Genomic DNA, 56,494 nt, shown 5'->3' with positions numbered 1-56,494 from the left:
GTCAGACCCGACCCACCCCACCGACGCGACGACCCGCCCCGCCGCGGACCATCGGACGGGACCGGCGCCGCCGGACGCCTCGGCCGTTCCACGGGTCAGCCTGCCCCGGTGGCCGCGTCGAGCGCGTAGATGGCGTCATTGTTGTCGCTGGCGACGTACAGCCTTTCATTCGTGATCAGCAGGAGCTGGCCGTTGACGGAGGAGGTCCACCTCGTCCTGCCGGTGGCCGCGTCCAGCGCATGCACGGTCTGGTCGTCGGAGGACCCGTTGACATACACCAGTTTGTCGGCCACCGCCAGTTCGAGACCGCCATCAAGTGGTCTGTTGATCGACCACTTGGTTCTCCCCGTGGCCGCGTTGAGCGCATAGGTGGTTCTGGTCCCGTGCACGTACACCGTCCCGTCAGCGACCTGCAGGCGCGCACTACTCAGGCTCGCCGGCTGCGCGGACCACCTCCGCTTCCCGGTGGCACCGTCCAGCGCGTGCACCGCCTCACCCGAGTACTCGTCACCCTTGAAGAAGCAGAAGAAATACGCGGCTCCGTCCGCCACCGCCCCTTCCGCCTTGGAGTCCACGTCGACCGGAGACGTCCATCGCGGCGCGCCGGTCGCCGGGTCCAGCGCCTGCACATCCTCCTCGCGGCTGACGTACAGCATCCCGCCCGCCGTCCAGAGCTGCGTGGCGTAGCTGCCGGTCAGGTCCCACTTCTTTCGCCCGGTCGCCAGGTCGAGGGCCCGCAGATTGCCCTGGTTGTCGATGTAGGCGTACACCACCTCGTCCACCATCGCGTGGGCATCGATGCCACCGACGGCCCGCGCCACCCACTTCTCGGCCCCGGTCGCCGCGTCGAGGGCATGGATGGCGTTCTCGTGGTGGACATACACGTACACCAGCCCGCCGGACACCGTCAGCAGCTCGACGCCGCCCACGGTGTACTCCCACCTCTTCGCACCGGTGGCGGCATCCAGGACGTACATGTGCCCGTCCAGACCCCAGACGTACACCGCTCCGCCGACCACCAGCGGATACGGGACGGTGACATTCTTACGGTCCGTGTCTCCGTAGCCCGCGCCGTCGATCCGATGGGACCACTTCTTCGCCCCGCTGAGCCGGTTCAGCGCGTACACGGTGGAGTGCTGGGCGTCTTTGCCACTGACATACGCCACTTCGCCGTCCACCACCAGACGCGAGAGCGGGCACCCTCCGGCCGTGAACCACGGACGCCCGGAACCCGCCGGGTCGTCACGCCCGCCGAGACCGTACAGGGCGTATCCACCCTTGATGCCCGCCCCGGCCGCGGCGGCGGCGACGCCGAGCCACAGTGCCCTCCGTCGGGTGAGCAAGCGCGTGCCCGACCGGGTTTCCGGGGTCGGTTCCGGCGGCTCGACGAGCGTGGCGGGCGTCTCCGGTCGGGTCATGTTCAGCGTCGCCGGAGGTGATTCGGGTCCGACGGTTTCGGCGTTCCCGGGGTCGACGAGGGTCGCCGGGGCGGTGGTGCGCGCCGCCGCGTCCGCAATGACCGGGCGGGACGTCGCCGCCGCGGCCGGGAGGCCACGGAGACGGTCGCGGACCTCGGCCGCGGAGGCCGGCCTGTCCTCCGGAGCCTTGGCGAGCAACTCCATGACCAGGTCGTCCAAGGCGGCCGGCACCTCGGGCCGGAGCCGACCCGGCGGTACGGGGGTCCTGGTCAGGTGCGCACTCATCATCGACGCCGGACTGGTGGCATCAAACGGTTTCCGCCCGGTGAGGAGTTCGTGCAGGACGCAGCCGAGCGCGTAGAGGTCGGACCGGGCGTTGCCGGGATGCCCGTCGAACCGCTCCGGCGGCATGTAGGGAAACGTTCCCATCACCTTGCTCGACGGCAGCGACTCCATGAACCGGGCGATGCCGAAGTCAAGAATCTTGACCTGGCCGTCCGGGGTGAGCATCAGGTTCGCCGGCTTCAGGTCCCGGTGCACCACGTCCACCTCGTGCGCCCGGGCCAACGCGGCCGCCGTCTGCGCCGCCCAGTCGACCGCGGTCGGCACCGGCGGCGGCCCGTCCTCGTCCAGCACCGTCCTCAGGTCCCGCCCCACGAGGAACTCCATGACCAGGAAGAGCGACCCGTCGTCACCGTCCTGACCGAAGTCGTGCACGGTCACCACACCCGGATGACTCAGCGCCCCAGCGGTGCGGGCCTCTCGCTGGAACAACTCGGCGCCAGCGACGTCGCGCCTGTCGTGCGGGAGCAGCTTGATCGCCACCCGTCGCCCGATCACCCTGTCCCGACCCTCCCACACCTCCCCCATGCCGCCCCGGCCGACAACCCGCACCAGCTCGTACCGCCCGGCCAGAACCCGCACAACCACCGCACCCCCGAACACGACCGCTGATCATCGGCATGAATTTTGCCCATACTCTTCCGCCTTTGGGAAGAACCGCACGGCGGGATTCGACGCCCTGGTCACGCGGAGCTCGCGTTTCGGGTAACTGTGTTGTCCCCTCACTCACTCATCGCGGCAGGAACGGGCTCGGGCGGCCGATGTACGAGAGGTAGAGCGAGTCCCTGGCGCGGGTGCAGGCGACGAACAGCAGGCACCGTTCGCGCAGCAGGTCGTGTTCGTGCGCGAGCGGGTCGACCTCCGCTTAATCCTAAAATTTCGATGTGTCGGTGTCTATCGCGCGCGTGCGACCGGGCCCTTGTCACGCCACGCGGTGGCGTACCGCTCGATCCACTCCTCATGATCCATGCGAACAGCAGGCAACCTGAAGGGCGCTTGATGTCAAATGAACCCGCCCGGCAGCGACAGCTGCCGGGCGGGTGACGCCGGGAGGCGGACAGGGGTGTCGGTCACCGTCCGAGAACGCCATAGCGGAGAAGTACGACACCGTTTCGGAAGCGACGCTCGTCGAGGAGTTCGAGGTCGGTGCGCATGCCGGTCGGCAACCCCGGCTTGCCCCCGCCGACGGTCACGGGCCAGACGAACAGCTGACACTCGTCGACCAGCCCGGCCGCGAAAGCCTGCGCCGCGAGGTCGGCACCTCCGACGGTGAGATCGCTGCCGGCGGTGGCCTTCAGTTCGCGTACCGCGGTGGGATCGAAACGGCGTTCGAGTCGGGTGTCGGCAGTTGACGTGGCGGTGAGGGTGCTGGAGTAGACGACCTTGTTCGCCGCCTGCCAGACGCTCGCGAAGTCGGCCATGAGTTCGGACTGGGCGGCCAGAGCGGGGTCGGTCTCCCAGACGGCCATCGACTCGTACAGACGCCGCCCGTAGAGGAACGTGCCCACGGACCGCAGGAGGTCGGTGTAGCACACGAACAACTCGTCGTCCATCGGCGACCAGGCGAACACGCCGCGTTCGTCCTCGATGTAGCCGTCGAGCGACATGTTGTTCACGTAGATCAGCTTGGCCATGCCACTACCTCTCGATGATCATCTGCGACAGCCTGGGCCTTCATCAGCGCGGCGTCCAGCGACGCCTTCGAGCAGCTCATCGTCGGCGACGTCGGTGAGATCGATGTGGATGCGCACGCGAAGGCCGGGTACGGCCGCGTTGACCTCGGTCCACCGTTGGAAGCCACCGGGGCGCACGTCGAACTCGATCTCATCGCGCGGCACTGAGTTGCCGATCGGGCCCCACCACGCCGCCAGGTGGTCGGGGTCGGTGAAGGCCCGGTAGACGAGTTCCCGCGGCGCATCGAACACGCGCGAGATGGCGAGCTGCGGAATGTCGCTGTTCAATCGGTCTCCTTGGGGTTGTCGGCCGCCCGATCCGTTGTCCGTTCGGCGGCCTGCACCGCGGCAAGGTGGGCATCGAGGCGGGTCAGGGACGAGTCCCAGAACCGCCGGTAGCGCTCGATCCAGTCGGACGCCTCGCGCAGCGGGGCGGCCTCCAGGTGGCTCGCCCGCCACTTGCCCGACCGGGACCGCGAGATGAGCGCGGCGCGTTCAAGCACCTTCAGGTGCCGTGACACCGCCGGCATCGAAATGGTGAGAGGAGCGGTGAGCTCGGTGACCGTCGCGTCGCGTTCGGCCAGCTCGACGAGGATCGCCCGGCGGGTCGGGTCGGCCAGCGCCGAGAACACCACGCTGAGCTGGTCGGTGCCAGCCATCCGAGGCCTCCTTCACTTAACCAACATGTTAAGCGTATGGATACACGAGTGATGTTGTCAACGAAAACGTCGCTGAACGCGAAGCTCAGAGCAGTCCGGCCGCCTTGCGCAGCAGCTTGTGGAGGGGTTTCCCGCTCGTCGGCACTGAGCTGCCCGAGGGACTCGGTCAGGTCTGGAAGGTCAGCGCGGCCAGCATGCCGGGCGGGCCAGAACCGACCGCCACCAGGAAGGCCGCACGCCCCTCGGCGTAGGCCCATCGCGACCGCCACGATGGGAGCCCGGCCTGGGATGGAGGCTGTTCCAGCGACCCGACACCCTGTTCTGACGACGGCATCATGTCGTGGTCAGATCGGCCCGGTGCCGCCAGCGGGCGATGGTCCGTTTGTATGGCTCCGGCATGCGCAGCTTGGGAATCTCCTCGTATCCGAAGACACCCAGCTCCTTGTGTTCGGCGGAGTACACGAGCTGCTCGTTACCGGTGTAGCGCGCGCCGTAGCTCACGATGAAGACGTGCCGGACCGGCGTTATCTCGTAGACCCAGGTGTCGATGATATCGACATCGGCAACGGTCAGGCCGATCTCCTCCGCCACCTCCCGGCACACGCCGTGCTCGGGTGTCTCGCCCGGTTCCAGCTTGCCGCCGGGCAGTTCCCACTCGTCGCGTTCGTTCCTGAGCAACGGAACACGCCCGTGGTAATCCACCACCAGCTTCACCGAGATCGGCAGTTGGTACTCCAGATAACCAGGGCCTCGTTCCACCAGGTAGGGCGGCCGCTCTGTCACGTGGTATGCCTTTCATCTGGGACGACTTCCGTCAGGCTGGAGTCAGCAGCAGCGCGGCGACATCGTCGGATCGCTTGAATCGACCGCTGTGGCCCTCCGCACCGGCCTCGACGCCACGGATCAGCTTCTCCAGATACGAGAGCCCGTGCGCTCGGCCATCGGAGACCACATCCGACCAGCTCTGATATATCCCGTAGTCGGTGACCAGCCGGGCGAAGCCGTCCGTACACAACAGGATGTCGTCGACGTCAGACCAGTCCCCCACCAGGCAATGCGGACGAAGCTTCCGTTTCTGGTGCCCGGAGAAGACCGACTCGACATCTCCTGACGTCATCGTGTGCAGCCGCCGCTCCTGCATCGCGGACCTGATCCGTCGCTGGTCGACCTCACCCGTGCCCACCGCCGCAGCCTCCCGACGGTCGAAGTAACCGGTGGCAAGAAGGCCAGGCACCCGGCCAACAATGACGGCGGTAGCGTCCCCGATCCGGGTGACGTCGTAGCGGGAGCCCCGATCGACAAGCAGCGCCACGGAGCAGGCCGGCGGAACCCTGTCCACGGGAAAGCCCAATGCCGACTGCTCCCGGGCCACGATTTCCGAGATCTCCGTCAGCAGTTCGGTTGCGGATCCCCGATAGCCCCTTGTCCCGGCGCTATCCAGGTGCCGCGCGAGGGTGTCGACGAGCCACAGCACGTCGCTGTCGGCGGGAAGTGCCGCCTCCTCGTACAAGTCGGTGGCACCGTCGATCACCCAGGCCAGCGGGCCTCGACAACCGACACGGTCCTCGTTGGCTCCCACGCCACCAGCCGTGGTCAGCATGTCCAAGACCTTCATGGCCGATCCGATCTCATCATGGCATCCAAGAGGTAGGCACGAACATTCCGGCTCCTATCAGGGCGCAGCCCAAGACGATCGTGGCAGCCACCCGACGAATCCTGCTGTTGTTGACAAGGGAGAATGTACCGAAGACGATGCCGATCGCGCCGGACGCCACCAACAGCAGCCGGATGCCGTCGGCTCCATTGCTCTGGCTCGCAATATTTCCGGCGGTGGCGATGAACGCCACGACGGCGGCCAGCAACCCGAGGAGCTGAAGTTGCTGCGCCTTGAACTCGGCAAGCTCGGTCCGGAAATGCTGGTGCGCGCGTTCCCAGCGGGTGCGCTCCTGCATCAGGTCGATGCGAACGCGAGTGGATTGATATTGCGTCAGGCGTCGTAGGTAGTCACGCGAGGTCCGCGGCTCCATCTCGATCGCGTGCGCGAGCGACGCGCGGGCAGGGTCAAACTCACCACGGAGGGCCAGAAGCCGGCCCTTGGTCTCGTGGTAGTGCGCTATTCGCCCCTGCGACAGCACGATTGCCTGGTCGGCGCAGCGCTCGGCATCGTCGAGCTCACGTTCCGGCAACTGTCCGTCCAGCCGCTCCAGGTACTCGACCTCGAACGCCGCGAGTTGGTGGACGACTCCCGCGACGTTCGGCATGGCGGCCACGGCGTGCCTCGAATGCTCCACGGAACTGCGCAGTGCGGCGAGGTCACCCCTGGCACGTGCCGTGATCGCATAGAACGTGTGATAGTACGGCTCCGCGCCGAACTCGTCTTCGTACTGCCGGACCGTCGCGGTGTACTCGGCATGGCGTTCCTCCCGGCGCAGCCGCAGCAGCAGCCCGTAGAGAGCGGCGAACCGTGTCCGGGAATCCGCTGCACGATTGCCGAGGACTGCGCGCAGTGCCGTTTCGGGATCGGGGTGGGCCTCGACGATCTGCCGGATCGCCTGGGGATACACCGGATCGGTTGAGGCTGGGAGCCGGGACAGCTCCCCGACCAGCGAGGCGGGTGGGGTGCCGCCAGCTTGTCTGCTCCTACTCCTCCGCATCCCGAAATCCTTGGTTGAGAAATGAATAGGGATGACCGGTTCTGATATTGCCGAGCAGCCGCGCGAAGCGACGGTCGCCGACGAATCCGGTCCGGCCGTGCAGAAATCGATGGTTGTGCGCCAGATACCCGTCGCCGGCTGCGAGGTCGACAGAACGACTGACGGCAGCGATCAGGCGTCGGAGATCAGAAACGAGGCCTTCCGCCTCGCCTGCCACGTTCGGACCGGCCACCTGATCATCCCGATACCGCACTTGGGTCAGTCCATGGCGCTCCGCGACCACCGGTGGCCCGGGCCGTCCGTCCGCCAGCCGCAGACGTAATCGGGTGACCGCGGCGATTCCATCGCTGCGCAGCATGTCGGACAAGACCCGAGCGCCGTCAGCCAGAATCGTCACCCCGCCTGCGCGGGCCGGACTGAGCATCAGACCCGCGACAAGGCTCGGTGGGCGTTCGTCAAGGCTGCGATCGGTGTGCGGCGCCAACGGCGATTGTGTGAATCCAACCTCGTTGGGTCGCCCGGCCCAGCTTGATCGGGGTGTGATGATGGTCAGCCCGGTGGTCACCTGATGCGGATGATCCGCAGGCGCCACCCACGGGTCGAGTAGTTCGGTCAGTTTGGTCAGGCTGCCCTGACGTATCAGGACAACGCCGTCACGGTCGAGCGTTTCGGCGATCAGCGTGGGTGGAACTTCCACGGTCGCATCAATCGCCAGCAGTCGCACTACCGGCTCCGGATATCTCTCAGCACCACGCACTCACGCTATTCATTGAGAGATATCGACATCAAGCCCTTGTCGCGTTCCTGTCCAGCGGTCGTGGAGTTCCTGGGCAGCCTCGGTGAGCGAGTCCGTGAACGTCAGCGCTCTTGGAGCCCGCATGCAACAAGGCAGTGCGGGCTCCAAGAAAGGCTGGGCCGATCAGCGCGATGAGATCGGGGCAGACTTGATCGTGCTCAGAAAGCTGGTCCAGGCGGTATCGGCGAAGGCAAGCGTCGGACCACCACAGTCCTTGGAATCCCGTACGCCCACCTCGCCGCCAGCGAGCCGCACCTCGACGCAGTTGGCGTTGCTGGAGCTGCGGGAAGACTTGAACCAGCCGCGATCGGTGGTGTGCAGGGTGGTCACGTCATCTCCTTGGCGATCCGGCGGATCAGGTCGAGCGAGTCCTCCGAGCTTAACGCCAGCTCCCGTGTCTCGGCGAAGGTCACCACGTAGTCCGTCACCCGGATCGATTGGTCGATGATGTCAATGGAGGTCAGGATCTCCTGCCAGACCAGATCTGGCAGCCGTGGTGACGGAAACGAGAGGATCTCGAACGGTCCGCCGAACGCGGGATGTGCCCCGACGCTGAACGGCAGCACTCGGATCTCGACCTGTTCCGGCTGATCGCTGGCCAGCCGAAGGAGGTGGCCGAGCTGGTCCCTCATCACCGCCGGTCCTCCGACCTGCTGGCGTAGGGCACCCTCGCCGAGCACAGTGCTGACCTTGATCGGATTGTCACCACCCAGCCGGGCCTGCCGTGCCAGTCGGACCGCAACCCGCCTGTCGACCTCGGTAAGCCGGATGGTGGTGGTGCCTCCCCGGATCACCGCTCGGGCGTACTCCTCGGTTTGCAAAAGACCGTGGATCGCCTCCGGGTGGAAACTGCGGATGTGATCGGCGCCGGCCTCGTACCCGAGGAAGCGGAGGAACTCGGCCGGGAAGAGCTGGGCGTACTCGTGCCACCAGCCGCGTCGGGTCGCGCCGAGGCGCAACTCCTCCAGCTCGGCCGCCTCGTCCGGCTCCAGTTCGTAGGTCTTGACGATCTGTTCCAGCCGGCGGGCAGGCAGCTTGACCCGGCCTGCCTCCACGCCGGAGACGTACGCCTGGATGATGCCGATGGCGCGACCGGCCGCAGCCGCGGTGTAGCCGATTTCCTCGCGGCGCTGGCGCAGTCTCATGCCCAGCTCCCACGCCTGCACGACAGGCGAGGACGCCAGTTGCGACAGCGTCTCCCGCGACGTGGACGGTCCTGATGGTGCGGTTGCCATGCCGCCTCCTTCGAGCACATTCACTATTGACAGCCAGTATGCGGAGCGCCACGCTTGATATCAAGCTCACAACACAAATTGTTCAATCCATCCACGACACGCCTCATTGGAGGGACAGACACATGGTGAACGAGGGGCACTTTCGCTATCAGGAGCCGGAGCCGGAGCGGCACGCGTTCTCGCTGTGCCGGGTGACCGACGCCGGCACCTTCGACCAGGGGTACGACCTGCTCGGCGTCGTCCAGGTGACCGTCGACCGGCGGGACCCGAAGCGACTCACTCCCGGGCTGCTCCCCTGGGCGCTGGCCACGCTCGCCTCCGGTGGCTACGGCTTCGGCCGTTACTACGCGGCGTACACCACGCTCGACGAGGACGACGAGCCGTACCACTCCCTCGCCGAGGAGTACGTCGACTGGTCCGGCAGCGAAGTCCTCGCCCCGGCCGGGCAACAGCCCGCAGCTCAGCGCTGACGCCCCGAGCACCGGGGCGGCCGAGGCGGGACACGCCGGTATCGAGGTCGCACAACCGGTCCCGAGAATCCGGCGACTCATTGCCTAAGCTACCCCGGTGCCAGTCTCCCGTAAGCGTAAGAAGAAGCGTTCCAGCAAGCCCGTCCAGCGCACCGGAGGACGGCGCCTGACCCCAGGCCAGGGCGGTGAACCGTTCGGCGACATGTTCGCCGAACGGCGCCGACTGGACGCATCGCGGCAGTCCGTCGCCACCAAGGCCGCGCAGGCGCTCCTCCCGGAACTCGTCGAGCTGGCCACGACCAGGACCGGCACCGACCTCGAAGACGCCCTGTGTGAACGGTTCGGGCCGCTGATGCTGGACCTGGACCGCGGGTCGCTGGGCGAGGACGCCAACCCGCTAGTGTTCCTCGACGCGGTCATCGGCGTGACCGCCGAGGCCGTCCTCGATGGGCTCGATGACGACGGCCCGCAGTCCGCTGGCTGGCAGGGACCGTGGCGCCTGCTGGTCGGCCTGGGCGGGCTCACGCCGTACCCGTTGATGGAACGGTTCGTGGACGCGGTGGCGCGGGTGCGCGCGGCGCCCGGTGGGCGGGTGCTGCCCGCGCTGCCGGACGGGCCGGCGGTGGCCGGGACGGTGTTGTGGGCGCGCGACGCCTACGGCAGCCGGTTCGCCGTGGTCGCGCCGATCGCGACCGCGGAGGGGTCGACCAGGTGGTACCTGTGGGACGTCGACGCCTGCGGGTTCACCGTGGTCACTGTGGACGCCGGCTACCAGGCGGGGCCGGACGAGGCGTTGGCGCGGTGGCGGACCAACGTGGGTGAGGTGGCCGGCGGCGCGGCGACCCTGACGCCGGTCGACGACGGCTGGCTGCTGTCCGAACTACTGCCCGTCGGCGACGAGGGAATGATGCGGTTCGGCGGCGACGGGCTGCCGCAGATGATGGAGTACCACCGCTGCCGGCGACTGGCCGACGAGGTCCGCGCGGTCGTGGGCAGGGCCGCTCCGGGCACGACCGGCTATCCGCTGAAGGACGCGGCGGCGGCCGCCGCCGCGTTCACCGACTGGCGGGCCGCCAACCGCCCGGAGGCGGCACAACACCCGGAGTACGAGGAACTGGTCCAGGAACTCGCCGAGTCCTGGTCGAACAACGGTCCGGTCGGGCTCTACCACACCTGCTCGCCGCACCGGGTCGCGTCGGTCGCCGCGCATCTTTACGGCTACTACCAGGCGGACTTCGCCGACGAGATCGTCCGCCTGCTGCCGGACTGGACGGCCTGGCTCGCCGAGCGCAACGGCACCCCGGCCGACCTGGCCGACCGCTGCCTCACTCCCCTTCGCGAGATCCGCGAGGAGCATGTCGAAGCGGACTACTTCGCCATCGTGACCGAGTAATGTCGGAGAGTGCTCGCGGACATGGAGACGACGACGGCAGAGCGGGCAGCCTTGGTCGCACTGCTGCGTCAACCGGGTTCCCGGTGGCCGGAGATCGCCTTGGAGGTCCAAGAGGCGGGCAGCGCGCTCGCGGTACTTGGCCGCACGGTCGGTGAGACGGGCACCCTGTTCCCCCAGTCGGATCGCGTCACCGCGCTGGTCAGTGAGGCAGCGGCGGAATTCGCCGGCTGGCAGGCTGCCGGCATCGAAGTACATGCCTTGTTTGACGAGGGCTACCCTCCCCAGTTGCTCGGCATCAGAGAAATGCCACCGCTGCTCTTCACCCGCGGCGAGCTTCGCCGCCACGAGCGGGCGGTCGCTGTGGTGGGCAGCAGGAACGCAACCGACGACGGGCTGCGCATCGCGCGCGCTGCCGCCTCCTCCCTGGCGAACCGGGGCGTGACCGTGGTCAGCGGGCTGGCCAAAGGCATCGACACGGCCGCGCATGTCGCCGCACTTGACGCCGGTGGCCGCACGGTCGCGGTCATCGGCACCGGCATTCAGCGGTACTACCCGGCGGCGAATCGGGGCCTTCAGGACCAGATCGCCGAGGTCGGCCTCGTGATCAGCCAGTTCTGGCCAGACGCTCAGCCCAGCAAGCAGAGCTTCCCGATGCGCAACGCGGTGATGAGTGGCTACGCCGCCGCGACCGTCGTCGTCGAAGCCGGCGAAACCAGCGGTGCCCGCATCCAGGCTCGGCTGGCTCTGCAACACGGCCGTCCGGTTGTCCTGACCAGCCAGGTCATGCGTCACCAATGGGCCCGCGCCTTCGCCGACAAGCCGGGCGTCTACGTCGTCCACGGCACGGCGGAACTGCTCGATGCCGTTGACGACATACTCAGCAACCAACCGATCGACACCGGGCTGGAGGGCTTCCCTGACCTCGCCGCCATCTGACAGCCGGCCGAGTATTGCGGCGGCCGACGGCGAAGCGTTCCCCGACGATGTCGCACAACCGGTCCCGGGGACCCCGCAGGTTGTCCCCTACACTTCCTCGGTGCCGGTTTTCCGGCCGCCTGCCTCGCCCTACTTCGGGAGATCCGCGAGGCGTCGATCGTAAGTGACTATTCGCAGCTGTCATCGAGTAGGGCAGGCAGGACGATCATGAGTGCGATCACCATCCCCCATCGGACGCGACGCACCGGGGTGGCCCTTCCACGGCGGCACCAAAGCGGACCGGCAAGATGCCAGAATGACCGCATGACCAGCGTGTTGGATCGGGAGATGTACAGCGAGGCGGAGGCAGCCCGCCTGCTCCGTGTCCGCCAGTCGACCCTGCACTACTGGCTGGAAGGCTCACAGGGCCACCGAAAAACGTACAAACCCATCCTTCGCGACACGCCCCGTGGGACCCGGACAGTGTCTTGGGCCGAGTTCGTCGAAGCCGGCTTTCTGCGTGAGTACCGGCGCACCCACAACGTGCCGATGGCGGAGCTGCGCAAATTCATCGAGCTGCTCCGGGAAACATTTGGCGTTCCCTACCCGTTGGCCGACCGGCGACCGTTCGTCTCGGGCAAGAGCCTAGTCTTCGATGCGCAGACTGCCGCCGGCCTGGGAGTGGATTTCTGGATGGTCACGGTCGCCGGTGACCAACTTTTGCTCACCACACCGGCCGACGCGTTCTGCCGACGTGTCGAATGGGACGACAACGTTGCCGTCCGCTACAGTCCGGACGCCAACCCGGAGTCACCGGTACGGGTACAGCCAGACGTACGCTTCGGCAAGCCATCGATCAAGGGTGTCAGTACCGAGGTCATCAGTGAGCAGCACGACGCCGGAGAGGACACGCGGACCATCGCCGAGATGTACGCCCTCGACGTGAGCGACGTGTCCTGGGCGCTGGCCTACGAATTCTCCGTCCGCGCCACCACCCGCGCGGCGTGACCCGGTCGAAACCCGCGGACGTCCGCTTCTACTTCGACGCCGACATCCGTGGCCTCGGCATGTTGCTGTCCCGGATCCGGCCGGACGTGACCTATCCCGGCGATCCCGGTGGCGAGGTGCACAAACGGATCAGACCGCCGTGCGTGGTGAAGGACGTGGCGACTCCGGATGATGCCTGGATCCCGCAGGTGACCGAGCAGGGATGGCTGATCATCACCCGCGACCGACACATCCGGGTCCGGCCGCGCGAGATCGCCGCCGTCCGGGATTACGGGGCCCGCCTGGTCGCGCTCACGGCGGCCGACGCCACCACCATCTTCAATCAGCTTGAGGTGGTGATGTGCCGGTGGCGCGACATCGTCAACTGCCTCGACCGCGCCGGTCCGTTCATCTACACGGCGACACGATCGACCTTCGAGCCGGTAAGCCTTACGCCCCAGTGAGCCAGTTGACCCTGGACTCAGGGCGTAGTACTTGCCCAAGGTACCCTCACGCGAACCACATACACGCAGTCATCAGGTTACGAGCAGCAGGACGAAAAGGGCAACGTACGCCATCGCAAAAAACATAGGAACCAATTGCTCAAGTTGTATGACGGGCCAGTACGCTCTCCGGTCTTTCCCTGAGCCGATGGTCCCCCACTCTGCCCGCAACCACGGGCTTGCGGGGAGCCGCTCTTCGATGGCGCCGATGACCCGAAACTTTACGGAGCTTAGCTGCCGATAAGAGCGCAAAGTCCAATACCATACACCGCACTGCAAAACTAGCACCACGACCGCAAGGACCAAGACGGCCAGGCTACGCGAAGTTGCACTTCGTTGAAGATTCGCGAGCAACGTGAAGATGCCAGTGTTCACCAAGAGGAAAAACGTATTCGTAGTAGCCCTTCGCGCACCAACCCGGTCGGCCATCTCTACATAAATCTTATACTGTTCCATGATCGCTGACTGATACTTCTCTCCACCGTTGTCGTAACTCGCGCGATCAGTACTGTCGTTCCATAAACGATTACGTACATCATCCAGTGCGACTCTCCGTCGCATGGTCTTGACGTTCCAACGATCCGTGAACCTCATACCGACGAGTGTGCCCCAGGTTTGGGACGAAGTCATCGCCACAACTCACGGAAGCGGACCCGGACGAGAGGGGCTTGCCGTCCGGCCGGCCCTGATCGTCCAACGTCAACCTATCTGGTGTGTCGGATATCCGGCACCACCAAACTTTGCCACCCCGGAACCCATCCCCCAAGCGGTCATGCCGCAGTGGTTCCAACGGGCATCGTCGGTGATGGGCGTTGACCGCGCCCAGCTCAGATCCACTAGAGTAGTGATGTTTCCCGCTGAGAGGTGAGACGTGCCCGAATTCGTACCAGTTACCGTGGTATTCGACGGTAAACACTACTCTGTTGAGGTTGATCAAAATGCAGAGTACGACGAACTGGTTACGGTCCTGGTAGACGCCCTCGCAGAGCACGCCGGCCTGGATAAGACCAGGAACTATGACGTAGCACTCCGCGGAGCGTTGCGCCTGAAAGCTGGCGCGGTCTTAGAAGTCGCGCCGTCCTCCGGGACGGGCAAAATTCGGAACTTCCGGCCGGCGTGAGGATTTGTGATGGCGGACGTCGCCGGGGAGATCCTCCGAAACTGGATGATTGAAGATCCACATGGGGCTCCTCGACAAACCACGGTAACGCCGCGCTTGGCCGAGTCCGGCCGGAACTCGGGCGGTGTGATTCGCAACTTTCGCCCCGAGAGTCCAACGGGAAGGATCCTTCACCGGAACGGTGAGGTGCTGATTGAGATCGCCCGAAGAGTTGCGGCGGCGCCCCACCTTTGGCACGGAAAAGACACGAATCGAATCAAGGAAATAGTTGGATCGGAACGCCCGAATCCAGACGAAATAGCTGTAACCGTCTCAACGATTCTGCCCGCGATGGCGCCGCACGCACTCATCGCAGAATGCAGGCGAGGGCGCTCAGCTCCGACCGCTTCTTCGGTTTACATCGGATTACCGCTGCTGGTCTGTGGAATTCTCCGCAGCAAGTCGCCACGGGCAAATAGTTCGGACATTTCAAACCTTGACTTTTGGCCATCTGACGATCGTTCGATGCTTTATCTCTCCGGGACAGCTTCACGTCATTCCATTGCCTTAACTCACATAAATAGAGCGCAAACGCGTGTCTTCGTCGAGAATTCTTTTGTTTTTAGCCTCGGCTTATTGGCGGGATACTCTCGCCGACCCGTGATCACTAATGGCGCATTGCTCCGCTAGCAGGGGCGAGGGAGGGGTACCCTGAATGTCAAACAGGTACGTTCCAGTTCGAATTGTTGCCCCAAACGGCACTCACCACTCGGCAGAACTAGACTTTTCCCACGGAAACCGTGCTGCGATTACGGCGATTGTTGCTGAACTTGGCCTACCAACCATTCGAACCGGCCAACCACTATCGTACGAAATAGTCATAGGCGACACCGGGGATGATGGCCAGCTCACTGTGGATTTACGGGAGGTTGCTCCGGCCTCGCCGCCACCTTCCAAAAACAGGGAGGCGCCGCAGATATTTATTGGTCACGGTGGCGTCAGCCATGAGTGGAGAGTTCTTAAAGATCAATTGAAGGACCACCACGATTACGACGTCTTCTCTTGGGAGTCCGATGTTCGTGCGGGCCGGCACGTCGCCGAGGTAATAGCCGAGATGCTCGATCGAGCCAATTTTGCACTTCTGGTGCATAGCGGGGAAGATGAAATGCAAGACGGAGCTCGACGCGCGCGTCAGAACGTGATCCATGAAACTGGACTCTTCCAGGGGAAATTGGGCCTCCGGCGCACTCTCCTCTTACGAGAAGAAGCATGTGAGCCGTTCTCTAATGTGGCCGGAATCATTGAGATTAAATATTCGAAGGGTTCCATTCAGGAAGCCTGCGGACCAGTATTAGCGGCAATCAGGAAGGAGTTCGGGGAGTTGCGTTGACGCTAAAGTTGCCCGGCCAGGAAAGCATCCAGAAAAAATCAGGTCTGTCCAGGCTGGCCTCGTCCGGCTCGGATCCTGCACGACCCTACCCGGCGCAGCCCGGGACAGTTGAATGTCGTAGTGACACGTTACGGTGGCCGGCATGGATTCCGAGGGTGTGCTCGTCGTACCAGATGAGCGGGTGATCCGCGACGAGCTGCAACGGTTGGTCCTGGCCGATCTGCTCGGGCCGCTCGGCGGGCCGGACGAGGAGATCGCCAACCGCGAGGACCCCCTTGACCGCTACATCCTCGGCCGGTTGGCGCCCAACGACGTGATGGTCGATCCGGCCACCCAGGACGAGCTGTCGGACGCCGCCGTGCCCGATCCCCTCGAAGGCGGCGCCGAGCCCAGCGCGCCGAACGTGCCGAGCCTGCACCCGTCCGCGCTCGGTTTCACCACCTCTGTGGACGGTGCGACGACGGCGCTTCGGGTGACCGGCACCTGGGGCCGCTACGAGCGCACCGCCTCCGAGCAGGAGGAACACGCCGGCAGGCGGGTCTGGCGGCGGCACCGGCAAGGCGACACGGTCGTGGTCCAGCTCCACGAGGGACAACTCACGCCGGAGCCGGTCGACCGGACCCAGCCGAGGATCGTGCTGCGCGGTCGGGCCCGCCGGCACGACGGCCAGTGGCTCGTGTCGCTCTTCCTGGAGAACCGTCAGCCCAACCCGAAGAAGCGGGACGCCGCTCAGTGGATCTTCCAGGTGGAGTTGTCCGCCACCGGCGTCGACGACCGGCCGGTGTTCGTACCCCGGGCCGAGCGGGTCACCGGCGGCGACGCCGCCGACCAGGCCGAGCGGCGCCGGCTCGCGATGGCTTACCGCTTTCACCCCGAGTTCGCCGTCGGGCACGGCACCGCCGTACGCGCCGAAACCGCGCCCGGCGAACCGATGCGCGCCCACACGATCCGCACCGCGACCGTCCCCGAGTACGAGATCCCGGCCACCGACGCGCCCGACGCCGAGCAGGACCCGGATCTGCCCGAGCTGTCCACGGTGGTGCTGGACATGAAGCGGCTGGCCGAGCTGGCGGACGGTCCGGTCGAGGCGCTCGCCGCTGCCCTGCGCCCGCTGGTCGACGGCTACCGGGCGTGGATCGACCGCAACGAAGCCGACGCCGGCACGGCCGAGCGTCGGCTCGACGGCTATCGGGCGCAGGTGCGCGAGACGCTGAAGAAGGCGCGGGCCGCCGCCGACCGGATCAGCGCCGGTATCGAGCTGCTCGCCACCGATCCGGTCGCCCGGCGGGCGTTCGGCTTCGCCAACCGGGCGATGTACCTGCAACGGGTGCACAGCGTGGTCGCCGAGGCCCGGCGGGAACGCCCAGACCTGACGCTAACGGAGGCCACGGCCGGGGCCGACCTGCCGGTCAACCACCGGTGGCGGCCGTTCCAGCTCGCGTTCATGCTGCTCAACCTGCCCGCCCTGGCCGACCCCCGGCACCCGGAGCGCAGCGACGACGCCAGGAAGGCGGTCGCCGACCTGCTCTGGTTCCCCACCGGTGGCGGCAAGACCGAGGCGTACCTGGGCCTGACCGCGTTCACCATCGCGGCCCGCCGGCTGCAACCCGCGTACGGTGGGCTGGCCGCCGACGCGGGCCTGGGCGTGCTGATGCGCTACACCCTGCGGTTGTTGACCATCCAGCAGTTCGAGCGGGCCACCACCCTGATCTGCGCGGCCGAAAGGATCCGCCGCGACGACGAGGCCACCTGGGGTGGCCAGCCGATCCGGATCGGCCTCTGGGTCGGCGGGCGGGTTACCCCCAACCGTACCGACGACGCGCAGAGCTGGGTGAACCAGCAACGCCGCGGCCGAGGCATGGCGACCCGGGGGCTGGGCTCGCCGCACCAGCTCACCAGTTGCCCGTGGTGCGGGAGCCGGATCGAGGCCGGCCGGGACATCACGGTGGACGCCGTCCACCGTCGGACGCTGGTGGTCTGCCCCGAGGTGGAGTGCCCGTTCAGCGAGGTCGGCGGATTCGGCCAGCCGGACGACCGGAAGGGTCTGCCGGTCCTGCTGGTGGACGAGGAGATCTACCGGCACCCTCCCGCGCTGCTGATCGCAACGGTGGACAAGTTCGCCCAACTGCCCTGGAAGGGCGAGACGGCGGCGCTGTTCGGCCGGGTCGCGCGCCGCTGCGAGCGGCACGGCTACGTCTCCGAGGACCTGGCCAACACCGACTGGGAGAGCCCGACCCACCCGCGCAGGGGCGCCGTGCCCGCCGCCCGCACCGTCGACTGCCCACCGGTACGCCCACCCGACCTGATCATCCAGGACGAGCTGCACCTGATCTCCGGCCCGCTCGGTTCGCTGGTCGGCCTGTTCGAGGCCGCGGTGGACAAGCTCGCCAGTTGGCAGCCGGAGCCGGGCCGTTGGTCCCGGCCCAAGGTGATCGCCTCAACCGCCACCGTGCGCCGCGCCCAGCAGCAGATCGGCGCGCTGTTCCACCGGGCCACCGAGGTCTTCCCGCCGCAGGGGCTGGACGCCGACGACAGCTTCTTCGCCCGCCAACGTCCCACCGACAGGCGTCCCGGTCGGCGCTACGTCGGCGTCTGCGCGCACGGCACCCGGATCAAGTCCACCCTGATCCGGGTCTACGTCTCGGTGCTCGGCGCCGCCCAGAAACTGCACGAGACGTACGGGCGCAACCCGGTCACCGACCCGTACATGACCCTGGTCGGTTACTTCAACAGCCTGCGCGACCTGGGCGGCATGCGTCGGCTGGTCGAGGACGACGTCTCGACCCGCCTGGTCCGCGCCGACGAGCGCGGGCTGGCCCGACGACTCGACCCGCACCTGGAGGAGCTCACCTCCCGGATGCCGTCCGACGCGATCCGCCCGCTGCTGGACCGGCTCGCCGTCCGGTTCGGCGGCAGTCGTGCCAAGGGTTCTCCACGGCCGATCGACGTGCTGCTGGCCACCAGCATGATCGCGGTCGGGGTGGACGTGTCCCGGCTCGGCGTGATGGTGGTGGCGAACCAGCCGAAGTCCGCCGCCGAGTACATCCAGGCCACCAGCCGGGTCGGTCGGGCCGCCCCAGGTCTGGTATTCACCGTCTACAACTGGGCCCGGCCCCGGGACCTGTCGCACTACGAGCGGTTCGGCCAGTTCCACGCCAACGTCTACCGGCACGTGGAGGCGCTGTCAGTGACCCCGTTCGCCGAACGTGCCGTCGACCGGGGCCTCACCGGTGTCCTGGTGGCGCTGGCCCGCAACCTCGAACGCGCCTACAACGGCAACCTGCGGGCCCAGGACTTCGACCGCTACGGCCAGCTCGCCGACCACGTCGTGGGGTACCTGAAACGGCGCAGCGAGGTCGCCGCCGACAACGCCACCCGCTACCGGGTCGAGACCGAGTTGGAGGCCCGCCTGGACCACTGGGCGCGGGAACGCGCGAGGCCCGCCCGCCGGCTGGCCTACGACAAGCCGAGCCGCAGTGACGACGTCGCCGGCCTGCTGCACCGGCCCGAGCAGGGCCGTTGGCAACAGAACACCTGCCCCACCTCCCTACGCGACGTCGAGCCCGGCATCCAGCTCCAACTCCAACAGGGCGGCCTCACCGACGAGGAGCCACCACCGTTCGCCCCGCGCCCCGCCTCGGCCCCGGCGGTGACGCCGTGACCGACCCACGAAGCCAGCTGCGGGTGGGCGCACTGCGCCCCAACCAGCTCCTGCACACGTACGGGGTGGGTGCGGTCGCGGACCTGCCCAGCCTCTCGGTGGTCACCCTCGGTTTGGAGCATTGGGACCTCACCCGCTCCGAGGTGATCAACGAGGACCGGCTGCTGTCGGTGGTCAAGGCCCGGCTCGGTCCTCAGGTGCAGGCGCTGCGTCTGCCGCCGCACCTGCCGGAGACGTCCGACCCGCACGACGAGTGGGCCCGGGTGGGCGTGCCGGTGTCGCTGTTCCCCACCTGGCTACGTTGCTCCGACACCCGGTGCAACCGGCTCGCCCCGGCCGACGCCGGGTTCTTCGATCTGATGTCGTCGATGACACCGGACCGCAACCGCTACGTACACGGCTGCCGCGGCAACGGCGGCCGCCGACCCACGGCGGTGCCGGCCCGCTTCGTCATGGCCTGCGACAACGGGCACCTCGACGACTTCCCCTGGTCGTACTTCGCCCATCGGGGTGCCGACCCGGGGGCGGGCCACTCGCTCAAGCTTTCCGAGCGCGGCAGCACCGGCGAAACAGTGAACATCATGGTGTCCTGCGACGAGTGCGGCAGCAGCCGGCCGATGTCGGACGCCATCGGGGTACAGGCCGAGCAGAACTTGCCCGCCTGCCGGGGCCGCCACCCGCACCCGGGCACCTACCAGCCGTGCGACGCGTCGACTCGGACCCTCGCTCTGGGCGCCACCAACAGCTGGTTTCCGATGCAGATACGGGTGTTCAGCCTGCCCCGCGCCGAGCACCCGGTCGACCACATCGTCGCCGACTTCTGGAAGACGCTGCACCTGCTCGCCGGGCTGGAGGAGGCGACCGCGAAGATGCTCATGCCGACCCAGACCTGCTGGGCGGAGCTGCAACCGTTCGGGGTCGACCGGGTCTGGGAGGCGATCCGGCGGCGGGCCGACGAGTCGTCGTCCGCGGACGACGAGCCGGACCAGGTCGATCTGCGCACCCCGGAGTGGAAGGCGTTCACCACCGGCACGGCGACCGAACTGCCCGACTTCACCACTCGACCGGAACGCGTGCCGAAACAGCACCGGGATTGGTTGAAACAGGTGGTTCTGGTGCCCCGGCTGCGTGAGGTCGCCGCCCTGTACGGGTTCACCCGGATCGACGCCCCCGAGTGGGACGTGCTGGACACCCCGGACCGGCGGCGGGCGGCGTTGTCCATCGGCGAACCGACCTGGGCGCCCTGCGCGGAGATGCGGGGAGAGGGCATCTTCCTGCGCTTCGAGGAGGACCGGATCGTTGAATGGGAACACCGGCCCGACGTGAAGCGCCGCGAACAACTCCTGCTCCAGGGGCACGGCCTCTGGCGGCGCCAGCGCCAACTGCTGCCCGGCCAGTGGCCCGGACTGCGTTACCTGCTGCTGCACACCTTCGCCCACGTCCTGATCAGGGAACTCGCCCTGGAGTGCGGCTACAGCGCCGCCGGCATCGGCGAGCGGATCTACGCGAACCCGGGTGAGCTGCCCACGGCCGGGGTGCTGCTCTACACCGCCGCCCCGGACAGCGAGGGCACCCTCGGGGGTCTGGTCTCGCTGGGGCGCTCCGACCGGCTCGGTCCGCTCGTCGAGCGCGCCCTTGAATCGGCCCGGTTGTGCAGCTCCGATCCGCTCTGCGCCGAGCATGATCCGACCGTGCACGGCCGGCTCTCCGCCGCCGCCTGCCACGCCTGTCTCTTCGCCGCCGAGACCTCCTGCGAGCGGGGCAACCACTATCTCGACCGGGCCCTGTTGGTCGACACGCTGACCGACAGCCGGTACGGATTCTTCTCGTCGTGAGCCACGACGGCTTCGCGACGATCCTCGCCGGTATCGCCGGAGCGTTACCTGCCGACCACGTCGCCGCCTGGGCCGACGTACTGTTGGCCGCGACCGGGCCGGGACATCCGGTCGAGGCGGACCTCATCGACGCACGCCCGGGGCACGCCATCTCCACTCAGGCCCGCCGGCTGATCACCGCTTGGCGGACCGAGGCGCCCGAACTGCCGGGCGTCGCGGTCGCGCTGGCCCTGCGCAGCGCCGCACGAGTGCATCAGCGGGCGGCCGCCGAGCGGACCGACCTGGTGATCAGCGGACCGACCAGTCCGTCCGTCTCGGTGCGGCTGACCAGTTCGGTGGTGGTCGAGGTGATCCGAGCGGCCCGACAGTCACTGCTTGTCGTCAGCTTCGCCGCGTACGGCGTGGCCGAGGTGGTCGGCGAACTCGTGGCCGCCGCCGAACGGGGCGTACGGATTGATCTTGTTTTGGAAAGTGCGGCCGCCGACGGCGGTGCCCTCCGCGGGCCGTCCGGTGCCGCTGCGGCCTTCGCGGCGCTTCGCGAACGGGCGACATTCTGGCACTGGCCGGGCGACCGGCGTACCGGCGTCGGCGACTCCCGGCCGGCTCTGCACGCGAAGCTCATCACGGCCGACACCCGGACCGCCCTGATCAGCAGCGCCAATCTCACTGACCGCGCGCTGACGCGGAACTTGGAGGTGGGTGCAGTGCTGCGCGATCCGGACGTGATCGGACGGCTCGTCGCTCACTTCAGTGCGCTGATGGACCCCCAACACGGCCCCTTGGAACGGCTCTGGTGACCCATTGCCCTTGGCGGCCGTCAGCGCAGGGTCGACAGGGACTTGGTCGTCGCCTCGGCGTCGAAATGGGCCGGATCGAAGTCGGCGGGGGTGTCCAGCCCCAGCCACTCCATCCGCTCCTCGTGCTCCGGGTGCTCCGGGTCGGCCAGCACCTCGATCAGTTCCTGGTAGCCCCAGATGCCGCCGCAGTCCTCCGGCGGGGCGCCGCGTCGGCCGCCGGTGCAGCGCGGATAACGCACCGACGGGTCCCGGTCGAGCACCTTCTCCACCAGGATGTCGTGCTCCCAGCCGTCCCCGAAGTCGTAGGTGTAACTGATGGTGCTCTTCGCCCCGGCGGCCACCTGCTCCAGCGTCACCCGGGACTCCGGCTGGTGGTCGAGGTCGCGGTTCGCCACACCGAAGCTGCCGTACGGGGTTTCGAAGACGTGCAGGTGGCAGTCCTCCCAGCCGAACGCGACCTGGATGACGCGGTGCAGCTTGGCGAGATTGATGTCCGCGGGGACCTCGACCCGCCGCCAGATCGGTGGCCGCGATCCCTTGAGGCCCACCTTGAGCTGGTAGATCGGCGCCGGTCCGTCGGCCTTCTTTCGCTTCGCCGGCAGGGTGGCCGGTGGCGCACCGGCCCGTCCGCGCGAGCGCGGAACTGGTCCCCGTCCGCCCCGCCGCCCGTCGGGCTGCCCGAAGACCGAGGTCAGCGAGTCGAGCGTGGATTCATGACCGTCCCCGTGTGCCGCCTTGGGCTTGTCCGACACCGGCAGGGCCCGCATCCGGGCGCGCAGCAGCGGCGCGAGCAGGTGGTACGGCGGCATGCCCTCGTCGTCGTCATCATCCAGGTCGTCCGGGTCGTCCAGGAACGGATCTTCGTCGTCGTGCACCTGTCGAGCGTCCATGGCCCGCTCGACCTGCCACCGGAACTCCGCCGGGTCCAGCTTCTCCTCGACCACCGTGAGGCCCTCGGCGGCGACCGCGGTGCGCATGGTGTCGAGCGCCTCGGGCAGCTGTTCCACCTCGAACAGAAGAATTCCGCTGGCGGCGCCGCAGTCGAGGTTATCGACGGTCAGCATGACGGCGTGCGACCGGCCGGCCCGGTGAAAGGCGCACGCCAGCACGTCGGCGGCGTCCTGCGAATCGCCGATCCGGACACAACCGTCGACCGTCACCGGCTCGGCCAGTTCGGCCGCCCAGTCCGGCCGGGTGACGCCCGCCTCGGCGAGCCGGTCGGCCGACGCGGACAGCGCCGCGGCGGTCCGTCCCTCGGTCAGTGCGGCGATCGCCGACAGCATCACCAGGGCATCCGCGCCGCCCATCGCCTCCATCTGCGGGGCCAGCCCATCGATCAGCGCTTCCTCGAAGCCGTCACCGGCCGTCTGGCCGGCGGAGAGCACCGTCGCGGCCGCGATTTCCGCGTCTAGCGGATCCTCGGCCGTCGACAGGCCCTCGAAGGCCGACAGCAGGTCCGCGGCCATCTGCCGCGGGTCGACCTCCTCCGCACCGGAACAGACCGGGCAGTCGCAGTCGTCCGGGACGACGACCAGTTCGGGCTCGGCCACCCGCCGGAGCGGCGACGGCTTCGACTTCTTGCGCTTGCGGCCTCGGCTCACGGGACTCATCCCCGCATGATGCCCCACCCGCCGGCCGACGTCGCGCCCACCCAATGGTCCGTCGCACAACCAGTCCGGCTGGCGCGGTACGTGTGCGGGCCCTCGTTACGGCGCGGGCCGGTCGGGGTACCTCCGGGCGACGACCGGTTCGGCCGGTGAACCCGGCCGGTGCCGAAACCGGTGCGACCAAGATGGGGTACGGACATGCGGAAATGGTTGCGGGCCGCCGTCGGACGGGTACGAGACGCTGCAACTGCGGGTACGCCGTCGCCGGCACATCGGCCAGGTGCGGGAGGTCGAGGCCACCGCCCGGCAACTCGACTACGCTGCCCGCAACATCCGGGTGCTGGCCCGCGCCGGGGTGCACCTGACCCGGCTGCACACCGAGACGCCACCGGAGTTGGCGCTGGCTATCAACGAACTCGCCGACGCGGTCGGGGCCGCCGGTGAGGCCATGGTCCACAGCCTGACCGACGACGACGCGGCCGAGTGCGCCGAGCGGGCCGACGCCGCGGCGCTGGAGGCGGTACGGATCGCCGCGCAGCTGTTCGAGTCCCAGCCGCCACTGCCCCTCGTCATGATCATCGGGCAGATCCGGGCCACCGCCATCGACCTGTTGCGCGCGGTCGGCAGCGATGACCCGGTCCTCGGCCGGATCGACGAGGCCCTCGGCCTGCCCCGGCCGCACCCCGACACCGACGCCGACGAGGCCGGCTGCCGGTGCCGGCCACGCACCGGCATCGACACCGGGAGGTCAGCGGCCCTGCTGGACCGGCCTTCGGTCGGGCGCCGCTGCCACCGGGCGGGCGGGCGCCGCCGACAACGTCCACGACAAGCGGGCGATCAGGCCGGCCAGTGCCAGCACGGCCAGACCGGTGATCCCGTGCAGGCCGAAGACGATCTCGCCGGCCGTGCTGCTGTCGGCCCCGTCGCCGAGTCCACGGGCCAGGGATCCCAACAGCACCTGGACGGAGGTCAGTCCCGCGGTCAGGACCGGCAGCCCGACGAGCCGTCGTGGCAACCGGGCCAGCGCCGCGACGGCGGCCATCACCAGCGGCAGGGTGAAGATCACGTACCCGAGCGCGTGGTGCGGCCGGTAGGCGCTCCGGTCGGGATCGGTGCTGAACCCGCCGGCCGCGGCGAAGTAGAACTGCGCCACGACGACCAGTACGAGCAGGATCGCCAGTCCGGCAAACGTCTTACGCATGGGATGCTCCTCGCCCCGAGTGGTGTCTTCGGTGATCCGACGAGCCAACCCCGCGGAACGTGAGGCGAGGCACCCACGAGCTGCCGGTTCGCGGGTACGGATCTAGGCTTTCGGACGTGGCGAAGTACTTCGACGTGCATCCGGACAACCCGCAGGCCCGCACCATCGGCCAGGCGGTCGCCCTGCTCCGCGACGGCGGCCTGATCGCCTACCCGACCGACTCCTGCTTCGCGCTCGGCTGCGTACTGGGCAACCGGGACGGGCTGGACCGGATCCGGGACATCCGGCACCTCGACGACCGGCACCACTTCACGCTGGTCTGCCGGGACTTCGCCCAGCTCGGGCAGCTCGTTCAGATCAACAACGCGTCGTTCCGGGCGATCCGGGGCGCGACTCCGGGTCCGTACACCTTCATCCTGCCGGCGACCAAGGAGGTCCCCCGGCGCCTGCAGCATCCGAAGAAGAAGACCGTCGGCGTCCGGATCCCGCAGCACCCGGTCGCCCAGGCGCTGCTGGCCGAGTTGGGCGAGCCGTTGGTGTCCAGCACCCTGTTGCTGCCCGGGGACGAGGAGCCGATGACCCTGGGCTGGGAGATCAAGGAGCGGCTCGACCACGCCATCGACGCGGTGATCGACTCCGGTGAGGCCGGCACCGAGCCCAGCACGGTCATCGACTTCTCGGAGGGCGAACCCGAGATCCTGCGCCGGGGTGCCGGCGACCCGTCCCGCTTCGAATAGGTCGGCGACCCGTTCCGCTTCGAGTAGGCCGTCCCCGTCCCGGCCCTCTCGCCGGGCCGTGACGCGAACTCAGCGCGGCTCCGGCCCGTCGGGGCCGGGAATCGGCAGCACGACCGGATCCGCCGGGCCGCCCGCCGCAGTGGAGTGTGCCGGCGCCGGCCGGTCCGCCGCCGGTCGCCGCGAGTACAGCCGGCCCTGCCCGGCGGGACCGTTGCGGCGGGTCACCTCGACCGTCACCATCCGGATCGGCGCGGGCGGCGCGGTGAAGCCCGGTACGCCCCAGCGCAGCCAGATCGGGATCCGTCCGGCCCCGGCCTCGGCCAGCAACTTGTCCACGGTGCGCCGGCGGTCGGTGTGGTCGACCTCGACCACGACGGGCCGGCGGCCCGGCCGGGCGCAGGCGACGTCGAGCACCGACTGCCGTCCGGACAGCGGCGGCGGTAACGGCAGCACGCTCGCCGCCCGGCGGTAGACCCGCCACCCCTCGGCGCCCGCCCAGTCGACCACGGCCGCGATGAGCCGGGCGGTCACCTCGTCGGCGACCAGGTCGGTGAACGTCAGCCGGTCGAGTCGGTGGGCGAGCGACGCGGCCACCCGCTCACCGTCCTGCCCCAGGTCCATGCCCGCAGATTAGCGGGCGTCAGCCCACCGCCCGCCGCGCCAGGTCACCGATCCGCCGCTCGACCTCGTCGGTCCACGCCGTCACCGCGAAGGAGGTCGGCCACAGGTCACCGTCGTCCAGGTGGGCCGGGTCGTTGAAGCCGAGGGTCCCGTACCTCGCCTTGAACTTCGCGGCGGGCTGGAAGAAGCAGACGATCTTGCCGTCCCGGGCGTACCCGGGCATCCCGTACCAGGTCTTCGCGGTGAGGGCGGGCGCGGTGGCCTTGACGAGGGCGTGCAGGCCCTCGGCGATGGCCCGGTCCGACCCCGACATCTCCGCGATCTTGGCGAGGACGTCGCTCTCGTCGTCCGCCGCCTCGGCCGTCTTCGTGCCGCGGCGCGCGGTCGCCCTGGTCTCCTTGGCGCGCTCCTTCATCGCGGCCCGTTCCTCGTCGGTGAACGCTGCGCTGCCGCTCTCGGCGGACTTCCGGGTGCTGGTCACGGCGGGTTTTCCCTGCTGGTTGTGCCTGTTCCGACCTCGACCCTAGGTGCCCGGCGTGGCGGCGGCTTTTCCGATCCTGCTCGTGATAACCCGCCCGGTACCGCCGGCCGGGAACACCCGACCCGGCGCCGAGCTTGAGGCTCCTGGCCCGGGACACCCGACCGGGCGCCGGGGCGACAGACGCCCCGACCGGATCCCCGGACCGGGGCCGCCCGGCCGGGCTTTCCGGCCGAGGACGCCGGATCGGAGCAGTTTGTCGTCGGCCGTCGGGCCGTGCGAGGTGACCAGCACCGCAGTGCCGAGGGCGTCGGCCACGGCGCCGGCCCGGTCCGTCGGCGGCGACTCGTCGTAGTGCGGGACGGTGCTCGCCAACCGACGGGTGAGGGCGGCCTGCCGGTCCAGGTCGCCGGGCGGGCCGACCGGCAGCCGGGCGGTCCAGTCGTAGCGCCGGCAGATCCACAGGTCGGGAGCTGCCGCGTCGAGGTGGGTGAGCGCGATGCCGTCGACGCCGCCGGCCACCTCCAGTGCGTAGCGGTGGGCGACCGCGTCGAAGTGGCCGAACCGGAACGGCCCCTGCCACCGGTTGGTCGGGTTGTGCGGGTCGGTCAGCGGCAGGGTCGGGTCCTCGGTCACCAGCGGGCCAGCGCCGTGCCGGGTGGTGCAGACCCGCAGCACCCCGAGCCGCACGGTCGGCCCGGCGCAGTCCGCCTCGGCCAGCAGCGTCTCCGCGTTGGCGAAGGTGGTGGTGCTCCACGTCGTGTACGGGTGGAAGCCGTGCCACTCGTCGAGCAGCACGCCCTGCGCCCCCTCGAAGACCGCCGGCCCGGTACGCAGCAGCCGGGCCAGGTGCTCCCCGTCGACGATCGTCACCCGAGCCGCGAACGCGGCGAACGCCGCGACGCAGTCGCCCACCGGTGGCACGCCCACCGCGCCGGGTGGGCCGAGCTCGGCCGCGAGCCGGTCGCGCAGCAGTGCCAGCTTCTCCCCCAGCCGTGCCGGGGCGAGGCAGTCGGCCACCCGGGGCGCGTCGTCCGGGTGGGCCAACGCGTACGCCATCGTCTCGCCGACGCCGTGCCCGCAGGAACCGTGCCGGTCGGCACCACGGGCGACCTCCCGGGCCCGGTTGGCGGCCCGGTGCCAGGGGGTGGCCAGCAACGCCGCGCCGTCGACGGTGAGCCGGTCGAACGCGTCGGTGACGCCCAGCGCGGCCAGGTGGTCGGCCTCGGCCGCCAGGGACAGCGGGTCGACCACCATGAACCGGGACAGGTGGGTGCGTACCCCGGGTCGGAGAGTGCCGGCGCCGAACTGGGCGAAGGTGTGGGTGCGCCCGTCGGGCAGGACGACGGTGTGCGCCGCCTGCCCGCCCCCGTTGAACCGCACCACCGCCGTCACCGGTCGACCGTCGACCCCCCGGGCGCAGAGCCAGTCGACGATCGTGCCCTTGCCGGCGTCGCCGAAGCCCAGGTCGGCGACCAGTACGTGGGTCACAGCCGCTGGATCCGGTCGGTGCCGCGGGGTGCGGGCAGTCGTCCACCGGTGACCGCCCGGCCCGCCGTGCCCACCGTGGCCAGCGCCCGGGACACCGTGCCGGCCGCGGCGGAACCGAACTCGGCCAGGTCGTGCAGCCCGGTGTCCAGGTCGACGGTGCCCTCGCCGAGGCCCACGGTCAGGGCGATCGTCTCGCACACCGCGTCCAGGTCGTCGACCTCGACGGCGTTCTGGCCGAGCAGGTCGCGCCAGAAGTCCAGCACCGTGGCGTCGCCCGCGTAGCTGGTGCCGGCCGGCAGCAGGTAGTAGACGTCGTACAGCCGCTGGGCCTCGGCGACGATCCGGCGCAACGGCACGTCCTCGGTCAGGTCGTCGCCGATGACCCGGCGCACCTCGCGGGCCTTGACCCGCCCGTACGCCATCTCGTCGCCGATGATGAACAGGTAACCCCGACGGCCCCGCTCCGAGTGGCAGTCGAGGGACGTGTGCCGGGCCATGAAGTACAGCGCCAACTCGTACGACTCGGTCCACTGGCCGCCGCCACCACCCTCCAGCACGATCCGGCCGAGGTCGTCGTCCATCCGGTTGTCCGACTCGAACTGGCCGATCTGCAGCGGCACCCGGTCGCAGGTGGCGTCCCCGATCGCCCCGAACAGGATCTGCGGATCCCGCGCGTAGCCCTTGCGTTGCAGCAGGCCGAGCAGTTGCGGCAGCTTGCGCTGCAGCACCTTCGGTACGGCACGCATCGAGCCGGTGACGTCGAACAGCACGGCGATGGCCACCGACTCGGGGTGCTCGGCGCCGTCGCGGCTCTCCCGGTGGGCGCCGCGCGGGTCGAGCGCCCGGTGCACGGTGCCCGCCCCGCTGTCGCTGTAGGCGAACGCGCTGGTGCCGGTCGACCGCCGGTAGCGGTCGGCGGCGTCGTAGACGTCGGTGGACCAGACTCCACTTCCCATGGTGGTGCCTCCTTCGGGTGGCGGGCCTGCCCGGGTGGTGGGCCTGCCCGGGTGGCGGGTCTAGAGGTGGAAAGGTCGGAACGTGCGCGGCCCGTAGAGCCGTTCCAGCAGGTCGTCGAGTTCGCCGAGCAGCCGCCAGGCGTCGTCGGGGCGGGCCGCGAGCCGGGCCGCCGAGCAACCTGTGGCGAACGCCCACAGGGCGCGGGGTGCGCGGTCAGCCATCAGGGCGGTCATGCACCGGGCCGCCATCGCGAGGTCCGTGCCGGGGCCGACCGGGCGCCGCTGCGGCACCTCGGGCGGGTACCAGTGCGCGTACGCGGGGACCAGCGCCGGCACGGTGCCGTCGGGGTGCACGGCGGCGTAGCACCAGTCGACCAGGACGAGACCGTGGTCGTCCGGCTCGATCAGGACGTGGTCGGGCAGCACCGCGCCGTGCACCACGCCGGCGCGGTGGGCCAGGCCGAGCGCGACCAGCAACCGGCGCCACATCCAGGCCGCGTCGCGCGGGTCCAGGCCGTCCGGGTGCCGGCGCATCACCTCGGCGAGGCTGTGCAGCCCCGGTGCGGTGGCGAGCACGTTCACCTGACGTTCGGCGCCGGCGCGGTCACCGCCGCCGGCCGCCGGGCCACCCGGGACGGGGCCACCCGCCGCCGGGCCGTCCGCACCACCGTCCGCCCGGTGCCGGAACGAGTCGACCAGCCGGGGCAGGTACGGCAGGTATCGCGGGTCGCCGTCGCGCTCGATCCGGCGCAGGGCGTCGCGTTCCCGTCGCATCAGGTCGTTGTTGGCCGGGTCACGGGGCAGTTTGAGCAGCCGGTCGGCGCCCACGTCGTACAGGTCGGCGAGGTCACCGACGTGGGCGGGGACGCGCAGGGCGTACCCGCCGACGGTGCCGGCGCCGCGCGAGCGCCAGCGGTCGGTCAGGGTGATGAACGCGGCGGTGGCGGCGTCGCGCCGCGCGGCGTCGGCCCCGGTGGTGCGGTCGGGGTGCAGCAGCCCGGCGAGTTGCCGGTAGCGGCGGCGCGGGTCGACCCGGCCGAACAGTTCGTCGTCGGTGCCGGCGCGGCCGACCAGCCCGATCGCGTCGTCGAGTCTCACCGGGCCGTCTCCTCCCGGGCCGGGCGCAACAGCGCGGGGTGCAGCAGGCGGGCGTCGCCGGCCCGGTAGAGCCGGGCGCGCGGGCCGCCCTTGGCGCCGCCGCGTTCGGTGGTCTGCCCGGTGCTCTCCACCAGGCCGGGCACGGACAGCACCTTGCGGTGGAAGTTGCCGGCGTGCAGCGGGTGGCCCCAGACGGTCTCGTACACGCCGCGCAGCTCGGCGATGGTGAACTCGTCGCCGACGAAGCGGGTGGCCAGCGGGGTGTACTCCAGCTTGGACCGGGCGCGTTCCAGTCCGTCGGCCACGATCCGCTCGTGGTCGAAGGCGAGTTGCCGGCCGGGCAGCGCGGAGACGGCGAGCCACCGCGCGTCGCCGGCGTCGCTGCCGGCGGCGGGTTCGGGCAGGTCCGGCGCGAAGGCCAGGTGGGCGACCGAGACGACCCGCAGCCGCGGGTCCCGGTCCGGCGTGCCGTAGCTGGCGAGCTGTTCCAGGTGCACCCGCCGCAGCCGCTCGCCACCGAGACCGGTCTCCTCGGCGAACTCCCGGCGAGCGGCCGCGGCAAGGTCCTCGTCGGGGCGGACGAAGCCGCCCGGCAGCGCCCAGAACCCCTGGTACGGCGGTTCGGCGCGCTGGATGAGCAGCAGGTGCAGCTCCCCGTCGCGGATGGTCAGCGCCACGACGTCGACGGTCACGGCGACCCGCGGGTAGGCGCCCGGGTCGTACTCCCGCAGAAACCGTTCCTCCGGCGACATCCCCAGTCCTCCTCAATTTGAGTATGACTCAGTATGAGAATGACCTACCGACGTTGTCAACCGTCGAGGAGGGAGACCACCGGTCAGGCCGGCGCGGGGTCCGGCGCGGGCGGAGCCAGGGTGAGCACCGCACCGTGGGTGCGGCGCCGGTCGGCCGCCCAGGCGTCCAGCGCGCCGCGGGCCGCCTCGTCGAGGTGACGCAGGCCGGACAGGTCCATCCGCAGCCGGGCACCCGGCGGCACCCGGTCCAGCTTCGCCAACACCTGCGGCAGCCGCAGGAAGGTGGCGTTGCCGGTGATCCGGACGAGGATGTCGTCGTCGTCCGTCCGGGTCCAGTGCACCTCCACGTGGGACAGCCACCAGGCGGTCCGGACCACCGCCAGCGCGAAGCCGGCGAGCACCCCGGTGAGCAGGTCCAGCGCGCCGATCAGCACGGCGGTGACCAGCGCGATCGCCCCCTCGGCCCGGTCCGCCCGCAGCGCCCGGACCAGCCCGGCCGGGTCGAGCAGCTTCCACCCGGCGTGCACCAGCAGCGCCGCGAGGGCCGGGATCGGGATGACGCCGAGCAGGTCGGGCAGCGACGCCGCGAACACCAGCAGCCAGACGCCGTGCAGCACCGGCGAGAGCCGGGTACGCCCGCCCGCCCGTACGTTGGCCGAACTGCGCACGATGACCGCCGTCATCGGCGGCGCGCCCAGCGCACCGGCGGACAGGTTGCCGGCGCCCTGCGCGACCAGTTCGGCGTTGTAACGGGTGCCCGGACCGTCGTGCATCCGGTCCACCGCGGCGGCACTGAACAGGCTCTCGGCGGTGGCGATGACGGCGATGGTGAGCGTCGTGCCGAGCAGTGCCACGTCCGCCAACCGGACCAGGGCCGCCCGGTCGGGGATGATCAGGGCGTCGAACAGCGCGCCCACCTCGACCGTGGCGACCGGCAGCCGGAACGTCCAGGCCGCCACCGCGGCGAGCGCCACCGCGACCAGCGGACCGGGCACCGTACGCAGCCGCGGCAGGGTCCACTCCCAGCAGACCAGCAGGGCGAGGGTGGCCACGCCCACCGCGGCCGACGTCGCGGCGCTCGGCGTCGAGGCGACCGCCGCGAGGGCGCCGGGCAGCCCGCCGACCTTGCCCGGCGTACTGGCCGGCGCCGTCGCACCGAGCAGCGGGTAGAGCTGACCGAGAACGAGCACCAGGCCGATGCCGGCGAGCATGCCGCGGACCACGGACGGCGAGATGGCCCGGAACCACCGGCCGAGGCGCAGCAGGCCCAGCACGATCTGCACCACCCCGACGCCGAGGGTGATCACCCCGAGCGCGGCGAGGCCGTACGCGTGCACCGCCTCGGCCACCAGCACGGTGAGGCCGGCGGCCGGCCCGCTGACCTGCATGCTGCTGCCGGGCATGGCACCGGCCACGATGCCGCCCACGATCCCGGTGACGATGCCCAGCTCGGCCGGGACCCCGGAGGCCACCGCGATACCCACGCACAGCGGCAACGCCACCAGGAACACCACCAGCGACGCCCGCAGGTCGTCGAGAATCACCCACCGGTACGACCGGCGCTCGTCGTCGGCTCGCACGCGATCCCTCCACGATGGACTACCCACGGTCATCGGCCGCCTCGCTCGCCTGCCGGATGACGTGAGCCGCCCTGTGAGCTGAATTCGCTGTTCAGCGCGGTTGTGTGCGTGATGGCAGCGCTGCCAGCCCCGCCTCGGTCAGTCACCGATGGTAGTTAGCGCATGACGGAGAGGCAAGGTGGGGCCGGTGGTCACCCTTCGGCGCGGCGGGCCCGGGCGCGGCGTTTGCCCTCGTGCATGGCCTGCACCCGGGCGACCGGGATGGTGTGCCCCTCGGCGATCAGGTCGGCCGGCACGGTCTGCGGGGCCGGTGCCGACTCGGCCCAGGGGTCCCGGTCGGCGACCAGGTCCGGCACCGTACGCAGGGTGAAGTCGGCCGGCGTCACCCGGTCCAGGTCGTCCCACCCGACCGGAAAGGACACCGGGACGCCGGGTCGCAGTCGCGGGCTGTAGGCGGCGACCACGGTCGCCCCGCCGGCCCGGGTCGAGTCGACGAACACCCGGTCACCCCGGTCGGAACGGATGAAGGCGGTGGTGGCGATCGACGGGTCGAGGCGTTCGGCCCGCGCGGCGAGCGCCCGGGTGGCCGCGGCCAGGTCCTCGACGGACGCCGACTCGTCCACCGGTACGAAGACGTGCACTCCCTTGGCACCGGAGGTCTTCACCGCGCCGGCCAGCCCGGCGTCGTCGAGTGCCCGCCGGACCAGGGCGGCCACCCGGACCACCGCGTCGAACGCGGCGCCCTCCGGCGGGTCGAGGTCGAGCACCAGGTGGGTCGGGTGGTGCGGCCGGTCGGCCACACTCAACGTCGGGTGGTACTCCACCGCCCGTTGGTTGGCGAACCAGAGCAGCGTCCGGCGGTCGTCGCAGAGGGCGTAGGAGATCTCCCGGTGTGACGCCTCGGCCCAGACCCGGGTGCGCCGGACCCAGTCCGGCGTGTACCCGGGCAGGTTCTTCTGCATGAACGGCGGCTGGCCGCGCAGCACCCGGATCACCGACAGCGGCCGGTCGCGCAGTTGCGGCAGCAACCGGTCGCGGACCGCGTCGAGGTAGTCGACCAGGTCCCGCTTGGTGGCCCCGGCGCCCTCGAACAGCGGCTGGTCGAGGTTGGTCAGCGACACCCCGTCCCGGGTCTGGTCGGCGCTCATCGGTTGACCTCCTTCCCACGGCTGGAGCCGGGGGATTCCCGTGGCTGGGGCGTGTTCACGCCGCCAGCCGTTTGGGTGGTTGGCGCTTCGCAGACCGCCCATTGGCGAGGTCTCCACGCCCGGTGACCGCCAGTCCGGCGGCCAGAATGTTCTTCGCGGCGTTCACGTCGGCGTTGTCCTGATGCCCGCATGCTGTGCACCGGAAGACCGCTTGGCTCTCGCGGGACTCCCGGGCGACATGCTTGCAGGCGTTGCAGGTCTGCGACGTGAACGCGGGGTTGACCTTGACCACGGTCGCGCCGTGATACCGCGCCGCATGTTCCAACTTGAGCAGGAACCCGCCCCACCCCTTGGCCAGGATTGCCCGGTTGAGGCCGGCCTTCTGCCGCACGTTCCGGCCGGGCCGCTCGACGGTGCCCCTCGCGCTGGCCGTCATGTTCCGCACCCGCAGGTTCTCCACGGCGACCAGACCGTGTCCGCGCACCAGCCGTACGGCGCTCTGCGCGGCGAAGTCGGCCCGCCGCGCCCGGACGCGGGCGTTGAGCCGGCCGAGCTGAGCACGGGTCGCGTCCCGACGTCCGGACCGCCGGTTACGGCCATGGGTCCGCAACGACCGAGCCAGGCGCTGCTGCAACCGCTTGACCCGCTTCGCCTCGCCCGGGGTGACGAAATCCCGGTCCATCATGTCGCCGTCGGAGGTGGCGACCGCGACCGCGACGCCCCGGTCCACGCCGACCGGCGGTTTCCCGTTCGGGACAGCCTCGGTCACGCCGTCCTCGACGCAGAACGAGATGTACCAACGTCCGCCGTCACGCAAGACGGTGGCATTGCGAATCGTCCCGCCCAGTGGACGGGTCCAGCGAAACCGCACCGGCCCGAACTTCGGCAACCGCACCTCACCCCACCGGCGATTGAGCCGCCGTACCGCGATGTGGTTGCGGTCCGGGAACCGAAACGACGAAGCGGTCCGCGCCCGAGACCGCCACCGCACCCGCCACGTGCCGTGCTCCCGGCACGCCCGATCCAGATCCCGCAGAGTCTGCTGCAAGGTGTGCGACGGCGCCTCCGCCAGCCACCCGCAGTCGGGATCCTTCTTCGCCTCGGCCACCTGCCGAGCCTGCTCGACATAGGAAATGAACCCGCCCCGGCGCCGATACTCACGACGCTGCTCCAAAGCGGTGTTCCACACCGACCGACACGCCGCGCCAACCCGACCGGCATAGGCAGCCTGATCAGGAGTGAAGGCAAGCAGGTAACGGCGACCGGTCAGCATCTACCGCTGCTTCTGCTGCTCGACGTACCTCTCCACAGCAGCCACCGGAGAACCACCCGTCGTAGCAACGAAGTACGAATTGGTCCACAGCGTAGGCAGACGGGACTTGAGCGTCGGGAACTCCTCACGCAGAATCCGAGACGTGCGGCCCTTGACGGCCTTGACCAACCGGTGCACACCGTACTGGGGATCAACCTCCACCAGCAGGTGAACGTGGTCGGGCATGACCTCCAGAGCCACCAGCCACGCTCCTTTCTCCTCGACCACTTCGCGGACGAGCTGCTTGAGCCGGTCCTCGACACCGCCATCGAGAACCCTGCGCCGATACTTCGGACACCACACCACGTGGTACGCGCACTGGAACACCACATTGCTGTTCGACCGCAGGGCAACCGGCACGCTGACACTATAAAGCATCAAGCTATCTACTGCTCGGATGCGCTATCCCACGGCTGAAGCCGAGGGCCTGCACGCTACGCATCTTGATCACCCTGGCCGCAGATCGTCGCCGGGTCAACCGCGCCGCACCGGACACCGGCGCGGCTCCCCGTCGACCCGGCGTGCCGGGGCTCGTACGGCACGACGCCCCGGCGGCTCAACACTCCGGTGGCGGCGGCGGCTCGTCGAACCGGACCAGCCGGAAGTCGGTCCGGCGGCGCAGCTTGAAGCCGAGCGCCTCGTACAGCCGGAGGGCGTTGGTGTTGTCGGCGGCGGCATGCAGGCACGGGCGCTCGCCGCGGGCCCGGATGCCGGCCGCGACGGCCCGGACCAGCCGACCGGCCAGGCCCTGCCCGCGCGCCTCGGGGGCGGTGCAGACGGCACTGATCTCCGCCCAGCCGGGCGGGCGGAGCCGTTCGCCGGCCATCGCGACCAGCGCACCACCGCGGCGGATGCCGAGGTAGCCGCCGAGTTCGACGGTACGGGGCCGGAACGGCCCGGGCTTGGTGCGCTCGACCAGGTCGAGCATCTCCGGCACGTCGGCGGCGGTCAACGGCACCGCCTCGGGATCGGCGCCGGCGTCCATCGCGACGTCGACCATCTGCACCCCGTCGATGCGGCCCACGGTCGTCCAGCCGGGCGGGGGCGGTGGGGTGCCGATCAGGACGGCCGTGCCGCCCGGGCCGAGCAGCGCGGCGAGGTCGGCCCAGGCGGGCCGGTCCGGGTCGGCCACGGCGGCGAACGGCGCGACGTCCGGCTGGTAGCGCGACGCCCGGCCGGCGGTCTCGGCGAAGTGGTGGTGCGGGCCGCTCAACGCCGTCCGGGCCGGGTTGTCCAGGACCTCGTCGGCGGGCGGTTCGGCGGAGAATCCATGCACGGCACCAGCCTGGCACTGCCCGACCGGCCCGCCGCGACCGACCCCGGGCCCGGCGCGTTGAACTCCTCGGGTCGGTGACCCGTATACGGTGACGAATCCGGCCGGGCGGTCCGAGGCCACCGGACGACAGACGAGGCGATCGGGAGGTCCTGGTGCCGTCAGCCGAGGACGACGAGCAGGTCACCGCGTGGGCGCTGGCCGCCGGCCGGGGCGACGCGACGGCCACCACCGCCTTCGTCCGGGCCACCCAGCAGGACACCTGGCGGTTCCTGCGCCACCTGCTCGGCGGGCCGGACATCGACGATCTGGTCCAGGAGACGTACCTGCGCGCGTTGCGCGGTCTGCCCCGGTTCGCCGGGCGTTCGTCGGCCCGGACCTGGCTGCTCGGCATCGCCCGTCGGGTCGCCGCCGACCAGTTGCGCGCCGCCCGGTCCCGGCCCCGGACCGGTCCGCTGGAGGACGACCAGCACCCCGCCGCGCCGGGCGGGCGGTTCGACGAGCAGGTGGTGTTGGACCAACTGCTGCGGCAGTTGGCGCCCGACCGGCGGGAGGCCTTCGTCGCCACCCAGGTGCTGGGCCTGTCGTACGAGGAGGCGGCCCGGGTGTGCGGCTGCCCGGTCGGCACGATCCGGTCCCGGGTGGCCCGGGCGCGGCAGGATCTCGTGGTGGCGGTCGGCGGAGCGGGCCGGCACCGGTCGGACCGTGCCGGGTGAGCCGCCGGCGGGGCGATCAGGACCACATCCGGTGACCTCGGGAACCAGGTCGGTGCGATGAGCGACTACCAGTACATGCGGTGTGAGCAGTGGCGGGAGATCCTGTCCGCCCAGTTGGACGGTGAGGAGAGCCCGGCCGAACGGGACGCGGCCCAGGCACATCTGGACACCTGCGGCGGCTGCCGGACCTGGCTGGACGCCGCCGCGGCGGTCACCCGGCGGGTGCGTACCCAGGTGGTCGGAGCGTTGCCGGACCTGACCGACGCGATCCTGGCCGCGGCGCCACCGCCGGCTCGGCGCCCGTGGTGGCGGTGGCGGCCGATCGGGGTCGCGCGGCGGCGCCTGGTGACCGCCCTGCGCGCGGCGCTGGGCCTGCTCGGCGCGGTGCAACTGGTTCTCGGCCTGACCCAGATCGGCCAGGACACCGGGCTCCACGCGCACGCGACCGGTCAGCACCTCTGGCACGAGTCCGCGGCGTGGAACGTGGCCGTGGGTGCCGGGTTCCTCTTCGTCGCGCTGCGTCGCACCCCGCCGACCGGGCTGCTGCCGATGCTCAGCGCGTTCGTGGCGATGCTGGTGCTGCTGTCGGTGAACGACCTGATCGCCGCGCAGGTCCCGGTGTCCCGGCTGGTCAGCCACGGCTTCCTGGTCGGCGGCTACCTGATCACCGTGCTGCTGTCCCGGCCGGGCCTGCGCCCGGACGGGCCACCGGCGCGGCGGCCCCGGTCCGACCGGTCGCGGTGGCGGGTCCGGTTCGACGAGCCCGAGCAGCCCGTCCGGCCGCGCCTGGTGCCCCCGCAGCCGTACGCGCGGGTGGACGACCGCCGCGCGGCCTGAGTCACCGGAACTTCCGGCGACGACCGAGCGACCAACCACGCAGACGTTATTTTTCTGGTCCACACCAGCGTTCCACCCGGCTGCCCGCCCGGCGGCTGGGTGGGGCAACAATTGCTCGGATAACCTCGTACCGATCGGAACCGTCACCTCATGCCTGCGTCCTTTCGTTCCTTCCGTCCATCCCTCGTCCGGCTGGCCGGTGCGGCGCTGGCCGCGCTGCTGGTCGTGCCGCTGGTCGCCGGGCCGGCCGAGGCGCACAACGCGCTCCGCTCGGCCGACCCGGCCCGGGACGCCACGCTGACCGCCCCGCCGGCCACCGTCACGCTGGAGTTCATGGAGTCGCTCGACCCGGCCTTCACCACCGTCCGGATCACCGACGGTGACCGTCGGCCGGTCCCGACCGGCGCCCCGGTGGTGACCGGCGGGAAGGCCACGATCGGGCTGAACCGGGCGCTGACCAACGGCACGTACACGGTGGCGTACCGGGTGGTGTCGAAGGACGGGCATCCGGTGCAGGGGTCGTACCCGTTCACCGTTGCCGCGCCGGGTGCGGCCGCCGCGCCGAGGACGACCGGCGCCGCGCCGACCACCGCCGCCGAGGCCGGGTCGCCGAGCGTCACCACCGGGGCCGGGCCGGCGAGCTCCACCCCGGCCGCCGCGGCGGATTCGGACGACGGGCCCGAAGTCTGGCTGCTCGTCGCGGCCGGGATGCCGGTGCTGATCGCGGCCGGGGCGGTGGGTCTGCTGTTCCGCCGCCGGAAGCCGCCCGCCTGAGCCGGCGCCGTACGGCGCGGACCCGACGTCCGCACGACCGGGCGGCCGGACCGGCCGTGCGGACGCCGGTACGGGCCGGGGTCGTCGGTGCGGCCGGGGCCACGTTCGCGGGGCCCCGGCGGGACGCGCCCGGGCGGACCGTGCAGACTCGGTCGGGAGAGGCCACCGGGACAGACGCGCAGAAAGCAAGGTAGTCAGGTGCTCGAGACGGAATCCGGCCGACGACCGGGGCGGGACGGGTCGCCCGCCGGGCGTATCCCGGTCACCGGCTCGGGGTCGACGGGCCGGACCGGGCCGGGCGGCGCGCGTGGGCCCGGGTTCGGCTGGTTGGTCCCGGTGCTGGCCGTCGTCGCGGCCGCGGCGAGCCTGCTGGTCGCCCTGCGGGTCGGCGGCGCCGTCGCCGCCGCGATCCCCGGCCTGCCCTCCCCCGGTCCGCTCACCACCTGGGCGCTGCCGGTCGTCCGGCTGTTGTCCGACGGGTTGGCCACGGCGACCGTCGGCCTGGCGGTGACGGCGGCGTTCCTGCTGCCCGGCGACGGCCCGAGCGTCTCCCCGTACGGCTACCTGCTGCTGCGCCGGACCACCGGGCTGGCCGCGGGCTGGGCGGTGGCGGCGCTGGCGCTGCTCGTGCTGACCGTGTCCGACGTGCTCGGGGCGTCGGTGTCCGGGCTGTCGCCGGCGGCCGTCGCGAGCTTCGCCCTGTCGATCGCGCAGGGCCAGGCGCTGCTGCTGCAGGCGGCGCTCGCGGTGGTGGTGGCGGTGCTGTCCCGGGTCGGAGTGTCCCGGGGGCTCGCCGCGACGGTGGCGGCGCTGGCCCTGGCGGCGGTGCTGCCGCCGGCGTTCACCGGGCACGCGGCCGGGGCGGGCAACCACCAGATCGCGGTGACCAGTCTGGCCCTGCACGTCCTCGGCGTCGCCGTCTGGGTCGGCGCGCTGATCGGCCTGCTGCTGGTCCGCCGCGGGCCGCTCGCCGACGCCGCCGCCCGGTACAGCCGTCTCGCGCTCGGCTGCTTCGTCGCCGTCGCGGTCAGCGGCCTGGCCAACGCCGCCGTGCGGCTCGGCACCGCCGACGAACTGTGGCGCTCCCGGTACGGCGTACTGATCTTCGGCAAGTTCGTCGCCCTGCTGGTCCTCGGGGTGCTGGGGGCGGCCCACCGGTCCCGCACGCTGCCGGCCCTGCGCGCCGGCGCGCGGCGGGCGTTCACCCGGCTGGCCGCCGGCGAGCTGATCGTCTTCGCGGCCACCGCGGGACTGGCCGTGGCGCTGTCCCGCAGTCCCACGCCGGTGCCGGCCGACCCGGTCGACGTGGACCCGCTCACCGAACTGCTCGGCTTCCCGATGCCCGCCGCGCCCAGCGCCGCGCACCTGCTCGGCCAGCCGCTGCCGGACATGTACTTCCTGACCCTCACCGTGGTCGGCGTCGCCGGCTACCTGGCCGGCGTACGTCGACTGCGCCGGGCCGGGCACCAATGGCCGGTGGCCCGGACGGTGAGCTGGCTGGCCGGCCTGCTGGTGCTGGCCGCCACCACCGACCTGGGCGTCGCCCGCTACGCCTACGTGCTGTTCAGCGCGCACATGGCGCAGCACATGGTGCTGTCCATGCTGGTGCCGATCCTGCTGGTCGGCGGGGCGCCGATCACCCTCGCCCTGCGCGCCCTGCGCCGCCCGGCCGACCCGGACGTGCGGGGCGCCCGGGAGTGGCTGCTGATCCTTTTGCACAGCCGGCTCACGAAACTTCTGACCCACCCGCTGGTCGCCCTCGGAATCTACGTCGGCAGCCTGTTCGGGTTGTACTTCAGCGATTTGCTCGGCACGCTGATGCGCTCGCACCTCGGTCACCTGGCGATGCTGACCCACTTCGTCGTCGCCGGTTACCTGCTGTTCTGGGTGCTCATCGGGGTGGACCCCGGGCGACCCCGGCTCGACCCGGCGTTGCTGGTGATCATCCACTTCGCGGCGATGATGGCGCACGGCTTCTTCGGGCTGATCCTGATGCAGACCACCGCGGTGATCGCCCCCGACTGGTACACCGCCGTGCACCCGACCTGGGCGTCGACGCTGCTGGCCGACCAGAAGCTCGGCGCCGGCATCGCCTGGGCCTTCGGTGAACTGCCCGCGGCCGTCGTCATGATCGTCCTGGTCCGGCAGTGGATCCGCGCCGATCAACGCGAGCAGGCCCGCCTCGACCGGGCCGCCGACCGGGCCGACGCCAGCGGCGAGGAGGACGAGTTGGCCCGCTACAACGCGTTCCTGCGGGCCGCCGCCGAGTCCGACCGGCAGGGGGCCTGAGCAGGGCGTTCGGCCCGGACGGTCCGGCGGCGCGCGATTCGGTCGCGCCGGTCGGGGGTACCAGGACCGGATGTCCACCACCGGGAACCACGACAGCACCGCCGCCGGCCGACCTGCCGCGCCGCCACCGGCACCGCGCCGACGGCGACGCAACCGGGTGCTCGGCGCCCTGGCCGTGCTCACCCTGCTGCTCGGCATCGGCCTGATGGCGGGGACCTACTACGTCGACAGCGTGCCGACGCCCACCGACCTGACCCTGCCGGAGTCGACCACGGTCTACTACGCCGACGGGAAGACCCCGATGGCGAAGCTGGGCGCGGAGAACCGGACCATCGTGCCGTACGACCAGATGAACGACTCGGCGAAGCAGGCCATCGTGGCCGCCGAGGACCGGACGTTCTGGACCAACAAGGGCATCGACTTCGGCGGGGTGCTGCGGGCCGCCTGGTCGAACGTGACCGGTGGGCAGCGGCAGGGCGCCTCCACGATCACGCAGCAGTACGCCCGGGTGGCGGCCGAGCTCAAGGGCGTGACGTACTCCCGGAAGCTGCGCGAGGCGGTGATCGCGTGGAAGCTGGACGACAAGTACAGCAAGGAGAACATCCTCGGCTTCTATTTGAACACCGTGCCGTTCGGCCGGGGCGCGTACGGCATCGAGGCGGCCGCGCAGGCGTACTTCGGCAAGACCGTCCGGCGTGACGCGCCGGCGGACAAGCAGTTGACCAAGGCGGAGGCGATGGTGCTCTGCGCCATGGTCAAGCAGCCGGAGGCCGACCCGGACGATCCGGAGGGCTCGCCCGGCTACGACCCGCGCCGCAACGCCAAGGCCCGGCAGAACTCGATCGAACGGTGGGCCTACATCCGCGACGGCATGGTGAAGCTGAACTACCTGTCACCGCAGGAGGCGGCGAACCTGGCGTACCCGGACACGGTGCGGCCGAACGACCCGGCCGCCCGGGTGTCGGGCCTGGACCGGCCGACCGGGCAGGTGGTCAACCACGTCCTCAGCGAGCTGCGGCAGACCGACCCGTTCAAGGGCAAACCGGCGGAGTACCTCCGCGACGGCGGGTTCAGCATCGTCACGACCGTCGACAAGCGGGTCCAGGACGCGGCCGAGGCGGCCGCCGACATCCGCCGCGACAGTGCCCCCGAGGCGGTCCGCGGGCAGCCGAGGAACTGGCAGGCCGCGCTGGTCGCGGTGGAGCCCGGCACCGGCCGGGTGCTCGGCTACTACGGCGGCAACGCGGCGACCGGCGCCGACTACGCCGGCTGGTACTACGACGACGAGGGCGACGCGCGCGGCTACGGCCAGCACCCGCCGGGGTCCTCGTTCAAGGTGTACGACCTGGCCGCGGCGGTGCAGCAGAAGATCTCCGTGAAGCAGCGCTTCGACTCGCCGGACACCAAGGAGTTCCCCGCCTCCGGCCGGACCAAGGCCAGCCCGAACGGGCCGATCCGCAACGCCGAACACGCCGCCTGCCAGCCGAACTGTGCACTGTGGGAGGCCACCGTCGCCTCGTTGAACGTCACCTACTTCGAGCTGACCGAGAAACTCGGTCTGAACAAGGTGCTCGACCTCGCCACCCGGGCCGGGATCGACTCGATGTGGGCGAACGAGCCCGGCAACCCGCAACCGAGGCGGATCGAACTGCGCGGCCACCCCGGTGCCGAGACCGCGCCGCACTTCTCCACCGAGGCCGGCATCGGCCAGTACGGCATCACCGTGGCCGACCACGCCAACGGGATGGCCACCCTCGCGGCCGGCGGCAAGCGCGCCGAGCAGCACTTCGTCCGGTCGGTGACCAAGGGCGAGGACACCGTGTACTCCGAGCGGCTGGTGCAGACCGACCTCGGGCTGGACGCCGAGGCACTCAACCAGGTCAACTGGACGCTGCGCCGGGTCAAGGCGGCCGAGCTGGACAACGGCTGGGACTCGGCCGGCAAGACCGGCACCTGGCAGGCCGGGCAGAGCACCACCCAGAACGTGCACACCTGGATGGTCGGCTACACCGGCGCGCTGGCCGCGGCGGTCTGGCTCGGCAGCACCGACGGCAAGCCGCTGAGGAACAAGAACGGCAGCTACGAGGTGTACGGGTCGAACGCGCCGGGACCGATCTGGCGGCAGTTCATGGAACGGGCCACCGCGGCGCTCAAGCTGGACCCGGACAAGTACCGCTTCGACGCGCCGAAGTTCCCGGACGACAAGCCGTCGCCCACCGCACCGGCGCCGTCAGCGCCCCCGACGACGACCCGGCCCAGCTCGGCGGCGCCCCCGCCGAGCTGCGAACCGGCGCCGTGCGCCAGCGCGAGCCCGACCGGGCGGCCCTCGCCGACCCGGTCGCCGCGTCCCAGCCCGACCCGCAGCTCCGGCCCACCGCGCACTCCGCCCCCGCCGGGCTGACCCGGTCGGGCCGCCGGCCCGGGTGGGTGGCGGCGTGTCCGCTGGGAGCGTGAACGCGTCCGGCTGGCAGAGGCGGGCCGGGCGGGTGCCGCCGGAGGATCGGACCATCCGATTCCGCGGCCGTCGGCCGCCTCACCCGGGAGGTCCCCATGTTCATCGCGATCCTCGACGTCACGACCGCCGCCGCCGACCGGCCCGCCGCCCTCGCCCGGTTCGACGAGGAGAGCGACCGGGTACGCGCCATGCCGGGCAACGTCGCGTTCCGGGTCTACGCCGAGCGGGCGGACGACACCGCGATCACCGTGGTCCACGAGTGGGACGACGAGGCCTCGTTCGCCGGCTACCTGCGGTCGGACTCCTTCGCCCGACTCGGCGAGCGGATCCGGCCGATGATGACCGGTGCCCCGGTGAGCCGGCGTTTCCACGCCGACCTGGTGGAGACGGCGGCCTGACCGGCCGGGGACGGGCGGCCTGACCGGCGGCGCGACGGACTTCTAGGATCGTGGCTGTGCGAGACCGTCGATGACCAGCGGGGCGTACAGCTTCGTCCGCACGTTCGCGCCGCAGGCCGCCCGCGACCTGTGCGTCGACCGGCACTACCTGCTCTGCGCCTCCGCCGGGACGCTCCGGCTGGAGGCGCACGGTCAGGCGTGGTTGCTGCCGCCGGCGCGGGCCGCGCTGATCGAGGCGGGCCGGCCGATCCGGGTGAGCATCCCGCGGCCGGTCACGACCGCGTCGGTCCTGTTCGACACCGGATTCACGCCGGCCCCGCCGGCACCGCTCACCGTGTTCGACCTCAACCCGCTGGCCCGCGCGCTGCTGACCGAGTGCGGCACGTGGGGCGAGCGCGACGAACCCCTGACGGCGTACGCGCAGACGCTGTTCGCCGCGCTCGCCGCGGTGACCTGGCGGCTCGCCCGGCAGCCGAGCCCGGTCGTCGTGCCGGCGGGGCGGTCACCGGAACTGCGTCGGGCCGTCGAGCTGACCGGGCAACGGCTCGGCGGTGAGGTCCGCTTCGAGGACGTGGCCGCCGAGGTGGGCCTCGCGCCGCGGTCGCTGGCCCGGCGGTTCGCGGAGGAGACCGGCATGACCTGGCGGGCGGTGCTGCGCCGGATGCGGGTGTTGGCCGCGATCGAGGAACTCGCCGCGGGCGACACCCCGGTGACCACGATCGCGTTCATGGTCGGCTACACCTCACTGTCGGCGTTCAACGCCGCGTTCCTGGAGCTGACCGGCCGCACGCCGACGGAGTACCGGGCCAGCTTCCGGCCCTGAGGCGGCCAGGCCGGACACGTCAGGCCGTGGGTGCCGGCTCGGTGGGCCGCGGCGTGAAGAAGCGGACGATGTCCTCGGCCGCCGTCGGGGACAGCATCATCGCCTGCACCCGGGCGGACATCTCGGCGATCGGCTGGATCCGGGTGAACATCGCCTGCTCGTACGCCCGGATCGCCGCGTCCGCGTCGCCACGGTTGCCGGCGAGTTCGGCGGCGAGTTCGGCGGCGTCGAGCATGGCCTGGTTGGCGCCCTCGCCGACCGGCGGCATGAGGTGCGCGGCGTCACCGACGAGGGTGATGCCTGGCTGATGGGTCCAGCGGGTGCCGGTGGGCATCGCCTCGATCCTGCGTACGGTCGGTGGGCCGCCGGCTTCGATGAGCGCGGTGAGGCTGGGATGCCAGCCGGCGAACAGGTCGAGCAGGGCACGCCTGTCGCGGTAGGTGTCCAGGGGGCGGTCGTCCGCGGGGAGCGAGATCCCGACCCGGACGGCGCCGTCGCCGAGGCGTTGCGCCGCCAGGATCCGGTTCTCGCCGACGCACCAGAGGTTCCCGGGGCCGACCAGCTCGGCGAGCTCGGGGTGGCGCCGGGCGGCGTCGTCGATGCCCAACTCCACCAGGGTGGCCACGGCGGACAGCGGCGCGTCGATCAGCAGCGACCGGACGACCGAACGTGCCCCGTCGGCGCCGACCAGGACGTCGCACTCGGCCCGGTGGCCGCCGTCGAACGTGAGCCCGAAGCCTCCGCCGGGTCGGGGCGTCGCCGCGACGAGCCGGTGCCGCCAGGCCACCCCGTCGCCGGGGAGCGATTCGAGCAGCAGGTCACGCAGCGCGCCGCGGTCGATCTCGGGGCGTCCGGAGAACGAACCGGGCTCCGGCCGGTGGTGCACGAGGACGCGTCCGGCCGGGTCGAGGATGCGATGTTCCTCGCCCTCCGGTCGGGCCGCGGACCGGAATCGGCCGGCCAGGCCCGCCTCTGCCAGCGCCCGTTGCCCGGACTCCGGGTGCAGGTCGAGCGATCCGCCCTGGGCTCGCGCGGACCGGCCCGCCTCGCGTTCGTACACCACCGCGCCGATGCCGTGCCGGTGCAGGATCCGGGCCAGCGTCAGGCCGCCGAGGCCACCGCCGGCGATCGCGATGCGCATTGTCACCCTCCTTACCGTACGCTGTACGTCATGGATACACCGTACGGTAGCGTACCGTTGCCCGTCTGGGAACGGCCCGAGCCGGCGCCACGGGCGGCACCGGTGTCACTGAGTCGCGCGAAGATCGCCGCCGCGGCGATCCGACTCGCCGACGCCCACGGCCTCGACGGACTGTCGGTACGCAAGATCGCCCAAGAGCTCGGCGTCGGTCCGATGCGGCTCTACGACTACGTGCTCAACCGATCCGAACTGCTCGACCTGATGGTCGACGCCGTCTACGCCCAGATCGCCGACACCGCCCAGCCCGGTCACACCACGCAGCCCGGTGACGCCGGCCAGGCCGGTGACACCGGGTGGCGGGCGGCGGTGCTGGCCATCGTGCACCGGACCCGCGACGCCGCCCTCGACCACGAGTGGTTCGCCGACCTGCTCGGCGCGCGACCGCACCTGGGACCGCACGCGCTCGCCGTGGGCGAATCGACCGCTGCGGCGTTGCGTCAGGCCCCCGGCGTGAACGGTGTCGACGCTCTCCAACGGGCCCTGGGCGCCCTCAACGCGTTCATCGTCGGAGCACTCCGCAGGGAGATCACCGAGCGCCGTACCGCCCGTTCGACGGGAACGGAACTGTCCGCCTGGCAAGCGACCCTCGGGCCCTACCTGACCCGCATGCTCGAAACGGGTCGCTACCCCACCATCGCCCAGCTCGTCACCGACGGCGCCCACCTCGACGCCGAGGAGACGTTCCACCACAACCTGATCACCATCCTGGACGGCATCACCAGCCGTCCCCGCCCGTGAACGGTGACGTCAAGATCGCGTACGAGACCTTCGGCGCGCCGGCGAGCCGCTGCTTCTGGTGCTGGGGCTGGACTACCAGATGGTCTGGTGGCCCGACGCGTTCTGCGAGCGCCTGGTCGAGGCGGGCTACCGGGTGGCCCGTTACGACAACCGGTACACCGGCTCCTACGGACGTTCCGAGGGTGGCCGGCAGCGCTGACCTCCCGCTCGCCGGCACCCGTCGGTTCAGTTCGTCGGGCGGGTCGCCTGCACGAAGGTGACCCGGCCGAACCTGTGGTCGGTGTGCGCGACCTCCCGGGCATCGCCGAACCCGGCCCCGGCCAGGAGCGCGACGATGGCATCGCCGTGGTTGCGGGCCACGACCGGGCTGCTCGCCACCCGGGAACGCATCGGGCGGACCAGGCGCCGGATGGCGTGGACGGGGTTGTGGCCAGGTGCGTGTGTCTGGTGCCCGGCCTGCTCGACGTCGGGTGCCGGGCCGCCGAAGTCGACGACCGTGACCCGTCCGCCCGGCCGAAGGGCCCGCAGCGCGTCGCGCGCGAACGCGGTCCGACCGTCGTCGTCGACGTGGTGCAGGGCCAACGACGAGACCACGTGGTCGAGCGCGGCGTCCGCGGCGGGGATCCGGTCGGCATAGCCCCGCACGAGGGTCAGGGCGACGCCGCGGCGGCGCGCCTTGCGGGCCGCCCGGCGCAGGGCGTCCGCGTCGGGGTCGAGGCCGGTCACCCGTGCCCTGGGCTGGGCCGCGAGCACGGCGAAGGACAGGTTGCCCGTGCCACAACCGACGTCGACCACGCTGTGGCCCGGCTCGATGCCGGCGAGTTCGACCGCGCGTACGTGCAGTGCGCGGACCCCGGCCACCCGGCTGAAGGTGTCGTAGAGCGGCAGGAGCCAGGTCTTCCCCGCACCCGGCAGGAACGGGCGGTCCCGATCCTCCGGGGTCCGCCGGTCGATGATGCGTACGTCGGTCGAAGCTGCCATCGGTGCCTCCTGTGCACGTGGTGCGATTCTCGCGCCGGCGGTCCGGGACGGACCGGCGACCCACCGCCAAGTCTTGGACGTTCTGCGGTCGACGCACAGGATTTACCGTGGGAGCCATGGGACATTTTTCGGTCGGTGACTCGCCGGAGGTCTTGTCGAGGCTGCGCACGGTACGACCCGACGGGACGCCGGTCTACCGCTACCACCAGCGCCCCGGCCGGCCCGCCGTCTCGGTGACCCGCTTCGACGCCGAAGCCGCCCACCCCACCCTGCCGCCGGATCATCGGCACGCCCACGACTTCCTCGTCCTGATCTATGTCGAGGAGGGCATGGGCTCGTTCGCCGTCGACGGTGCCGAACGGTCGCTGCGCGCCGGCGAGGTGCACGCCGTGTCGCCCGGGCAGGTCGTCGGCGTATCGGCGGTGGCCGAACTCGTCCGCGGCCGCGCCTGGACTGTCGCGTTCACCCCGGACGCCGTCCCCGCCCTGTCCTCGGTCTCCGCGCTGGCCTGGGCGCGGCATCCGCTGCTCGCCCTGTTCGCCTCCGGCGCGGGGCACGGCCGGGTGGCCGAATCCGATCGGGCGAACTGGTCGGCGTGGCTGGCGGACCTGGCCGGGGAACTCGCCGACCCGGGCCGGCTCGGCGCCCGCGAGGCCGTCGCCGCGTTGCTCACCCGGCTTCTGGTCGCGTCCGCGCGACTGGCACCGGACGCCCCGGCCACGCCGGACCCCCTCGTCGAGCGGGTCTTCGCCGAGATCGAGTCGACGTTCCGCGAACCGGTCTCCGCCGCCGACGTCGCCCGCGCGCTCGGCTACACCCCGGGGCACCTGACGACCGTGCTGCGTCGGCGCACCGGCCGGCCGCTGCTCGACTGGATCACCGAACGGCGCATGATCGAGGTCCGACGGATGCTGCGGGAGACCGACCTGCCGCTCGACGCCGTGGCCGCCCGGGCCGGCCTGCGCGACGCCACCTATCTCGTCCGCCGCTTCCGCGCCCGCTACGGCATCACTCCGCAGCGCTGGCGCCGCACCCAGCGTGCCTGGTCGTGACGGCCGCTGGCGGGGTCGGCGCCCGAACGGTTCCGTCGCCCGGGACGCCGTACAGTCGTAGCTTCGCCGAGCCGAGGAGCGCCGATGCCGGACCGTACCGTCGGGGACGCGACCGTCGTCCTGACCGCCGCGGGCGTGACCGTGGTGATCGACGCGAGCGCCGGTCGGCTGCCGGCCGTCGCGCACTGGGGGCCCGAACTGCCGGGCCTGGACGCCGCGCGGACGGCGGACCTGGTCGCGGCGGGCGTTCCGGTCGCCGCGCCGAACAACGTCGACCGGCCGCCCCGGGTGGCCGTGCTGCCGGAGCACCACACCGGGTGGAGCGGGCGGCCCGGGCTGCGCGGTTCGGCCGCCGGCCGCGGCTGGTCGCCGGCGTTCGTCACCCAGGAGGTACGGCTCGACGGGCGGGCCGTGTCCGGGCACCGGTCCTCGGGTGCCGGCGTGGTCGAGACCGTCGCCGTCGACGACACCGGCCGGCTGCGCCTGGGGCTCACCGTCGAACTGCTGCCCAGCGGGCTGCTGCGGGCCCGGGCCGCGCTGACGAACCTGGGCGACGAGGCGTACGCGGTGGAGGAGTTGGCGCTGGCGTTCCCCGTACCGGCGGAGGCGACCGAACTGCTGGACTTCACCGGACGGTGGGCCCTGGAACGGGTACCGCAACGCGGGCCGTTCCCGTTCGGCGCCCACGTCCGGGAGAACCGCAAGGGACGGACCGGCGCCGACAGCGCGTACCTGCTGCACGCCGGCACGGCCGGGTTCGGGTTCGGCGGCGGCGACGTCTGGGCGGTACACACCGCCTGGAGCGGCAACCACCTGCACTACGCCGAGCGGGTGCACACCGGGGAGCGGCTGCTCGGCGGCGGTGAACTGCTGCTGCCCGGTGAGCTGCGACTGGCGCCGGAGCAGACCTACCGGGGTCCGTGGCTCTACGGGTCGTACGGCGTGGGGCTGGACGCCGTGGCCCGGCGGTTCCACCGGCACCTGCGGGACCGCCGGCCGGCGGTGTCGACCGACCGGCCGGTGACGCTCAACGTGTGGGAGGCGGTCTACTTCGACCACGACCTGACCCGGCTGCTCGCCCTGGCCGACCGCGCGGCCGAGGTCGGTGTCGAGCGGTACGTGCTCGACGACGGCTGGTTCGGCGCCCGCCGGCACGACCGCGCCGGCCTCGGTGACTGGACGGTCTCCCCCGACGTCTGGCCGGACGGCCTGCACCCCCTGGTCGACCGGGTACGCGCGGCGGGGATGCAGTTCGGGCTCTGGTTCGAGCCGGAGATGGTCAACCCGGACTCGGACCTGGCCCGCGCCCACCCCGAATGGATCATGGCGGCCCGGGCCGACCCGCCCGTGGAGTCCCGCCACCAGCAGGTGCTCAACCTCGGCATCCCCGCCGCGTACGAACACGTCAAGGGGCAGATCCTCGCGGTGCTGGCGGAGTACCCGATCGACTACCTGAAGTGGGACCACAACCGCGACCTGGTCGAGGCCGGCACCCGCGACGACGGCGGCCGGCCCGGCGTGCACGCCCAGACGACGGCCGTCTACCGGTTGCTGGACGAGATCCGCGCCGCGCACCCCGGCCTGGAGATCGAGTCCTGTTCGTCCGGTGGCGCCCGGGTCGACCTCGGCATCCTGGAGCGCACCGACCGGGTCTGGGTGTCGGACAACATCGACCCGCACGACCGGCAGGGCATGCTGCGCTGGACCACCCAGCTGGTCCCGCCGGAGTTCCTGGGTTCGCACATCGCGTCCGGGCGCTCGCACATCACCGGCCGCCGGCACGACCTGGACTTCCGGGCCGCCACCGCCGTCTTCGGCCACCTCGGCGTCGAGTGGGACCTCACCGGCGCCACCGCCGCCGAGCTGGCCGGCCTGCGCGCCTGGATCGAGTTCTACCGGGCCGAACGGCACCTGCTGCTCGGCGGCGACCTGGTTCGGATGGACGGCGCCGACCCGTCGGTGACCGTGCACGGCGTGGTGACCCCGGACCGGTCGCGGGCGATCTTCGCGGCCGGCCCGGCGGACGGCCCGTACCCGGACCCGCCGGGCCGGATCCGGTTCCGCGGCCTCGACCCGGAGCGGACCTACCGGGTACGACCGGTCCTGGTCGACGCCGGCCCGCCGGGCCTCACCCCACCGGCCTGGTGGAGCGGCCCGGCCGGGGCATCCGCCGCCCCGGCCGGGGTTTCCCCCGTCCCGGGTGGCCGACCCGAGTACCCGGGGCTGCTGCTCACCGGCGGCACCCTCGAACACGTCGGCGTGGCCAGCCCTCGCCTCCCGCCCGACCAGATGGTCCTCTACCGCGCCGACCCAGCGCGCTGACGGCACATCAGGCGGTCACTCGGCCTCGGCGATCCGGTCGAGGGCGGGCATGAACCGGCGGTACGGTCCGACGTCGTCCCGGTAACGGCGGGCCAGCACCTCGCCCACCTGGGCGAGGTGGGTCAGGTCGTGCGCCAGGGGCGGCCGGCGGGCATGGCTACCTGACGGGTTCTGGACTGGGTGTTTGTCGGCCATCCAGATCCGTTGATAGACAGGTACCGACGGTCGCACGTACCGGAGGTCGCCCGTCCCGGGCGGCCCGCTGCCATGGCACCGGGAGGTTCGTTGTGTGTGGAATTGTGGGCTGGGTCGACTTCACCCGGGATCTGCGGCTGGAGGGCGCGACCGTCCGGGCGATGACCGCGACGATGGCGTTGCGCGGCCCGGACGCCGAGGGGATCTGGCTGCGCGAGCACGTCGGCTTCGGTCATCGCCGGCTCGCGGTCATCGACCTGGCCACCGGCGACCAGCCGATGACCGTCGAGCGGGACGGCCGGACGCTGGCCGCCATCACCTACAGCGGCGAGGTCTACAACTACCGCGAGCTGCGCGACGAGTTGCGCGGTCGGGGGCACGAGTTCCGTACCGAGAGCGACACCGAGGTGGTGCTGCGCGCCTACCTGGAGTGGGGCGAGGGCTTCGTCGACCGGCTCAACGGCATGTACGCCTTCGGCCTGTGGGACACGCGCGAGCAGCGGCTGCTGCTGGTCCGCGACCGGATGGGCATCAAGCCGCTGTTCTTCTTCACCGGGCTCGCCGAGGGGGTGCTGTTCGGCTCCGAGCCGAAGGCCGTCTTCGCCCACCCGGAGACCGAACCGGTGGTGGACACCGACGGCCTGCGGGAACTGCTGTCCTTCGCCCGGACCCCGGGCCACGGCGTCTACCGCGACCTGCACGAGGTGCGCCCCGGCGAGCTGATCCGGGTGGACCGCGACGGCGTGCACCGCCGGCGGTACTGGCAGCCGGGCTACCAGGAACACCGCGACGACCTGGACACCACCATCCGCACCGTACGGGAGCTGCTGGACGACATCGTCCGGCGGCAGATCATCGCGGACGTACCGCTGTGCACGCTGCTCTCCGGCGGCCTGGACTCGTCGGTGATCACCGCCCTGGCGGCGGCCGGGCTGGCGGAGGGCGGCGGCGGGCCGCTGCGGTCGTTCGCGGTCGACTTCGTCGGGCAGGCCGAGAACTTCCGGCCGGACAGCATGCGCGACACCCCGGACGCGCCGTACGTGCACGACGTGGTCAAGCACGTGCACACCGCGCACGAGGACATCGTGCTGGACACCGCCACCCTGATGGATCCGCTGACCCGGTCGGCCGTGCTGACCGCCACCGATCTGCCGACCGGGATGGGTGACCTCTTCACGTCGCTGTACCTGCTGTTCCGGTCGGTGCGGGAGCGGTCCACCGTCGCGCTGTCCGGGGAGGCCGCCGACGAGGTCTTCGGCGGCTACCGCTGGTTCCACGACCCGCGCGTCGTCAACGCCGACACGTTCCCCTGGGTGGCGATGCTGCCGCAGTCCCAGCGGACCGTGCTGGACCTGGACCTGCTGCGTTCGCTGCGGCTGACCGAGTACCGCGCGGACGCGTACCGGGACGCCCTCGCGGAGGTGGACCACGGCCCGGACACCGACCCGCACAACCGGCGGATGCGGGAGTTCTCCTACCTGCACCTGACCCGGTTCGTGCAGATCCTGCTGGACCGCAAGGACCGGATGAGCATGGCCCACGGCCTGGAGGTACGGGTGCCGTTCTGCGACCACCGGTTGGTGCAGTACGTCTACAACACGCCATGGGCGATGAAGACCTACGACGGGCGGGAGAAGAGCCTGCTGCGTGGCGCGACCGCGGACGTCCTGCCGGCCTCGGTGGTGGCCCGGATGAAGAGCCCGTACCCGTCCACCCAGGACGCCCGCTACGAGCAGGCGCTGCGCGACCAGCTCGGGCGGGTGCTCGACGACTCGCCGGCCCGGGTGCTGCTGGACGAGCGGGAGGTCCGGGCGCTGCGCGAGTCGGCCTTCGAGCACGACGGGTTCGGCGCGTCGCGTCGGTCGATCGAGCAGGTGCTCAGCCTGGACCTGTGGCTGCGCCGGACCCCGACCCGGATCGTCGGCTGACCACGTCGCCCGGCGGGCCGGCCACGGCCCGGCGGGCCCCGCGCCCGGCCGACTGCCCGGCGGACGGGCGGATCGGTGCGTAACGTTGCGGACGTACGCCGAGACGACGAGGAGGTTCCATGTCGAAGCCACCGCTGCCCGAACCCGCAGTCGCCCTGCTGGGCAAGCCGAACCCGGCCGTGATCACCACGCTCCGCAAGGACGGTCAGCCGGTCTCCGTGGCCACCTGGTACCTGTGGGACGACGGTCGGATCCTGGTGAACATGGACGAGGGGCGGCGCCGGCTGGAGCACATCCGCAACGACCCGCGGGTCACCCTCACCGTGCTGGACGAGGCGGGCTGGTACACCCACGTCAGCATCATCGGCCGGGTCGTCGAGCTGCGCCCGGACGAGGGGCTCGCCGACAGCGACCGGCTGGCCCGGCACTACACCGGCCAGCCGTACCCGGTCCGGGACCGGGCCCGGGTCAGCGCCTGGGTCGAGATCGACCGCTGGCACGGCTGGGGCGCGCTCAAGGAAGGCAGCTGAGGCGGCGGCCCGCCGGGTACGGAACCCGGCGGGCCGCCGACCGGTTGTCAGTTCTTCGTCGGCGTGGGCGTCGGGCCGGCGCCGGCGGCGGTGTCCTTCGCCACCCAGGTCGGGTTCTGCGCGACGAAGGCGGCCACGGTGTCGTTCTTGACCGCGCGCAGCAACTGCATGCTGGTCTCGTTGAGCACCTCGGCCTCGCCGATGCCGGGGACGGATCGGCTGTTGAAGGCGCCGTTGTTGGTCTTGATGGTGACCAACGAGTCCGGGTCGATCGCGCGCATGGCGAACACCCAGTCCTCCAGCGGGATCCCGCCGTCGTCCACGGTCATCGTCTTGCCGATCGCGGTCAGCAGGCCGGGCAGCTTGGTGGGTGAGTTGAACCCGTCGTTGACGGCCTGCTTGAGCACGGCCTTGAGGAACTGCTGCTGGTGACGCTGCCGCCCGTAGTCGTAGTCGTTGTTGGCCAGCAGGTCCCGCTGCCGGACGAAGTCCAGCGCCTCGCTCGGGGTGAAGCAGTGCTGGCCCTTGGCGTAGAAGTTGGCCGTCACGCCGGGGATCTTGTGGTTCAGCGTGCCGTCCGGGTTGATCTTGTACGGCCTCGCGAACTTCCCGGTCTTGTTGTCCTTGCCGATGTGGATCGAGGTGGTGTCCTCGTCGACGTACATGCAGACCTTGCCGAGCACCTGGACGACCTGCTTGAAGCCCTGGAAATCGATGATCGCCCCGGCGTCCGGGGTGATACCGGTGAGGTTCTTGATCGTCAGGGCCAGCAGTTCGAACCCGTGTGACATCGCCGCCGATCCGGTCAGCCCCTGGCTGCCGAACGCGAACGCCGCGTTGATCTTCGCCTCACCCTTCTGGTGCTTGGCCACGCCGTTGTCGTAGGCGGGGATGGTGACCAGGCTGTCCCGGGGCAGCGAGACCAGGTACGCCTTGCTGTGGTCCGCCGGGATGTGCATCAGGATGATCGAGTCGGACCGGATGAGCTGGCTCGGATCCTGCCCCGGGCGGGTGTCCAGGCCCACCAGCAGGATGTTCTTCGCCCCGGTGACGCTGACGTGCTTGCGCTCCGGCGCGGCCGCGCCGAGCAGGTTCTGCTGGTCGACCTTGCTGGTGGCGGCGTGCAGCAGCCACTGACTGCCGGCCAGGGCGATCCCGCTGGCCAGCACGGTCGCCGCGCCGAAGGCCACGCACCAGCGCGCCCAGCGGGGCCCGCGGGGGCGCCCGGAGCGGCGACGGGCGGACGCGTCCCGCCCGGTGGTGGCGGCACCGGGGTCCCGGCGCTGCGCTGGTTTCGGCATTACTTTCCCTTCCCGGCCTGCACGGATGAACAAGGGTCGCGGCAAGGGTATGCGCTTGCGGCCTCGAATACGGAACGTGATGGCTGTGCGTTTACTGAGAGTCACGTAGGGTCGGGATCGCCCGCGCGGGACTCCCTTCGCGGAAGCCGCCATAACCCTCGGTGATTACGAACACAATCCCCTACACCGGGCGGCCGGAAACGGTCGCCGTGACCAGCCACACCGCGGCCTCCACCCAGACGCCGTCCGCCCGTTGCCGGGCGGCGAGTTCCCGCGCCAGGGTGGCGATCGCCCGGTCGACCGTTCGTTGATCATCGAGCCGCTGCAGCAGGTCGCGGAACCGGGAGGTCTCCCGCAGGTAGCCCAGTACGTCGGCGACATCGGAGCCGAGCCGGGCCGGTTCGCGGCGCCCCCGCACCCGGACGTTCCCGAATCCGGCCCGGACGAGAAGATCGCCGATCCGCCACGGGTCGGCGAAGAGGTCCAGGTCGTCCCCGCCGACCACCGCCGCGTGCGCCGCGACGGCCCGCGGCGCGAGCCCGAGGACCTCGTTGTGCCGTTCGTCCTGCCAGCACAGGAACGCCAGCCGGCCGCCCGGTCGCAGCACGGACCCCAGATGGGCGAATGCCGCGTCCGGGTCCTCGAAGAACATCACCCCGAAGCTGCTGACCACGACGTCGAAGGTGGCCGGAGACAGCGGAGGCGTCTGGGCGTCGCCCCGCACGAACCGGATGCCCGGCACCCCGGCGTCGGCGGCCAACCCCCGGGCGACGTCCAGCGCCGGACCGGACAGGTCGAGCCCGTACACCTCGCCGCCCGGCCGGACGGACCGCGCCATCTCGATCGTGACCTCCCCGCACCCGCAGCCCACGTCGAGCACCCGGTCGCCCGACCCGAGCGCGGCGGCGCGCAGCAGATGCGGGGTCAGCAACCGGCGCACCGCGTGGTGCCGCTCGCGTTGGGCGATCCACCGGCGACCGGTCTCACCGTTCCAACGCCGCGCCTGCTCCAGGTTCGCCACGGGATACCTCGGTCCTCGCGTACGAAGGGAGGCCGATCGTCGGCCCGGCCTCCGTCCCAGACGGTAGCCCCGACCGTCCACCGGGTCGAGGCTCGCGATCGGCCCGTCGAACCCGGTCGTCCGCTCGCGGGTATGCCCACCGACCGAGGAGCAGCAGCGATGAGCGTGGACGTCGGGACGTCTGCGCCTGGCCGTCGCGTGGTTCAGGCTGACGAGATCCACCGGCCACACGGCCCGGCCGGCACCACAGCGGGTGCGGCCGGGCCGCGGGGTCGCGCCGGTCAGAGGCCGGTGATGGTCCACTGGTTGTTGGTGCTGCTGTTCGGCGCCCACATGGCCGCGACGGAGCCGACCGTGGTGCTGCCCATGCCGTCCAGGGCGGTGCCGGTGCCCCGGTTGACGATCTGATAACGACCATTGCCGACGTTGGTCAACCGCCACTGCTGGTTGACGCTGCCGTTCCAGGCCGCCTCCCGTACGGCGGCGCCGTTGGCGGTGTTGCCCCAACTGTCGGCCACCATGCCGTTCGTGCGGTTGACGATGCGGTAGTAGCCGCCGCCGGCGTCGACCAGTTGCCACTGCAGGTTGTTGCTGCCGTCCCAGTTCCACTGCTTCAGGTTGGACCCGGAGGCGACGTTGCCGCCGCTGTCCAGCACCAGGCCGGTGGTGACGTTGTTGATCCGGGCCCAGCCGGTGGGAATCCCGCCGCCGTTGGAGTTCACCGCGTAGCCGGCGGCGGTGATGTTGGCCTGCACCGCGTCCTCGGTGGCGTTGCTGGGATAGCCCGAGGTCATCACGCCCTCGTAGAAGGTGCCGGCGGCGCCGTGGCTGTTGTCGCCGCCGATGCCGAGG

55 protein-coding genes are annotated in these 56,494 nt (G+C 70.9%); 24 read left to right on the top strand and 31 right to left on the bottom strand.

Features of this window, described 5'->3' with window-relative positions; all coding sequences use genetic code 11:
* Window positions 1-95 precede the first annotated feature (95 nt).
* From ACFOX0_RS22310 to ACFOX0_RS22265, 10 genes are all read right to left on the bottom strand, one after another.
* Entirely contained in the window at window positions 96-2,348 is a 2,253-nt protein-coding gene (locus ACFOX0_RS22310; RefSeq protein ID WP_377549232.1) for a protein kinase domain-containing protein, read from the bottom strand.
* Window positions 2,349-2,830: 482 nt separating this feature from the next.
* The gene (locus ACFOX0_RS22305; RefSeq protein WP_377549230.1) at window positions 2,831-3,394 is read right to left on the bottom strand and encodes a dihydrofolate reductase family protein; all 564 of its coding nucleotides are present in this window, start codon (window positions 3,392-3,394) and stop codon (window positions 2,831-2,833) included.
* A gap of 18 nt (window positions 3,395-3,412) precedes the next feature.
* Window positions 3,413-3,721 carry an SRPBCC domain-containing protein gene (locus tag ACFOX0_RS22300; protein ID WP_377549227.1) on the bottom strand — a complete coding sequence of 103 codons (309 nt, stop codon included), beginning with the start codon at window positions 3,719-3,721 and terminating at the stop codon, window positions 3,413-3,415.
* On the bottom strand, window positions 3,718-4,092 hold the full coding sequence (locus ACFOX0_RS22295) for an ArsR/SmtB family transcription factor (RefSeq protein ID WP_377549225.1): 375 nt from the start codon (window positions 4,090-4,092) through the stop codon (window positions 3,718-3,720). The genes ACFOX0_RS22300 and ACFOX0_RS22295 overlap by 4 nt, the downstream gene beginning before the upstream one ends.
* A 333-nt stretch (window positions 4,093-4,425) precedes the next feature.
* The gene (locus ACFOX0_RS22290; protein WP_377549223.1) at window positions 4,426-4,875 is read right to left on the bottom strand and encodes an NUDIX hydrolase; all 450 of its coding nucleotides are present in this window, start codon (window positions 4,873-4,875) and stop codon (window positions 4,426-4,428) included.
* A gap of 31 nt (window positions 4,876-4,906) precedes the next feature.
* Window positions 4,907-5,707 (bottom strand): protein phosphatase 2C domain-containing protein, encoded by an 801-nt coding sequence (locus ACFOX0_RS22285; RefSeq protein ID WP_377549221.1) that lies wholly within the window; start codon window positions 5,705-5,707, stop codon window positions 4,907-4,909.
* A gap of 16 nt (window positions 5,708-5,723) precedes the next feature.
* Window positions 5,724-6,656 carry a hypothetical protein gene (locus ACFOX0_RS22280; RefSeq protein WP_377549219.1) on the bottom strand — a complete coding sequence of 311 codons (933 nt, stop codon included), beginning with the start codon at window positions 6,654-6,656 and terminating at the stop codon, window positions 5,724-5,726.
* 76 nt (window positions 6,657-6,732) lie between these two features.
* Window positions 6,733-7,470, bottom strand: a complete 738-nt coding sequence (locus tag ACFOX0_RS22275) for a TauD/TfdA family dioxygenase (protein ID WP_377549217.1) — start codon at window positions 7,468-7,470, stop codon at window positions 6,733-6,735.
* A gap of 195 nt (window positions 7,471-7,665) precedes the next feature.
* Window positions 7,666-7,872 carry a DUF397 domain-containing protein gene (locus ACFOX0_RS22270; RefSeq protein WP_377549215.1) on the bottom strand — a complete coding sequence of 69 codons (207 nt, stop codon included), beginning with the start codon at window positions 7,870-7,872 and terminating at the stop codon, window positions 7,666-7,668.
* Window positions 7,869-8,801: a helix-turn-helix domain-containing protein gene (locus ACFOX0_RS22265; RefSeq protein ID WP_377549212.1), complete on the bottom strand. Its 933-nt coding sequence runs from the start codon at window positions 8,799-8,801 to the stop codon at window positions 7,869-7,871. The genes ACFOX0_RS22270 and ACFOX0_RS22265 overlap by 4 nt, the downstream gene beginning before the upstream one ends.
* 98 nt (window positions 8,802-8,899) lie before the next feature.
* On the opposite strand from ACFOX0_RS22265, the gene ACFOX0_RS22260 reads away from it, so the two are divergent.
* The 5 genes from ACFOX0_RS22260 (at window position 8,900) to ACFOX0_RS22240 (ending at window position 13,006) form a co-directional block, all read left to right on the top strand.
* Window positions 8,900-9,247: a hypothetical protein gene (locus tag ACFOX0_RS22260; RefSeq protein ID WP_377549210.1), complete on the top strand. Its 348-nt coding sequence runs from the start codon at window positions 8,900-8,902 to the stop codon at window positions 9,245-9,247.
* A gap of 97 nt (window positions 9,248-9,344) precedes the next feature.
* Window positions 9,345-10,640: a hypothetical protein gene (locus ACFOX0_RS22255; RefSeq protein WP_377549208.1), complete on the top strand. Its 1,296-nt coding sequence runs from the start codon at window positions 9,345-9,347 to the stop codon at window positions 10,638-10,640.
* Window positions 10,641-10,649: 9 nt separating this feature from the next.
* The gene (locus ACFOX0_RS22250; protein WP_377549206.1) at window positions 10,650-11,576 is read left to right on the top strand and encodes a DNA-processing protein DprA; all 927 of its coding nucleotides are present in this window, start codon (window positions 10,650-10,652) and stop codon (window positions 11,574-11,576) included.
* A 303-nt stretch (window positions 11,577-11,879) separates the two neighbouring features.
* Entirely contained in the window at window positions 11,880-12,563 is a 684-nt protein-coding gene (locus ACFOX0_RS22245; protein ID WP_377549204.1) for a DUF433 domain-containing protein, read from the top strand.
* Entirely contained in the window at window positions 12,560-13,006 is a 447-nt protein-coding gene (locus ACFOX0_RS22240; RefSeq protein ID WP_377549201.1) for a PIN-like domain-containing protein, read from the top strand. The genes ACFOX0_RS22245 and ACFOX0_RS22240 overlap by 4 nt, the downstream gene beginning before the upstream one ends.
* Window positions 13,007-13,078: 72 nt before the next feature.
* Here the strand turns inward: ACFOX0_RS22240 and ACFOX0_RS22235 are convergent, their stop codons facing one another.
* Window positions 13,079-13,639 (bottom strand): RipA family octameric membrane protein, encoded by a 561-nt coding sequence (locus ACFOX0_RS22235; protein ID WP_377549199.1) that lies wholly within the window; start codon window positions 13,637-13,639, stop codon window positions 13,079-13,081.
* Between the two features lie 277 nt (window positions 13,640-13,916).
* Between ACFOX0_RS22235 and ACFOX0_RS22230 the strand changes: the two genes are divergently transcribed.
* From ACFOX0_RS22230 to drmC, 5 genes are all read left to right on the top strand, one after another.
* Window positions 13,917-14,165: a hypothetical protein gene (locus ACFOX0_RS22230; RefSeq protein WP_377549196.1), complete on the top strand. Its 249-nt coding sequence runs from the start codon at window positions 13,917-13,919 to the stop codon at window positions 14,163-14,165.
* A gap of 694 nt (window positions 14,166-14,859) precedes the next feature.
* Window positions 14,860-15,534, top strand: a complete 675-nt coding sequence (locus tag ACFOX0_RS22225) for a TIR domain-containing protein (protein ID WP_377549193.1) — start codon at window positions 14,860-14,862, stop codon at window positions 15,532-15,534.
* A gap of 142 nt (window positions 15,535-15,676) precedes the next feature.
* The gene (gene drmA / locus ACFOX0_RS22220) at window positions 15,677-19,195 is read left to right on the top strand and encodes a DISARM system helicase DrmA (RefSeq protein ID WP_377549191.1); all 3,519 of its coding nucleotides are present in this window, start codon (window positions 15,677-15,679) and stop codon (window positions 19,193-19,195) included.
* Complete coding sequence (drmB, locus tag ACFOX0_RS22215) at window positions 19,192-21,030, top strand: DrmB family protein (protein ID WP_377549189.1); 1,839 nt, start codon at window positions 19,192-19,194, stop codon at window positions 21,028-21,030. Before drmA ends, drmB begins: the two co-directional genes overlap by 4 nt.
* Window positions 21,027-21,827, top strand: coding sequence for a DISARM system phospholipase D-like protein DrmC (gene drmC, locus ACFOX0_RS22210; RefSeq protein ID WP_377549186.1), 801 nt, complete (start codon window positions 21,027-21,029; stop codon window positions 21,825-21,827). The genes drmB and drmC overlap by 4 nt, the downstream gene beginning before the upstream one ends.
* Before the next feature lie 20 nt (window positions 21,828-21,847).
* On the opposite strand, the gene ACFOX0_RS22205 is transcribed toward drmC, so the two are convergent.
* From ACFOX0_RS22205 to ACFOX0_RS22195, 3 genes are all read right to left on the bottom strand, one after another.
* The gene (locus ACFOX0_RS22205) at window positions 21,848-23,437 is read right to left on the bottom strand and encodes a plasmid pRiA4b ORF-3 family protein (RefSeq protein WP_377549184.1); all 1,590 of its coding nucleotides are present in this window, start codon (window positions 23,435-23,437) and stop codon (window positions 21,848-21,850) included.
* Window positions 23,438-23,749: 312 nt separating this feature from the next.
* Window positions 23,750-24,013 carry a hypothetical protein gene (locus ACFOX0_RS22200; RefSeq protein ID WP_377549181.1) on the bottom strand — a complete coding sequence of 88 codons (264 nt, stop codon included), beginning with the start codon at window positions 24,011-24,013 and terminating at the stop codon, window positions 23,750-23,752.
* Between the two features lie 169 nt (window positions 24,014-24,182).
* A complete protein-coding gene (locus ACFOX0_RS22195; RefSeq protein ID WP_377549178.1) occupies window positions 24,183-24,635 on the bottom strand; it encodes a DUF6220 domain-containing protein in 453 nt (150 codons plus the stop codon).
* 116 nt (window positions 24,636-24,751) lie between these two features.
* Here ACFOX0_RS22195 and ACFOX0_RS22190 point away from each other — a divergent pair, with 116 nt between their 5' ends.
* The gene (locus ACFOX0_RS22190; protein ID WP_377549175.1) at window positions 24,752-25,372 is read left to right on the top strand and encodes an L-threonylcarbamoyladenylate synthase; all 621 of its coding nucleotides are present in this window, start codon (window positions 24,752-24,754) and stop codon (window positions 25,370-25,372) included.
* 69 nt (window positions 25,373-25,441) lie between these two features.
* Here the strand turns inward: ACFOX0_RS22190 and ACFOX0_RS22185 are convergent, their stop codons facing one another.
* The 11 genes from ACFOX0_RS22185 to ACFOX0_RS22135 form a co-directional block, all read right to left on the bottom strand.
* Window positions 25,442-25,993, bottom strand: coding sequence for a hypothetical protein (locus ACFOX0_RS22185; protein ID WP_377549172.1), 552 nt, complete (start codon window positions 25,991-25,993; stop codon window positions 25,442-25,444).
* A 19-nt stretch (window positions 25,994-26,012) separates the two neighbouring features.
* A complete protein-coding gene (locus ACFOX0_RS22180) occupies window positions 26,013-26,408 on the bottom strand; it encodes an iron chaperone (protein ID WP_377549378.1) in 396 nt (131 codons plus the stop codon).
* A 108-nt stretch (window positions 26,409-26,516) separates the two neighbouring features.
* On the bottom strand, window positions 26,517-27,962 hold the full coding sequence (locus ACFOX0_RS22175) for an adenylosuccinate synthetase (RefSeq protein ID WP_377549170.1): 1,446 nt from the start codon (window positions 27,960-27,962) through the stop codon (window positions 26,517-26,519).
* Window positions 27,959-28,918 carry a hypothetical protein gene (locus ACFOX0_RS22170; protein ID WP_377549167.1) on the bottom strand — a complete coding sequence of 320 codons (960 nt, stop codon included), beginning with the start codon at window positions 28,916-28,918 and terminating at the stop codon, window positions 27,959-27,961. Before ACFOX0_RS22170 ends, ACFOX0_RS22175 begins: the two co-directional genes overlap by 4 nt.
* Window positions 28,919-28,978: 60 nt before the next feature.
* A complete protein-coding gene (locus tag ACFOX0_RS22165) occupies window positions 28,979-30,016 on the bottom strand; it encodes a serine/threonine protein kinase (RefSeq protein WP_377549164.1) in 1,038 nt (345 codons plus the stop codon).
* Window positions 30,013-30,768 (bottom strand): NUDIX hydrolase, encoded by a 756-nt coding sequence (locus tag ACFOX0_RS22160; RefSeq protein WP_377549162.1) that lies wholly within the window; start codon window positions 30,766-30,768, stop codon window positions 30,013-30,015. Before ACFOX0_RS22160 ends, ACFOX0_RS22165 begins: the two co-directional genes overlap by 4 nt.
* An 83-nt stretch (window positions 30,769-30,851) precedes the next feature.
* Entirely contained in the window at window positions 30,852-32,348 is a 1,497-nt protein-coding gene (locus ACFOX0_RS22155; protein WP_377549160.1) for a SulP family inorganic anion transporter, read from the bottom strand.
* Window positions 32,349-32,539: 191 nt separating this feature from the next.
* Entirely contained in the window at window positions 32,540-33,496 is a 957-nt protein-coding gene (ligD, locus tag ACFOX0_RS22150) for a non-homologous end-joining DNA ligase (RefSeq protein ID WP_377549157.1), read from the bottom strand.
* A gap of 55 nt (window positions 33,497-33,551) precedes the next feature.
* Complete coding sequence (locus ACFOX0_RS22145; RefSeq protein ID WP_377549154.1) at window positions 33,552-34,769, bottom strand: RNA-guided endonuclease InsQ/TnpB family protein; 1,218 nt, start codon at window positions 34,767-34,769, stop codon at window positions 33,552-33,554.
* Window positions 34,770-35,168 (bottom strand): IS200/IS605 family transposase, encoded by a 399-nt coding sequence (gene tnpA / locus ACFOX0_RS22140; protein WP_377549152.1) that lies wholly within the window; start codon window positions 35,166-35,168, stop codon window positions 34,770-34,772. It abuts the gene before it with no gap.
* 196 nt (window positions 35,169-35,364) lie between these two features.
* Complete coding sequence (locus ACFOX0_RS22135) at window positions 35,365-36,084, bottom strand: GNAT family N-acetyltransferase (RefSeq protein WP_377549150.1); 720 nt, start codon at window positions 36,082-36,084, stop codon at window positions 35,365-35,367.
* Between the two features lie 152 nt (window positions 36,085-36,236).
* Between ACFOX0_RS22135 and ACFOX0_RS22130 the strand changes: the two genes are divergently transcribed.
* From ACFOX0_RS22130 to ACFOX0_RS22100, 7 genes are all read left to right on the top strand, one after another.
* Window positions 36,237-36,797 carry a sigma-70 family RNA polymerase sigma factor gene (locus tag ACFOX0_RS22130; protein WP_377549148.1) on the top strand — a complete coding sequence of 187 codons (561 nt, stop codon included), beginning with the start codon at window positions 36,237-36,239 and terminating at the stop codon, window positions 36,795-36,797.
* Window positions 36,798-36,872: 75 nt separating this feature from the next.
* A complete protein-coding gene (locus ACFOX0_RS22125; protein ID WP_377549376.1) occupies window positions 36,873-37,634 on the top strand; it encodes a zf-HC2 domain-containing protein in 762 nt (253 codons plus the stop codon).
* Window positions 37,635-37,784: 150 nt separating this feature from the next.
* Window positions 37,785-38,408, top strand: coding sequence for a copper resistance CopC family protein (locus tag ACFOX0_RS22120; RefSeq protein ID WP_377549146.1), 624 nt, complete (start codon window positions 37,785-37,787; stop codon window positions 38,406-38,408).
* A 198-nt stretch (window positions 38,409-38,606) separates the two neighbouring features.
* Window positions 38,607-40,697 carry a cytochrome c oxidase assembly protein gene (locus ACFOX0_RS22115; protein WP_377549144.1) on the top strand — a complete coding sequence of 697 codons (2,091 nt, stop codon included), beginning with the start codon at window positions 38,607-38,609 and terminating at the stop codon, window positions 40,695-40,697.
* 70 nt (window positions 40,698-40,767) lie between these two features.
* Window positions 40,768-43,098 carry a transglycosylase domain-containing protein gene (locus tag ACFOX0_RS22110; RefSeq protein ID WP_377549142.1) on the top strand — a complete coding sequence of 777 codons (2,331 nt, stop codon included), beginning with the start codon at window positions 40,768-40,770 and terminating at the stop codon, window positions 43,096-43,098.
* Window positions 43,099-43,247: 149 nt separating this feature from the next.
* Window positions 43,248-43,550 carry a putative quinol monooxygenase gene (locus tag ACFOX0_RS22105; RefSeq protein ID WP_377549140.1) on the top strand — a complete coding sequence of 101 codons (303 nt, stop codon included), beginning with the start codon at window positions 43,248-43,250 and terminating at the stop codon, window positions 43,548-43,550.
* A 70-nt stretch (window positions 43,551-43,620) separates the two neighbouring features.
* Window positions 43,621-44,373 carry a helix-turn-helix transcriptional regulator gene (locus ACFOX0_RS22100; protein ID WP_377549137.1) on the top strand — a complete coding sequence of 251 codons (753 nt, stop codon included), beginning with the start codon at window positions 43,621-43,623 and terminating at the stop codon, window positions 44,371-44,373.
* Between the two features lie 19 nt (window positions 44,374-44,392).
* Here the strand turns inward: ACFOX0_RS22100 and ACFOX0_RS22095 are convergent, their stop codons facing one another.
* The gene (locus ACFOX0_RS22095; RefSeq protein ID WP_377549134.1) at window positions 44,393-45,514 is read right to left on the bottom strand and encodes an FAD-dependent oxidoreductase; all 1,122 of its coding nucleotides are present in this window, start codon (window positions 45,512-45,514) and stop codon (window positions 44,393-44,395) included.
* Window positions 45,515-45,544: 30 nt separating this feature from the next.
* Between ACFOX0_RS22095 and ACFOX0_RS22090 the strand changes: the two genes are divergently transcribed.
* On the top strand, window positions 45,545-46,312 hold the full coding sequence (locus ACFOX0_RS22090) for a TetR/AcrR family transcriptional regulator (RefSeq protein ID WP_377549131.1): 768 nt from the start codon (window positions 45,545-45,547) through the stop codon (window positions 46,310-46,312).
* Window positions 46,313-46,370: 58 nt separating this feature from the next.
* Window positions 46,371-46,511: a hypothetical protein gene (locus ACFOX0_RS22085; RefSeq protein ID WP_377549128.1), complete on the top strand. Its 141-nt coding sequence runs from the start codon at window positions 46,371-46,373 to the stop codon at window positions 46,509-46,511.
* Window positions 46,512-46,537: 26 nt separating this feature from the next.
* Here ACFOX0_RS22085 and ACFOX0_RS22080 read toward each other — a convergent pair whose 3' ends face one another.
* Window positions 46,538-47,293, bottom strand: coding sequence for a class I SAM-dependent methyltransferase (locus tag ACFOX0_RS22080; protein ID WP_377549126.1), 756 nt, complete (start codon window positions 47,291-47,293; stop codon window positions 46,538-46,540).
* A 116-nt stretch (window positions 47,294-47,409) separates the two neighbouring features.
* Here ACFOX0_RS22080 and ACFOX0_RS22075 point away from each other — a divergent pair, with 116 nt between their 5' ends.
* Both ACFOX0_RS22075 and ACFOX0_RS22070 read left to right on the top strand, forming a co-directional pair.
* Window positions 47,410-48,345, top strand: coding sequence for an AraC family transcriptional regulator (locus ACFOX0_RS22075; RefSeq protein WP_377549124.1), 936 nt, complete (start codon window positions 47,410-47,412; stop codon window positions 48,343-48,345).
* Between the two features lie 84 nt (window positions 48,346-48,429).
* The gene (locus ACFOX0_RS22070) at window positions 48,430-50,667 is read left to right on the top strand and encodes an alpha-galactosidase (protein ID WP_377549122.1); all 2,238 of its coding nucleotides are present in this window, start codon (window positions 48,430-48,432) and stop codon (window positions 50,665-50,667) included.
* A gap of 15 nt (window positions 50,668-50,682) precedes the next feature.
* Here the strand turns inward: ACFOX0_RS22070 and ACFOX0_RS22065 are convergent, their stop codons facing one another.
* Window positions 50,683-50,862, bottom strand: coding sequence for a hypothetical protein (locus tag ACFOX0_RS22065; protein WP_377549119.1), 180 nt, complete (start codon window positions 50,860-50,862; stop codon window positions 50,683-50,685).
* A 92-nt stretch (window positions 50,863-50,954) separates the two neighbouring features.
* On the opposite strand from ACFOX0_RS22065, the gene asnB reads away from it, so the two are divergent.
* Together asnB and ACFOX0_RS22055 are read left to right on the top strand one after the other, a co-directional pair.
* Window positions 50,955-52,790, top strand: a complete 1,836-nt coding sequence (gene asnB / locus ACFOX0_RS22060; RefSeq protein ID WP_377549117.1) for an asparagine synthase (glutamine-hydrolyzing) — start codon at window positions 50,955-50,957, stop codon at window positions 52,788-52,790.
* A 119-nt stretch (window positions 52,791-52,909) separates the two neighbouring features.
* Window positions 52,910-53,320 (top strand): PPOX class F420-dependent oxidoreductase, encoded by a 411-nt coding sequence (locus ACFOX0_RS22055; RefSeq protein ID WP_377549114.1) that lies wholly within the window; start codon window positions 52,910-52,912, stop codon window positions 53,318-53,320.
* A gap of 47 nt (window positions 53,321-53,367) precedes the next feature.
* On the opposite strand, the gene ACFOX0_RS22050 is transcribed toward ACFOX0_RS22055, so the two are convergent.
* From ACFOX0_RS22050 to ACFOX0_RS22040, 3 genes are all read right to left on the bottom strand, one after another.
* Entirely contained in the window at window positions 53,368-54,621 is a 1,254-nt protein-coding gene (locus ACFOX0_RS22050) for an LCP family protein (RefSeq protein ID WP_377549112.1), read from the bottom strand.
* Window positions 54,622-54,802: 181 nt separating this feature from the next.
* Window positions 54,803-55,642, bottom strand: a complete 840-nt coding sequence (locus tag ACFOX0_RS22045) for a class I SAM-dependent methyltransferase (protein WP_377549110.1) — start codon at window positions 55,640-55,642, stop codon at window positions 54,803-54,805.
* A gap of 281 nt (window positions 55,643-55,923) precedes the next feature.
* A partial coding sequence (locus tag ACFOX0_RS22040) for an RICIN domain-containing protein (protein WP_377549108.1) occupies window positions 55,924-56,494 on the bottom strand: 571 nt, incomplete at its 5' end.

The sequence above is a fragment of the Micromonospora zhanjiangensis genome (genome assembly GCF_042650605.1).
Classification (GTDB): Bacteria; Actinomycetota; Actinomycetes; order Mycobacteriales; family Micromonosporaceae; genus Micromonospora_J; species Micromonospora_J zhanjiangensis.
This window is presented reverse-complemented; position numbering and strand designations above follow the sequence as displayed.

What these genes read in the sequence shown, in the direction of transcription:
- ACFOX0_RS22305 (WP_377549230.1), bottom strand. Translation starts at nt 3,394, where the DNA reads ATGGCCAAGCTGATCTACGTGAACAACATGTCGCTCGACGGCTACATC.
- ACFOX0_RS22295 (WP_377549225.1), bottom strand. Translation starts at nt 4,092, where the DNA reads ATGGCTGGCACCGACCAGCTCAGCGTGGTGTTCTCGGCGCTGGCCGAC.
- ACFOX0_RS22285 (WP_377549221.1), bottom strand. Translation starts at nt 5,707, where the DNA reads ATGAAGGTCTTGGACATGCTGACCACGGCTGGTGGCGTGGGAGCCAAC.
- ACFOX0_RS22260 (WP_377549210.1), top strand. Translation starts at nt 8,900, where the DNA reads ATGGTGAACGAGGGGCACTTTCGCTATCAGGAGCCGGAGCCGGAGCGG.
- ACFOX0_RS22245 (WP_377549204.1), top strand. Translation starts at nt 11,880, where the DNA reads ATGACCAGCGTGTTGGATCGGGAGATGTACAGCGAGGCGGAGGCAGCC.
- ACFOX0_RS22235 (WP_377549199.1), bottom strand. Translation starts at nt 13,639, where the DNA reads ATGAGGTTCACGGATCGTTGGAACGTCAAGACCATGCGACGGAGAGTC.
- ACFOX0_RS22225 (WP_377549193.1), top strand. Translation starts at nt 14,860, where the DNA reads ATGTCAAACAGGTACGTTCCAGTTCGAATTGTTGCCCCAAACGGCACT.
- drmA (WP_377549191.1), top strand. Translation starts at nt 15,677, where the DNA reads ATGGATTCCGAGGGTGTGCTCGTCGTACCAGATGAGCGGGTGATCCGC.
- ACFOX0_RS22205 (WP_377549184.1), bottom strand. Translation starts at nt 23,437, where the DNA reads ATGAGTCCCGTGAGCCGAGGCCGCAAGCGCAAGAAGTCGAAGCCGTCG.
- ACFOX0_RS22200 (WP_377549181.1), bottom strand. Translation starts at nt 24,013, where the DNA reads ATGATCATGACGAGGGGCAGTGGCGGCTGGGACTCGAACAGCTGCGCG.
- ACFOX0_RS22195 (WP_377549178.1), bottom strand. Translation starts at nt 24,635, where the DNA reads ATGCGTAAGACGTTTGCCGGACTGGCGATCCTGCTCGTACTGGTCGTC.
- ACFOX0_RS22185 (WP_377549172.1), bottom strand. Translation starts at nt 25,993, where the DNA reads ATGGACCTGGGGCAGGACGGTGAGCGGGTGGCCGCGTCGCTCGCCCAC.
- ACFOX0_RS22180 (WP_377549378.1), bottom strand. Translation starts at nt 26,408, where the DNA reads ATGAAGGAGCGCGCCAAGGAGACCAGGGCGACCGCGCGCCGCGGCACG.
- ACFOX0_RS22170 (WP_377549167.1), bottom strand. Translation starts at nt 28,918, where the DNA reads ATGGGAAGTGGAGTCTGGTCCACCGACGTCTACGACGCCGCCGACCGC.
- ACFOX0_RS22160 (WP_377549162.1), bottom strand. Translation starts at nt 30,768, where the DNA reads ATGTCGCCGGAGGAACGGTTTCTGCGGGAGTACGACCCGGGCGCCTAC.
- ligD (WP_377549157.1), bottom strand. Translation starts at nt 33,496, where the DNA reads ATGAGCGCCGACCAGACCCGGGACGGGGTGTCGCTGACCAACCTCGAC.
- ACFOX0_RS22145 (WP_377549154.1), bottom strand. Translation starts at nt 34,769, where the DNA reads ATGCTGACCGGTCGCCGTTACCTGCTTGCCTTCACTCCTGATCAGGCT.
- ACFOX0_RS22125 (WP_377549376.1), top strand. Translation starts at nt 36,873, where the DNA reads ATGCGGTGTGAGCAGTGGCGGGAGATCCTGTCCGCCCAGTTGGACGGT.
- ACFOX0_RS22120 (WP_377549146.1), top strand. Translation starts at nt 37,785, where the DNA reads ATGCCTGCGTCCTTTCGTTCCTTCCGTCCATCCCTCGTCCGGCTGGCC.
- ACFOX0_RS22110 (WP_377549142.1), top strand. Translation starts at nt 40,768, where the DNA reads ATGTCCACCACCGGGAACCACGACAGCACCGCCGCCGGCCGACCTGCC.
- ACFOX0_RS22105 (WP_377549140.1), top strand. Translation starts at nt 43,248, where the DNA reads ATGTTCATCGCGATCCTCGACGTCACGACCGCCGCCGCCGACCGGCCC.
- ACFOX0_RS22100 (WP_377549137.1), top strand. Translation starts at nt 43,621, where the DNA reads ATGACCAGCGGGGCGTACAGCTTCGTCCGCACGTTCGCGCCGCAGGCC.
- ACFOX0_RS22095 (WP_377549134.1), bottom strand. Translation starts at nt 45,514, where the DNA reads ATGCGCATCGCGATCGCCGGCGGTGGCCTCGGCGGCCTGACGCTGGCC.
- ACFOX0_RS22090 (WP_377549131.1), top strand. Translation starts at nt 45,545, where the DNA reads ATGGATACACCGTACGGTAGCGTACCGTTGCCCGTCTGGGAACGGCCC.
- ACFOX0_RS22080 (WP_377549126.1), bottom strand. Translation starts at nt 47,293, where the DNA reads ATGGCAGCTTCGACCGACGTACGCATCATCGACCGGCGGACCCCGGAG.
- ACFOX0_RS22075 (WP_377549124.1), top strand. Translation starts at nt 47,410, where the DNA reads ATGGGACATTTTTCGGTCGGTGACTCGCCGGAGGTCTTGTCGAGGCTG.
- ACFOX0_RS22070 (WP_377549122.1), top strand. Translation starts at nt 48,430, where the DNA reads ATGCCGGACCGTACCGTCGGGGACGCGACCGTCGTCCTGACCGCCGCG.
- ACFOX0_RS22065 (WP_377549119.1), bottom strand. Translation starts at nt 50,862, where the DNA reads ATGGCCGACAAACACCCAGTCCAGAACCCGTCAGGTAGCCATGCCCGC.
- ACFOX0_RS22055 (WP_377549114.1), top strand. Translation starts at nt 52,910, where the DNA reads ATGTCGAAGCCACCGCTGCCCGAACCCGCAGTCGCCCTGCTGGGCAAG.
- ACFOX0_RS22050 (WP_377549112.1), bottom strand. Translation starts at nt 54,621, where the DNA reads ATGCCGAAACCAGCGCAGCGCCGGGACCCCGGTGCCGCCACCACCGGG.